The sequence below is a fragment of the Lactiplantibacillus sp. 30.2.29 genome, from assembly GCF_018991255.1.
Lineage (GTDB): Bacteria > Bacillota > Bacilli > Lactobacillales > Lactobacillaceae > Lactiplantibacillus > Lactiplantibacillus pentosus.
Genome location: NZ_JAGYGU010000002.1, coordinates 173,014 through 230,684 on the forward strand (window position 1 = coordinate 173,014; position 57,671 = coordinate 230,684).

At 48.3% G+C, this 57,671-nt stretch carries 53 protein-coding genes and 1 riboswitch (2 of these 54 only partly in view); of the genes, 19 read left to right on the top strand and 34 right to left on the bottom strand.

What is annotated here, in order from left to right:
* The 9 genes from KGF65_RS02140 to pyrR form a co-directional block, all read right to left on the bottom strand.
* On the bottom strand, positions 1 to 227 hold the 5' portion of the coding sequence (locus tag KGF65_RS02140; protein ID WP_210847576.1) for a DMT family transporter. The gene continues 730 nt to the left of window position 1, outside the view; only the first 227 of its 957 coding nucleotides appear in the window; its start codon is at positions 225 to 227; the stop codon falls past the left edge of the window.
* Positions 228 to 1,341: 1,114 nt separating this feature from the next.
* The gene (gene pyrE / locus KGF65_RS02145; protein WP_101873057.1) at positions 1,342 to 1,980 is read right to left on the bottom strand and encodes an orotate phosphoribosyltransferase; all 639 of its coding nucleotides are present in this window, start codon (positions 1,978 to 1,980) and stop codon (positions 1,342 to 1,344) included.
* Position 1,981: 1 nt separating this feature from the next.
* Positions 1,982 to 2,695: an orotidine-5'-phosphate decarboxylase gene (pyrF, locus tag KGF65_RS02150; RefSeq protein WP_050339662.1), complete on the bottom strand. Its 714-nt coding sequence runs from the start codon at positions 2,693 to 2,695 to the stop codon at positions 1,982 to 1,984.
* The gene (locus KGF65_RS02155; RefSeq protein WP_101873056.1) at positions 2,692 to 3,609 is read right to left on the bottom strand and encodes a dihydroorotate dehydrogenase; all 918 of its coding nucleotides are present in this window, start codon (positions 3,607 to 3,609) and stop codon (positions 2,692 to 2,694) included. Before KGF65_RS02155 ends, pyrF begins: the two co-directional genes overlap by 4 nt.
* 86 nt (positions 3,610 to 3,695) lie before the next feature.
* A complete protein-coding gene (carB, locus tag KGF65_RS02160) occupies positions 3,696 to 6,872 on the bottom strand; it encodes a carbamoyl-phosphate synthase large subunit (RefSeq protein ID WP_216747959.1) in 3,177 nt (1,058 codons plus the stop codon).
* Positions 6,865 to 7,959 (bottom strand): carbamoyl phosphate synthase small subunit, encoded by a 1,095-nt coding sequence (locus KGF65_RS02165; protein ID WP_050339665.1) that lies wholly within the window; start codon positions 7,957 to 7,959, stop codon positions 6,865 to 6,867. The genes carB and KGF65_RS02165 overlap by 8 nt, the downstream gene beginning before the upstream one ends.
* The gene (locus KGF65_RS02170; RefSeq protein WP_105923845.1) at positions 7,956 to 9,248 is read right to left on the bottom strand and encodes a dihydroorotase; all 1,293 of its coding nucleotides are present in this window, start codon (positions 9,246 to 9,248) and stop codon (positions 7,956 to 7,958) included. Before KGF65_RS02170 ends, KGF65_RS02165 begins: the two co-directional genes overlap by 4 nt.
* A gap of 3 nt (positions 9,249 to 9,251) precedes the next feature.
* On the bottom strand, positions 9,252 to 10,187 hold the full coding sequence (locus KGF65_RS02175) for an aspartate carbamoyltransferase catalytic subunit (RefSeq protein WP_216747960.1): 936 nt from the start codon (positions 10,185 to 10,187) through the stop codon (positions 9,252 to 9,254).
* A gap of 145 nt (positions 10,188 to 10,332) precedes the next feature.
* A complete protein-coding gene (gene pyrR / locus KGF65_RS02180) occupies positions 10,333 to 10,875 on the bottom strand; it encodes a bifunctional pyr operon transcriptional regulator/uracil phosphoribosyltransferase PyrR (protein ID WP_003639428.1) in 543 nt (180 codons plus the stop codon).
* A 1,355-nt stretch (positions 10,876 to 12,230) separates the two neighbouring features.
* Between pyrR and KGF65_RS02185 the strand changes: the two genes are divergently transcribed.
* The 3 genes from KGF65_RS02185 to KGF65_RS02195 all read left to right on the top strand — a co-directional run bounded on the left by KGF65_RS02185 (position 12,231) and on the right by KGF65_RS02195 (position 17,052).
* On the top strand, positions 12,231 to 13,820 hold the full coding sequence (locus tag KGF65_RS02185; RefSeq protein ID WP_216747961.1) for a PucR family transcriptional regulator: 1,590 nt from the start codon (positions 12,231 to 12,233) through the stop codon (positions 13,818 to 13,820).
* 101 nt (positions 13,821 to 13,921) lie between these two features.
* Positions 13,922 to 14,020, top strand: a riboswitch (purine riboswitch).
* A gap of 59 nt (positions 14,021 to 14,079) precedes the next feature.
* The gene (locus KGF65_RS02190; protein ID WP_216747962.1) at positions 14,080 to 15,423 is read left to right on the top strand and encodes a nucleobase:cation symporter-2 family protein; all 1,344 of its coding nucleotides are present in this window, start codon (positions 14,080 to 14,082) and stop codon (positions 15,421 to 15,423) included.
* Between the two features lie 345 nt (positions 15,424 to 15,768).
* The gene (locus KGF65_RS02195; RefSeq protein ID WP_101873054.1) at positions 15,769 to 17,052 is read left to right on the top strand and encodes an NCS2 family permease; all 1,284 of its coding nucleotides are present in this window, start codon (positions 15,769 to 15,771) and stop codon (positions 17,050 to 17,052) included.
* A gap of 169 nt (positions 17,053 to 17,221) precedes the next feature.
* On the opposite strand, the gene KGF65_RS02200 is transcribed toward KGF65_RS02195, so the two are convergent.
* The 17 genes from KGF65_RS02200 to KGF65_RS02280 all read right to left on the bottom strand — a co-directional run bounded on the left by KGF65_RS02200 (position 17,222) and on the right by KGF65_RS02280 (position 34,848).
* On the bottom strand, positions 17,222 to 18,121 hold the full coding sequence (locus tag KGF65_RS02200) for an NAD(P)H-binding protein (RefSeq protein ID WP_216747963.1): 900 nt from the start codon (positions 18,119 to 18,121) through the stop codon (positions 17,222 to 17,224).
* Between the two features lie 278 nt (positions 18,122 to 18,399).
* Positions 18,400 to 19,065 carry a methionine synthase gene (locus tag KGF65_RS02205; protein WP_088770902.1) on the bottom strand — a complete coding sequence of 222 codons (666 nt, stop codon included), beginning with the start codon at positions 19,063 to 19,065 and terminating at the stop codon, positions 18,400 to 18,402.
* Positions 19,066 to 19,239: 174 nt separating this feature from the next.
* A complete protein-coding gene (purD, locus tag KGF65_RS02210; RefSeq protein WP_216747964.1) occupies positions 19,240 to 20,481 on the bottom strand; it encodes a phosphoribosylamine--glycine ligase in 1,242 nt (413 codons plus the stop codon).
* A gap of 17 nt (positions 20,482 to 20,498) precedes the next feature.
* Complete coding sequence (purH, locus tag KGF65_RS02215; protein ID WP_216747965.1) at positions 20,499 to 22,031, bottom strand: bifunctional phosphoribosylaminoimidazolecarboxamide formyltransferase/IMP cyclohydrolase; 1,533 nt, start codon at positions 22,029 to 22,031, stop codon at positions 20,499 to 20,501.
* Position 22,032: 1 nt separating this feature from the next.
* A complete protein-coding gene (gene purN / locus KGF65_RS02220) occupies positions 22,033 to 22,611 on the bottom strand; it encodes a phosphoribosylglycinamide formyltransferase (protein ID WP_216747966.1) in 579 nt (192 codons plus the stop codon).
* Positions 22,604 to 23,629, bottom strand: coding sequence for a phosphoribosylformylglycinamidine cyclo-ligase (purM, locus tag KGF65_RS02225; RefSeq protein ID WP_101873049.1), 1,026 nt, complete (start codon positions 23,627 to 23,629; stop codon positions 22,604 to 22,606). Before purM ends, purN begins: the two co-directional genes overlap by 8 nt.
* Positions 23,626 to 25,080 (bottom strand): amidophosphoribosyltransferase, encoded by a 1,455-nt coding sequence (purF, locus tag KGF65_RS02230; protein ID WP_088770898.1) that lies wholly within the window; start codon positions 25,078 to 25,080, stop codon positions 23,626 to 23,628. Before purF ends, purM begins: the two co-directional genes overlap by 4 nt.
* A complete protein-coding gene (gene purL / locus KGF65_RS02235; RefSeq protein WP_088770897.1) occupies positions 25,065 to 27,284 on the bottom strand; it encodes a phosphoribosylformylglycinamidine synthase subunit PurL in 2,220 nt (739 codons plus the stop codon). Before purL ends, purF begins: the two co-directional genes overlap by 16 nt.
* Positions 27,277 to 27,957, bottom strand: coding sequence for a phosphoribosylformylglycinamidine synthase subunit PurQ (gene purQ / locus KGF65_RS02240; RefSeq protein ID WP_088770896.1), 681 nt, complete (start codon positions 27,955 to 27,957; stop codon positions 27,277 to 27,279). The genes purL and purQ overlap by 8 nt, the downstream gene beginning before the upstream one ends.
* Positions 27,957 to 28,211 (bottom strand): phosphoribosylformylglycinamidine synthase subunit PurS, encoded by a 255-nt coding sequence (gene purS / locus KGF65_RS02245; RefSeq protein ID WP_101873048.1) that lies wholly within the window; start codon positions 28,209 to 28,211, stop codon positions 27,957 to 27,959. The genes purQ and purS overlap by 1 nt, the downstream gene beginning before the upstream one ends.
* Position 28,212: 1 nt before the next feature.
* Complete coding sequence (gene purC / locus KGF65_RS02250) at positions 28,213 to 28,944, bottom strand: phosphoribosylaminoimidazolesuccinocarboxamide synthase (RefSeq protein ID WP_101873047.1); 732 nt, start codon at positions 28,942 to 28,944, stop codon at positions 28,213 to 28,215.
* Positions 28,945 to 28,946: 2 nt separating this feature from the next.
* A complete protein-coding gene (gene purK, locus KGF65_RS02255) occupies positions 28,947 to 30,077 on the bottom strand; it encodes a 5-(carboxyamino)imidazole ribonucleotide synthase (RefSeq protein ID WP_050339687.1) in 1,131 nt (376 codons plus the stop codon).
* Positions 30,061 to 30,543: a 5-(carboxyamino)imidazole ribonucleotide mutase gene (gene purE, locus KGF65_RS02260; RefSeq protein ID WP_050339689.1), complete on the bottom strand. Its 483-nt coding sequence runs from the start codon at positions 30,541 to 30,543 to the stop codon at positions 30,061 to 30,063. Before purE ends, purK begins: the two co-directional genes overlap by 17 nt.
* A 319-nt stretch (positions 30,544 to 30,862) precedes the next feature.
* Positions 30,863 to 32,179, bottom strand: a complete 1,317-nt coding sequence (locus tag KGF65_RS02265; protein ID WP_050339690.1) for an NAD(P)H-dependent oxidoreductase — start codon at positions 32,177 to 32,179, stop codon at positions 30,863 to 30,865.
* Between the two features lie 14 nt (positions 32,180 to 32,193).
* The gene (locus KGF65_RS02270; protein ID WP_050339692.1) at positions 32,194 to 32,802 is read right to left on the bottom strand and encodes an NADPH-dependent FMN reductase; all 609 of its coding nucleotides are present in this window, start codon (positions 32,800 to 32,802) and stop codon (positions 32,194 to 32,196) included.
* A 232-nt stretch (positions 32,803 to 33,034) separates the two neighbouring features.
* The gene (locus tag KGF65_RS02275) at positions 33,035 to 34,045 is read right to left on the bottom strand and encodes a lipoate--protein ligase (protein ID WP_088770892.1); all 1,011 of its coding nucleotides are present in this window, start codon (positions 34,043 to 34,045) and stop codon (positions 33,035 to 33,037) included.
* A gap of 11 nt (positions 34,046 to 34,056) precedes the next feature.
* Complete coding sequence (locus tag KGF65_RS02280) at positions 34,057 to 34,848, bottom strand: tyrosine-protein phosphatase (protein ID WP_181185344.1); 792 nt, start codon at positions 34,846 to 34,848, stop codon at positions 34,057 to 34,059.
* Between the two features lie 258 nt (positions 34,849 to 35,106).
* On the opposite strand from KGF65_RS02280, the gene KGF65_RS02285 reads away from it, so the two are divergent.
* Both KGF65_RS02285 and KGF65_RS02290 read left to right on the top strand, forming a co-directional pair.
* On the top strand, positions 35,107 to 35,742 hold the full coding sequence (locus KGF65_RS02285) for a carbonic anhydrase family protein (RefSeq protein WP_101873043.1): 636 nt from the start codon (positions 35,107 to 35,109) through the stop codon (positions 35,740 to 35,742).
* 25 nt (positions 35,743 to 35,767) lie between these two features.
* Positions 35,768 to 36,577 (top strand): alpha/beta hydrolase, encoded by an 810-nt coding sequence (locus tag KGF65_RS02290; protein ID WP_101873042.1) that lies wholly within the window; start codon positions 35,768 to 35,770, stop codon positions 36,575 to 36,577.
* Between the two features lie 1,204 nt (positions 36,578 to 37,781).
* Here KGF65_RS02290 and KGF65_RS02295 read toward each other — a convergent pair.
* Positions 37,782 to 38,756: an asparaginase gene (locus KGF65_RS02295; protein ID WP_003639451.1), complete on the bottom strand. Its 975-nt coding sequence runs from the start codon at positions 38,754 to 38,756 to the stop codon at positions 37,782 to 37,784.
* A gap of 445 nt (positions 38,757 to 39,201) precedes the next feature.
* Here KGF65_RS02295 and KGF65_RS02300 point away from each other — a divergent pair, with 445 nt between their 5' ends.
* From KGF65_RS02300 to KGF65_RS02325, 6 genes are read left to right on the top strand one after another with little or no spacing between them, the layout of a single operon-like run.
* Positions 39,202 to 39,960: an ABC transporter ATP-binding protein gene (locus KGF65_RS02300; RefSeq protein WP_050339697.1), complete on the top strand. Its 759-nt coding sequence runs from the start codon at positions 39,202 to 39,204 to the stop codon at positions 39,958 to 39,960.
* Between the two features lie 30 nt (positions 39,961 to 39,990).
* Entirely contained in the window at positions 39,991 to 41,772 is a 1,782-nt protein-coding gene (locus KGF65_RS02305) for an FtsX-like permease family protein (RefSeq protein ID WP_101873041.1), read from the top strand.
* A gap of 22 nt (positions 41,773 to 41,794) precedes the next feature.
* Complete coding sequence (locus KGF65_RS02310) at positions 41,795 to 42,070, top strand: hypothetical protein (RefSeq protein ID WP_050339700.1); 276 nt, start codon at positions 41,795 to 41,797, stop codon at positions 42,068 to 42,070.
* Between the two features lie 27 nt (positions 42,071 to 42,097).
* Positions 42,098 to 42,469, top strand: coding sequence for a GntR family transcriptional regulator (locus KGF65_RS02315; RefSeq protein WP_003639455.1), 372 nt, complete (start codon positions 42,098 to 42,100; stop codon positions 42,467 to 42,469).
* Positions 42,466 to 43,344, top strand: a complete 879-nt coding sequence (locus tag KGF65_RS02320) for an ABC transporter ATP-binding protein (RefSeq protein ID WP_065674838.1) — start codon at positions 42,466 to 42,468, stop codon at positions 43,342 to 43,344. The genes KGF65_RS02315 and KGF65_RS02320 overlap by 4 nt, the downstream gene beginning before the upstream one ends.
* On the top strand, positions 43,334 to 44,143 hold the full coding sequence (locus tag KGF65_RS02325) for an ABC transporter permease (protein ID WP_101873040.1): 810 nt from the start codon (positions 43,334 to 43,336) through the stop codon (positions 44,141 to 44,143). The genes KGF65_RS02320 and KGF65_RS02325 overlap by 11 nt, the downstream gene beginning before the upstream one ends.
* 130 nt (positions 44,144 to 44,273) lie before the next feature.
* Here the strand turns inward: KGF65_RS02325 and KGF65_RS02330 are convergent, their stop codons facing one another.
* Complete coding sequence (locus tag KGF65_RS02330; RefSeq protein WP_050339706.1) at positions 44,274 to 44,744, bottom strand: universal stress protein; 471 nt, start codon at positions 44,742 to 44,744, stop codon at positions 44,274 to 44,276.
* A gap of 582 nt (positions 44,745 to 45,326) precedes the next feature.
* Between KGF65_RS02330 and KGF65_RS02335 the strand changes: the two genes are divergently transcribed.
* Positions 45,327 to 45,563, top strand: a complete 237-nt coding sequence (locus tag KGF65_RS02335) for a hypothetical protein (RefSeq protein WP_050339708.1) — start codon at positions 45,327 to 45,329, stop codon at positions 45,561 to 45,563.
* 78 nt (positions 45,564 to 45,641) lie between these two features.
* A complete protein-coding gene (locus KGF65_RS02340) occupies positions 45,642 to 46,058 on the top strand; it encodes a GtrA family protein (RefSeq protein ID WP_101873039.1) in 417 nt (138 codons plus the stop codon).
* Positions 46,059 to 46,193: 135 nt separating this feature from the next.
* Here KGF65_RS02340 and KGF65_RS02345 read toward each other — a convergent pair whose 3' ends face one another.
* Positions 46,194 to 46,670: a hypothetical protein gene (locus KGF65_RS02345; RefSeq protein ID WP_225083285.1), complete on the bottom strand. Its 477-nt coding sequence runs from the start codon at positions 46,668 to 46,670 to the stop codon at positions 46,194 to 46,196.
* A gap of 170 nt (positions 46,671 to 46,840) precedes the next feature.
* On the opposite strand from KGF65_RS02345, the gene KGF65_RS02350 reads away from it, so the two are divergent.
* Both KGF65_RS02350 and KGF65_RS02355 read left to right on the top strand, forming a co-directional pair.
* Positions 46,841 to 47,167, top strand: a complete 327-nt coding sequence (locus KGF65_RS02350; RefSeq protein ID WP_050339712.1) for a hypothetical protein — start codon at positions 46,841 to 46,843, stop codon at positions 47,165 to 47,167.
* Between the two features lie 238 nt (positions 47,168 to 47,405).
* Complete coding sequence (locus KGF65_RS02355) at positions 47,406 to 47,588, top strand: hypothetical protein (protein WP_088770883.1); 183 nt, start codon at positions 47,406 to 47,408, stop codon at positions 47,586 to 47,588.
* 41 nt (positions 47,589 to 47,629) lie between these two features.
* Here the strand turns inward: KGF65_RS02355 and KGF65_RS02360 are convergent, their stop codons facing one another.
* The 3 genes from KGF65_RS02360 to KGF65_RS02370 all read right to left on the bottom strand — a co-directional run bounded on the left by KGF65_RS02360 (position 47,630) and on the right by KGF65_RS02370 (position 50,503).
* Entirely contained in the window at positions 47,630 to 48,814 is a 1,185-nt protein-coding gene (locus tag KGF65_RS02360; protein WP_088770882.1) for a MalY/PatB family protein, read from the bottom strand.
* Between the two features lie 325 nt (positions 48,815 to 49,139).
* The gene (locus KGF65_RS02365) at positions 49,140 to 49,652 is read right to left on the bottom strand and encodes a hypothetical protein (RefSeq protein WP_050339716.1); all 513 of its coding nucleotides are present in this window, start codon (positions 49,650 to 49,652) and stop codon (positions 49,140 to 49,142) included.
* Positions 49,653 to 49,864: 212 nt separating this feature from the next.
* Positions 49,865 to 50,503, bottom strand: coding sequence for an LVIS_2131 family protein (locus tag KGF65_RS02370; protein ID WP_003639466.1), 639 nt, complete (start codon positions 50,501 to 50,503; stop codon positions 49,865 to 49,867).
* Between the two features lie 194 nt (positions 50,504 to 50,697).
* On the opposite strand from KGF65_RS02370, the gene KGF65_RS02375 reads away from it, so the two are divergent.
* Positions 50,698 to 51,015 (top strand): hypothetical protein, encoded by a 318-nt coding sequence (locus KGF65_RS02375; RefSeq protein WP_003639467.1) that lies wholly within the window; start codon positions 50,698 to 50,700, stop codon positions 51,013 to 51,015.
* 375 nt (positions 51,016 to 51,390) lie between these two features.
* On the opposite strand, the gene KGF65_RS02380 is transcribed toward KGF65_RS02375, so the two are convergent.
* On the bottom strand, positions 51,391 to 53,115 hold the full coding sequence (locus KGF65_RS02380) for a glycoside hydrolase family 13 protein (protein WP_101873037.1): 1,725 nt from the start codon (positions 53,113 to 53,115) through the stop codon (positions 51,391 to 51,393).
* 1,130 nt (positions 53,116 to 54,245) lie between these two features.
* Here KGF65_RS02380 and thrC point away from each other — a divergent pair.
* The 3 genes from thrC (at position 54,246) to KGF65_RS02395 (ending at position 57,260) form a co-directional block, all read left to right on the top strand.
* Positions 54,246 to 55,739 (top strand): threonine synthase, encoded by a 1,494-nt coding sequence (gene thrC, locus KGF65_RS02385; protein WP_105923836.1) that lies wholly within the window; start codon positions 54,246 to 54,248, stop codon positions 55,737 to 55,739.
* Between the two features lie 14 nt (positions 55,740 to 55,753).
* On the top strand, positions 55,754 to 56,551 hold the full coding sequence (locus tag KGF65_RS02390; RefSeq protein WP_050339722.1) for a Cof-type HAD-IIB family hydrolase: 798 nt from the start codon (positions 55,754 to 55,756) through the stop codon (positions 56,549 to 56,551).
* 73 nt (positions 56,552 to 56,624) lie between these two features.
* The gene (locus tag KGF65_RS02395; RefSeq protein ID WP_101873035.1) at positions 56,625 to 57,260 is read left to right on the top strand and encodes a pentapeptide repeat-containing protein; all 636 of its coding nucleotides are present in this window, start codon (positions 56,625 to 56,627) and stop codon (positions 57,258 to 57,260) included.
* A 79-nt stretch (positions 57,261 to 57,339) separates the two neighbouring features.
* On the opposite strand, the gene KGF65_RS02400 is transcribed toward KGF65_RS02395, so the two are convergent.
* Positions 57,340 to 57,671: the 3' portion of a sugar O-acetyltransferase gene (locus KGF65_RS02400; protein ID WP_216747967.1), read on the bottom strand. It continues 271 nt past the right edge of the window; 332 of the gene's 603 nt are visible here — the last part of the coding sequence; its start codon lies off the right edge, out of view; it ends in the stop codon at positions 57,340 to 57,342.

The following is a 57,671-nucleotide window of genomic DNA, read 5'->3' on the forward strand; positions in this document are numbered from 1 at the left end:
AATCCCCCCAACCAGATCCACAGGGGCTGACTCGTGAATAACGCTGGTGAAAAACCCAACGTATGGACATCAATTAAGGTAATCACGCCCAAAAACACGGTCCCGACTGCAAAAGAAATCAGTGAGGCCATGAATGGCGACCCAACTGAGCTGCGCAGTCGTGAATTAATACTTGTTTGCATCGGCAAGCCGACACCGATGGCTAACCCAATCAAAATTGCTAACATATACTGTTTCCTCTATTCTCACTTATGTTTTAACACGTCTTGTGCGAGTTGAATTGTCATGAATTATGGTTAAAATGTGCCAGTTCTTAAGTTCAATAACAGCCAGCTATGGACCGCTGGAAACAAGGCAAGTTAGCGTAAACCTGATTTGATAGCTACGTCCTACACCGGCCTCCAGGAATTTCTGACAACGCTGGAACGCGATGGACACAGATTTAAGCCGAAAGCCCGCGTCTTAAATACTGGTCTTCCACTAACCAAGCACAAAACGCTTGCTAAGTGGAATTTCATCGCTGAGCATTGTCAGAAACACCTTCCGGCCGGGGATGGTATTCGAAAGGCAGACATGTGCGGACTCAACTTTTTGTTGAACTGGTCGTTGATTCTTAGAAACCAGTTACTTTGGTATTTAACTGTAAGACTTATCTCTGATAATCGCTAAGTCAGCATACTCATGTTTTGTTTTCGGGAATCAGTAACATTACAGGACATGGGTCTCATTATCTCTAGTCGCCTGAAATGAAAAGAGCTTCGAATACTCAACGACTGGAAATTAGCGAATAATACTTAGACAAGCGACTGAGTATACAGATGCTATAACTTACCATCGATAACGATTCGGAAAAGTATGCCTGAAGGACCAGTCACCAAACATCCAGTGGTCAGTTGCACCCAGTTAGGTGGCCGTTCATCCGCCATTCGAGCGGCTTCCCGGGCTAGAAGAAGACTCGTATTTGAAATTGCGCAGTGGTTTTCTGCGTGAGTTCAAATCGATGTCCGCCCTGTTCCAGCGTTGTCAGCCAGCCCAGGAAGTCGGACTAAGCCGCTCACCGGCTGACGAACAGGAATCCACCAACTGCACATTTTAATCATGATTCATGCGAAATAATAACTAACACAACGTGCGTTATACACTGACTTGGCGTAATCGGTCTGAGGGATCTTGATGCTGCTTATCACCAGTCACACGTCATTCAATCTATTTTAAACTTTACCACCCAATCAATGACAGCATTTTCCCTCAGCCCCGGTCTGGTGGTCTAAAAAACCATTTAAGCAGGCCACCCGGTGGCACACTTAAATGGTTAATCAATATTAAAATCGGTCGACCGGCTTACGCTTGTACATCCCAATGTTCGGGATCTTGGCGCCAAGCGTGGAGTGAAGCTAACTCGTCATCATTGATGTAATCCGCATCGCGGGCAACTTTGATTAATTCTGAATAATTCGACAGACTGAACAGCGGCAATTTGGCAGCGGCAAAGTTACGCGTCGCGGCATCTAAACCGTAGCTAAAGATTGAGCCGACCGCTTGAATCAGGCCACCCGCTGCTTGGACTGCCTCAGCCGCTTGTAAGACACTGCCGCCAGTTGAAATCAAATCGTCTAACATGACCACTTTTTCACCAGGCTTCAAGACACCTTCGATTTGGCGTCCAGCCCCATGGTCCTTAGGCTTGGACCGCACGTAAATCAGTGGTAAGTGCAGTTCAGCTGCGACCCACGCCGCGTGCGGAATTCCAGCCGTGGCAACACCTGCGATGACCTCTGTCTCTGGATAGTCACGCTTGATGATGGCCGCAATGCCGCTTGCAATGTGTTGCCGAACTTCTGGATATGAAATCGTTAACCGATTATCCGTATAAATTGGGCTTTTGATCCCACTCGCCCAAGTAAACGGTGCATTCGGCCGTAACGTGACGGCTTGGATGGCTAATAAATCGGTCGCGATGGTTGCTGCAATTTCACTCATATTAGTTACTCCATTCTGACATAATGTCTTGATAGGCTTTGACCGGATCAGTTGCTTGAGTAATCGGGCGGCCAATAACTAGGCCGTTGCTTCCAGCTTTAGCGGCCGCCGCGGGGGTCATCACCCGTTGCTGATCATCCGCTTGGGCCTGGGCTGGCCGAATTCCGGGCGTAATCCCCAGAAAATCGGTGCCAACCGCCTCATGAATCGCCTGCACCTCTTGCGCTGAGCAAATGACGCCATCGCAACCACTCTGTTGTGCGAGCTGAGCGTAGTGCACGACGCTTGCACGCACCGTCCCAGCAATTTGTTGGTCCTGATTAAGGATGTCCTGATTCGTCGAGGTCAACTGTGTAATCGCTAGTAATTTAGGGGCTGGTAAACCCGCGGCCGTCGCACCAGCTACCAAGCCCCGTTTGGCAGCCGCTAACATCACGTGACCACCCGCGGCGTGCACGGTCGTATAGGTCACCCCTAATTGACCGAGTACCCGCATTGCCGATTCCACCGTATTAGGAATATCATGGAGCTTCAAGTCAAGAAATACCGCGTGACCACGTTGTTGCACAGCCTTTACGATCTCCGGACCCGCCGCGTAGAACAGCTCCATCCCGATTTTGACCGTCACATGCAAGTTTGCTGGAAATTGGTCTAAAAACGCCAACGCTTTAGTAGCCGTGGGAAAGTCCAGGGCGATAATCACTGGTCGACTCATCCCTGCACCTCCTTGATCAGCGCTTGTAGACTCGTGATGCCATACTTATCCATCGCTGCAGGTAAGCCAGCGATAATGTCGGTACAAGCGGTTGGCTGACCGTATGTCGCCGCGCCAACTTGAACCGCATTTGCACCAGCCAGGTAGAATTCAAGGACATCTTCTGGCGTAAAGACGCCACCAACGCCGATAATTGGCAAGGTCGTCTGTTGGCGAACCTCGTGAATCATCCGCACGGCTAATGGATGAATCGCCTTACCCGATAAGCCACCGGTACCGTGTGCCAAGATTGGTCGGCGGGTCTGCAGATCAATGCCCATCCCAGTCAGCGTATTAATCATCGTCAAGCCGGCCGCACCGCCCGCCTCGGCAGCTTTGGCAATTGGGACAATGTCGGTCACATTTGGCGTCAGCTTCATGAATACCGGCTTATCAACGACATCGACGATGGCCTTCGTTAAGGCCGTGACCGTGTCCGGGTCGGTTCCAAACGCCAAGCCACCGTGTTCAACGTTGGGACATGAAATATTGATTTCAAGTAATTTAACATTTTCCGCAGAGGCCATCTTTTGGGCAACAGTAACGTATTCATCGAAGCTTGCACCAGCAACACTCCCAATGATTGGTAACTCAGGATACTGGCTGGCAAGCCACGGGAGTTTCTCTGCGAGTACGTTATCGATACCAGGATTTTTTAACCCGATCGCGTTCAACCAGCCAGCCGTAGTCGGTGCCGTCGTTGGCCGTGGATTACCGGCTTTGGGTGCCGCGGTCGTGGATTTGATGACCAGACCACCCAGCGCGGCCAAATCTAATTGTTGGGCCATCGTTTGACCGTAAGCGGCCGTCCCACTTGCTGGCATGACTGGGTTCTTCAGGGTCACCCCGGCTAAATCTACTGTTAATCGTCCCATCAAATTTTCCTCCTATATAAATGGATCGTGCAAATTCATATCGAACGCAATACTAACTATCACACGCGTCCTAATGCCCAATGATGTTATAACGCTTGGGTCACAAATGATTGTGATTCGCGCACTTGTAGGATGGCAGCCACCGTATCTAGTGCCGTGAATAGCGGAATACCATGCATGATCGACGTATTCCGAATCAGCGTCCCATCATTTTCTGCCTGTTCTTCATCTGAGACCGTATTGATGACGACTTGCACTTCGCCGGCTTCCATCCGATGCAATAAATCGTGCTCGCCGCTATCGATTTTATCGACTACGGTGACCGGTAATCCTTGTTCAGTCAATGCGCTGGCGGTCCCATGTGTCGCCAACAATTGATAGCCGAGTGCGTGGAAACGCCGGGCAAGTGCCACTGTTTCGGGTTTGTCATCATCACGAACCGTGAATAAGACGTTACCGTGACTTGGAACGTGCAGTTTGGCCGCCTCAAACGCCTTGTAGAGGGCTTTGGCCATCGTGACATCACTGCCCATAACTTCACCCGTCGACTTCATTTCAGGGCCGAGTAAACTGTCGACACGATTCAGCTTGGAGAATGAGAAGACCGGCGCCTTAACGTGGACCAATCGACCAGGTGTGACTAACCCAGTTTGATAGCCTTGGTCCGTCAAGGATTGTCCCAGAATCGCACGGGTGGCCACTTGAGCCATCGGAATGTTGGTGACCTTACTTAAGAATGGTACGGTCCGACTTGCCCGTGGATTAACTTCAATCACGTAAACTTGTTCTTCATGAATGACAAATTGAATGTTCATCATGCCGACACAGTTGAGCGCAATCGCTAATTTTTCAGTATAATCCACAATTTGGGCTTGAACCGCTACGGACAGTGACTGTGGCGGATAAACGGCCATCGAATCACCGGAATGGACCCCAGCGCGTTCGATATGTTCCATGATACCTGGAATCAAGACGGTCTCACCGTCACAAATCGCATCAACTTCACACTCTTTACCGACCAAGTAGCTATCCACTAAAACGGGATGGTCATGTGAGACTTTAACGGCATTATGCATGTAGTAATCTAAGTCCGCCCGCTTCTTGACGATTTCCATCGCCCGACCACCGAGCACGTAGCTTGGCCGCACTAAGACTGGATAGCCTAATTTGTCGGCAATCGCCAAGGCAGTTGCTTCATCACTAGCGGTATCACCAGCTGGTTGTGGGATTTCCAAGGCCTTGATGACCTTATCAAACTCATCACGGTCTTCAGCCCGGTTGACATCCGCCACGCTCGTTCCCAGAATCTTGATACCATGGTCTGCCAGTGGTTTTGCCAAATTGATGGCCGTTTGACCACCAAACTGAACGATGACCCCAACTGGTTTTTCCAATTCAACAACGTTTAAGACGTCTTCAATCGTTAACGGTTCGAAGTACAACTTGTCGGATACTGAGAAATCAGTGGAAACCGTCTCAGGGTTACTGTTCATGATGATTGCTTCATAGCCGGCCTTTTGAATCGCTTTAACGGAATGGACCGTGGCATAATCGAATTCGACCCCTTGACCGATCCGAATCGGACCCGAACCGAGCACGAGGACGGATGGCTTAGTCGTCACGACACTTTCATTTTCCGTTTCGTATGTGCCATAGTAGTACGGCGTCTCTGACGCAAATTCACCCGCACAGGTATCGACCATCTTGTAAACGGGGGCCAAATCATGGTCTAGCCGGAATTGACGAACCTGGTCGATGGTTTCGTGCCAGTAATCAGCCACGGTTTGGTCCGCAAAGCCGTTACGTTTCGCAACCGTCAAAACATCTAAGTCATCGACATGCGCTTGGAGTTCCCGTTCGATTTCGATGATGTGTAACAATTTGTCTAAGAAGAAGACGTTGATTTTCGTGAGCTCCGACAGTTCTTCAATCGGGTAACCGCGCCGAATCGCTTCCGTGAGATAGAATAACCGGTCATCTTGAGCGTGAATCAACTTGTCACTCAAGACATCGTCATCGACCGTTGCCAACGCAGGTTCCGTGACGTGATGCACACCGATTTCAAGTGAACGAACCGCCTTCAAAGTGGCTTCTTCAATGTTCCGGCCGATTGCCATCACTTCACCGGTCGCCTTCATCTGAGTCCCTAAACGCCGGTCAGCATGCGTGAACTTATCAAATGGCCAGCGCGGAATTTTGCAGACGACGTAATCCAATGCCGGTTCAAACTCAGCATAGGTCGTCCCGGTAACCGGATTCTTGATTTCATCCAAATGCAGTCCCACCGCAATTTTAGCGGCCATCTTGGCAATCGGATAACCGGTCGCCTTTGAAGCGAGCGCTGACGAGCGGCTGACCCGTGGATTAACTTCAATAATATAATATTGATAACTTTCCGGATCCAAAGCCAGCTGAACATTACAGCCACCTTCGATTTTTAGAGCCCGGATAATCTTTAAGGCCGCATCCCGTAACATCTGAACTTCGCGGTCGGCTAAGGTTTGCACCGGCGCGTACACGATTGAATCCCCCGTATGAATGCCGACGGGGTCAAAGTTTTCCATGTTGCAGACGACCATCGCGTTATCGGCGGCGTCGCGCATCACTTCAAATTCGATTTCCTTATAACCGGCGATACTTTGTTCGATTAGCACTTGGGTGACTGGTGATAAGGCCAAGCCGTTCTCGGCAATGTCGTGTAACTGTTGCGGATTTTCGGCGATTCCGCCCCCAGTCCCACCCATGGTAAAGGCGGGCCGGACAATGACAGGATAGCCAGATTCGTCCGCAAACGCTAAGGCTTCGTCAATTGTCCGGGCGATGCCTGAAGCGGGTACGGGTTCGTGTAATTCAGCCATCAAATCTTTGAATTGTTCCCGGTCTTCGGCTTGATCGATTGCACTTAACTTCGTCCCCAGCAATTCGATTTTCAGTTCATCCAAAATGCCTGATTGCGATAATTCCATCGCCATGTTCAACCCTTGTTGACCACCAAGTGTTGGCAAAATGGCGTCCGGGCGTTCTTTACGCAAAATCTGTGACACAAATTCCAACGTGATGGGTTCCAAGTATACTTGGTCCGCGATTTCTTTGTCGGTCATGATGGTCGCCGGATTAGAGTTGACCAGCACCACTTCATAATCCAGTTCCTTGAGTGCCAGACAAGCTTGAGTCCCGGAGTAATCGAATTCCGCAGCTTGTCCAATAATGATTGGCCCTGAACCAATCACCATGATTTTATGAATATCCGTCCGTTTAGGCATTGAATTGGCTTCCTTTCCGGGCTGCTTGGTTAGCGGCCATCAAATCAATAAATTCATCAAAAATGTGGTCGGCGTCGTGTGGACCAGGCGCAGCGTCAGGATGATATTGCACGGAAAACGCAGCGTAGTCCCGATGACGGAGGCCTTCGACGGTGCCATCATTAATTTCTTCATGGGTGATCATCAAGTCCGTTTTCGCTAAAGACTCGCGGTCAACGGCATAGCCGTGATTTTGCGAGGTAAAGTCGATTCGGCCCGTTGCAATCTCGCGAACAGGATGGTTAAAACCGCGGTGACCAAACTTCATCTTAAACGTATCGGCGCCATTCGCGAGTGCAAAGAGTTGGTGACCGAGACAAATCCCGAAGAGTGGCACGTGCTTCTCAACTTCACGAATCATCACGAGGGCTTCCGGCACGTCTTTCGGGTCACCAGGGCCATTCGTCAACATCACGCCATCCGGATTCAAAGCCATGATTTCACTAGCGGTCGTATTGTATGGCAACACCGTCAAGTTACATTGACGCTTAGCTAGTTCGCGCAAGATCGAATGTTTCAAGCCAAAGTCCACAACGACCACGTTAGGACCCGTCGCTGGGTTCGGATAGGCATTGGTGGTAGAACTCTGAGCAACGACCGCTCGATTGAGTTCCGTGACCTTGAGCCGTTCAACGGTATCTGGTAAGACGTTATCAACGATGGTGGCTTTCATGGCCCCCTTCGTGCGAATATGCTTGGTCACCGCCCGCGTATCAATATCCATGATGCCAGGAATATCATTTTGCTTCAGGTAGTCGTCTAATGAGAGTTCGTTACGCCAATTGCTAGCGCGGCGGGCAACTTCGTGAACGACGACCCCTTTACACGTTGGCTTGATGGATTCATGATCATCGCGATTGATGCCGTAATTACCGATCAATGGGTAAGTAAACATCAAAATTTCGCCATTGTAAGACTGGTCGGTAATCGATTCTTGATAACCGCTCATCCCAGTGTTAAAGACCAATTCACCGACTGTTGCGGTGGTCGCACCGAAACCCGTGCCGGGGTAAATCGTGCCATCTTCAAGTACTAGATATCGTTTCATGCTTGTTGTTCCTTTCCATAGGCCATTTGACCGTCGACTAATGTCATTAAGACGTTGCCATAGACCGGCCATCCGATAAAAGGTGAGTTGTGCCCCTTCGATAACATGCTGGTCGCGTCAATTTTGTATTCGTGGTCCAAATCAATGATTGTCAGGTCCGCCGGTGCGCCAACGACGAGCTTGCCAGCATCCTTCAAACCAAACAATTCAGCTGGTCGCGTGCTCATCAGCTCGATCAACCGACCGAGTGTGAGGAGCCGAGTCTTCACAAAAGCCGTGTACATGGTGGCAAAGGCCGTTTCGATTCCGGTAATGCCAAACGCGGCCGTTTTCATACTCCCGGTCTTTTCAGCGTCCGTATGTGGCGCATGGTCGGTCGCAATGATGTCGATGGTGCCATCGAGCAGTCCCGCAATTAATGCAGCACGATCCTGAGGTGACCGTAGCGGTGGGTTCATTTTCAGCATTGGATTATCCATCGTAATGTCCGTATCACTGAGTAGTAAGTGATGCGGTGAAACTTCGCAAGTCACATTGATGCCCGCCTGCTTAGCCGCTCGAATGACGCGCAAACTCTCGGCCGTCGAAACGTGGCACACATGATAGTGAACGCCACTAGCTTCTGCCAACATCACGTCACGTGCGACTTGTGCGGCTTCCGAAACGTTGTTGATGCCCGGTAAGCCTAAACGCTCCGCGACTGGGCCAGCGTTCATCACGCCATGTTGATACAGCGAGTCATCTTCAACGTGCGCCGCTAAAGGCAATCCCGCTTGCGCAGCGCCTTGCATAGCGGCAAACATCGTCCCCGCCGTTTGAACGCCCGAACCGTCATTGCTGACCGCAAAGGCGCCGGCTGCCTTGACGCCCGCAAAATCAACGAGCTGTTCACTCGTCCGTCCCGTCGTAATGCTAGCGTACTGAGCGACGTGAACGTGGGCTTCTTGTTGATTACGTTGGACCATGGTTGCCACTCGTTCTGGCGTATCTGGAACGGGGTCAACATTCGGCATGGCCCCCACCGTTGTGAAACCGCCGTGGGCCGCCGCTAAAGTGCCCGTCGCAATCGTTTCTTTTTCAGTTTGACCAGGGTCGCGTAAATGCACGTGAACGTCCACTAGCCCAGGACTGACGAAATGTTGGTCGGCACAAATCACGTGGTCGGCTGGTCCAAATTGGTCGTGCAGCTGTTGTCCAATGGCTTTGATTCGGCCATCTGCAATCAAAATATCGTTCGTCTGTAATCGATCCTCTTGCCAAATCTGCGCATTTTTAATTAATGTCGTCATGAGTTAAGCCTCCACTTGAGTCGCTGACAATAAGCCTTGATGCGCGAGCACCGTCGCAATCATCGCCATTCGAATATAGACGCCATTGGTCATCTGCTGGAAAATCCGTGATTGTGGTGCTTCGACTAAATCGCTCGCTAATTCGACGCCGCGATTGACGGGGGCCGGATGCATAATGATCGCGTGTTGCGGCATCCGCGCTGCCCGTTCATTAGTTAACCCGTACGCCTGATGGTACGCGGAGGCGTCAAACGCCTGGTTATTTTCCTGAGTCAGTCGTTCATGTTGCACCCGCAGTAACATCATGACGTCCATCTCCGTGACCAGCTGATCCATCTCCTGATATTCCCCGTATTGGGCAAAATCTGCGCCGTACCATTCACGCGGCCCACCGAAGTAAACTTTGGCGCCCAGCTGCGTTAACAATTCCATGTTCGAACGTGCGACCCGTGAGTGGGCTAAATCACCGACGATGGCAATCTTTAGGCCGTCGAAATGGCCAAATTCTTCAAAAATCGTCAGCATGTCCAACAGCGATTGTGACGGATGTTGGCCGCTACCATCACCGGCGTTGATCAAACTCAAGCTGAGTCCCGCGTCAAGCAATGGTTGATAGTAGCGGTCGCGTGGGTGGCGAATCACGGCCAAATTTACGCCAATCGCCTGAATCGTTTTAAGCGTATCAAGTAGACTTTCACCCTTCGTCACCGAACTGGTCTTGGGGTCAAACGGAATCACTTGAATGCCCAAGCGTCGTTCCGCCATTTCAAAGCTAGTATGGGTCCGAGTACTGTTTTCAAAAAATAAATTCATGGCATATGTTGGTCGTGCTAATTCAATCGTTTTCCCGTTCTTAAAGGCCTGAGACAACTTCAGGTAGGCCATCACATCTTCATTACTAAATTGTTCGACACTGACTAAGTTTTGACTCGTTTTCATGGCTTTGCCGTCTCCTTTGTGTGCAAAAAAAGTCTAGCTTCCGCAAAAATGTTTGCAAAGAGGCTAGACTCCGATTAAGTGGTCACGCATGACCGAACCGTTTCGTTCCTCTCTGGAAACAATTAAATGGTTATATTCAATTAAATCATTCTTCTAATTTTTCAATACTAATTCCATCATGACCATCGTGTTCTTCGAGGGCCACACTGACCTGTTCATCTAATGCGGTTGGAATGTTCTTACCAATAAAGTCAGGCCGAATCGGTAATTCACGATGTCCACGGTCAACTAACACGGCTAAAGAAATCTTAGCGGGACGTCCATGGTCCATCAACGCATCGAGCGCCGCCCGCACTGTCCGACCTGTAAACAACACATCGTCAACTAAAATGACGTGTTTGCCATTGATATCGACCGGAATATCCGCACCGTTCAGCTTGGCTTGTCCGGCCACGTCAACGGCATGGTGATCATCACGATATAACGTAATATCTAACGAACCAACTGGCACGTCAACGCCTTCCAACTGTTTTAATCGTTGGGCTAACCGTTGGGCCAAGAAAATCCCACGAGTCTTGATCCCGATGAATACCAGGTTACCAACACCCTTGTTCTGCTCAATAATTTCATAAGTGATCCGCGTCAGCGCACGGCGCATGGTCATTGCATCAACGACTTCTCGTGCCATTAGTTTGTCAGCTCCATTTCTGTAATTTCACCTTGGTACGGGATGAAAAAAGGGTCACCCCGTTTTCCTGCGAAAAGCGTGGGAGACCCTAACATGACCGTTCCCCTTGTTAGCCTCACAGGACTAAGTTAAAGGTGCTTGTTTGATTGAAATAAGTGTAACGAACTCCACTACCACTGTCAAGGGGCAATCCATGAAGTTCGGTTAATTATCCAATCAATTTGGGCGACTTTCATTAAGTCTATGTGAAAAGGCCGCGATGATGCGTGTTGTGGAAGTTCCATTGTCATGACTCATGGTTCAAACGAGCTAGTTAGTTGGTTTCCTGTTCGTCAGCCGATGCGCGCCCTAATCCGACCTCCGGGGCTGGCTGACAATGCTGGAACAGGGCGGACATCGATTTGAACTCACGCAGAAGCCCACTGCGCAATTTCAAATACGAGTCTTCTTCTAGCCCGGGAAACCCACCCGGACAAGAAGAATTTCGCCCTTGAGCATTGTCAGCCAGCCCCTACAGTCGGGAAGCCGCTCGAATGGCAGATGAACGACCACCGAATTAGGTGCAATTGCCCACTAAATATTAGGAAACTGAGCCTTCATGCATGCTTTGAGCCAACATCAATAATTGCTTACGGATAGTTTAATGCCGATGAGATGTTCTGAAGGTTGTTTACTAATTCCAATAACAACTAGTTTTGAGATTAGAAAGATGAGTCGACAAAATTGCTATTCATTTAAAATTTAAGCCGTTATCATTTCAGACAAGTTGGAAAAAGTTCTGATAGTGTTCAGTGGTGCTTATCGTTCATCGTCTAAAACCGCGAGTCAAGTAGCTTAGTATTACCGGTAGCTGGTCCGACGGTTGAATATCAACATGACTGTCTACCAGGAATCAACAACCAGTTCATCAGAAGTTGGCCCCGCACATGTCTGCCTTTCGAACACCATCCCCGGGTGGAGGGCGTTTCTGACAATGCTCAGCGATGAAATTCCACTTAGCAAGCGTTTTCGGCTTGGTTAGTGGAAGACCAGTATTTAAGACGTGGGCTTTCGGCTTAAATCTGTGTCCATCGCGTTCCAGCGTTGTCAGAAATGCCCGGAAGCCGGTGTAGGACGCAGCTACCACCGAAAGTTTACGCAAACCTGCACTGCTTCCAGCGGTCCTCAGCTGGCTGCCTTTGAACTTGACGTTTCAATCATCCTCAACGCAAATTAACCTCTCGCAGAATGCATAACCCCTATCACTAATCGACTGATTAATTTATTTTTAATCTTATTTTCATTTAATTATAGTCAAACTGCCAAATTATCGGTATACTACTTGTTAAAGATAACTAATTTTAGGGGGACTTTTTATGCGTTTACAAACACTTTTACAAACACCATCCATGCATGCGATGCGGGTCATTGCGGGTGAACGCGGTCTCAAACGTGAAATTAGTAATATCGGAATGATTGAGTCGCCAGATATCGCCAACTATTTGACGAGCGGCCAGTTTTTGATTACCAACGGCTACCCATTCACACAATCAGCAACAGCCCCGTCAACGTTGATTCAAGCGATGCATGATGCTAATTGTGCAGGACTCGGATTCAAGGATCACCGCTACGTCGACCATCTACCCAAGGCCGTGATTGAATTAGCGGATGAATTGGCGGTTCCCATCATCATCACACCCGGCGATGAACTGATCTCTAAAACCATGCGTAAAATGCTCAGTATCATTTTAAAATCACAAACAGATGAACTGAGTCGCATCGTAACTGCCAACCAGACGCTAGCTGACTTATTGCTCAAAGACCCAACCGATACAACGGTCTTAAACAAGTGTCGTGAGTTGATTCACCATCCCATCTTTTTGATGGACAGCCATTTCCGGGTCGTCAGTGCATCTCAAGATTTGCCAATGACGCGCAGTACCTTGACAGACTTCTTACGCAATCAGACCGATATTGATTATTTCAACTTGAACACGCGGGTCACAATCCCCTATCAAACTAATGATTTGACCATTATGCCACTCTTTTCGGCTTATAAAGAAAATAAGGCCTTTGTCGGCATCTTAGACTTAGACCCCGCCAACTCGACGGACCAAATGCTGACCCAAGTGGCGCTTAATACGCTGAGCTTCGTCAATAGTCGCGTTGACATGTTAAATGAATCTGCCTTTCGTAACCTCAGTGGCTTCTACTTAAACGTGATGGACGGCGGTATCTCTAATGACCTGATCAACAAGACTCTGAAAGCTCAGCAGATCGACCCACAAACTAAATTCCGCTGTGCGGCTATTCTAGTCACCACTAACCACCAACCTTTACTGAGCAATCATCTGTTGGAACAGGTGCAGCAGTTAACGCTGTGGTTTATTAAAGAATACCAAGCTTCCGTCATCGTTTTTTCATTAAAGCAGCAACTTGTCTTATTAATCAACGATGAACAAAACGCCCAACACTTTTTAATGGCGCTGGTCGAGTTCATTCAGCCGAAGCTCGATAAACAAAGTCGCTTGATTGCGGGCTACAGCTATTCAACGCTCCCACTGACCGAACTGGCCACGATTTATAACGAAGCGGCCGAGGCTCTCGCCCTCAGTAAAAATAGTCCGCACGCTGTCACGATTTATCGGCCTAAATACGTGAAGGAATTGATCTCGTTGATTCCGCAAAACGAAGCCCGCTCATTCGTGGAACGCGTCTTAGGTGGCCTGGTCGGCGGCGTTAGTGCCAACGAACAATTAAATTTATTGAACACGTTATACGGCTACTTCTACTACCACCAAAATATTGCGGAAGTTGCCGGGCATTTGGATATTCACCGGAACACGGTCATCTATCGACTCAAAAAAATTGAAAAAATGTTGACACTGAACTTAGACGATCCAGAACAGACCCAAACCCTTGAGATGGCCGTACTCCTCTGGCATAATCAACAGTCACAAAAGTGAACGTTTACATTTTTAAATTTATTGAAAATGACGTTTTCACGAACATTAATATATTCGGGTACATTTGTATTCGGTTTTCATCTGTGCTAGAATGGGCTTCATTCAAATAAGTGGTAATTGCCTATATAATGTCATAATATGGTTGACGAGTTTCTACCCAACCCCGTAAAGGTTGGACTATAAGCAAACGAGGTCATCCCGTTTGCCGGGGTGACTTTTTTTATAGGCAAATCAGCTTAATCGAGAGAGGAAGATTGATTTGAAGGAAGTATCCGTATCACCTAAGATTACCAATATTAAGGCGGCGGTTTTAGGATTTCAACACTTATTAGCCATGTATTCAGGTGACGTGCTGGTCCCACTATTGATTGGGGCAGCGTTACATTTTAGCCAAGAACAATTGACTTACTTAGTCTCAATCGACATTTTCATGTGTGGGATTGCCACCTTCCTGCAACTCAAGCGAACGCCCCTTACTGGGATTGGATTGCCAGTTGTTTTAGGCTGTGCGGTTCAAGCCGTCAACCCATTGATTCAAATTGGGAAGACTTACGGGCTGGGGACGATGTATGGTTCGATTATTGGTGCCGGTATTTTTATTTTTCTGATTGCCGGACTATTCTCTAAGATTAAAAACCTGTTTCCACCGGTCGTTACTGGTTCGCTGATTACGATCATCGGATTCACATTGATTCCGGTCGCCTTTGAAAACCTCGGTGGTGGCGATGCATCCGCCAAAAACTTTGGTAACTTGCAGGCGCTGGGTATCGGCTTTTTGACGATTGCGATTATTTTACTGATTAGCGTCTTTGCCCGGGGGTTCATGAAATCCGTCTCAATTTTAATTGGGATTCTCGCCGGCACACTGATTGCGGGTGCCATGGGAATGGTCTCCCTCAAACCAGTCGCTGAAGCCAGTTGGTTCCATCTCCCAACGCTCTTCTACTTCGGCGCACCGCACTTTGAATGGTCCTCGATTTTGACGATGATTCTGGTCTCATTAACGACCATGGTCGAATCGACCAGTGTCTTCTTCGCATTAGGTGACATTACTGGCCGTAAAATCGAAGGTGAAGATTTAAAACGAGGTTACCGGGCAGAAGGTATCGCCGTGATCCTCGGTGGGCTCTTCAACACCTTCCCCTATTCAACATTCTCCGAAAACGTTGGTGTCGTGCAATTATCTGGGGTCAAAACGCGTAAACCAATCTACTTCTCAGCAGCATTCTTAGTCATCCTAGGACTGTTGCCGAAAATTGGGGCGCTTGCAACGATCATCCCCGACCCGGTTCTGGGTGGCGCAATGGTCGTCATGTTCGGGATCGTTGGGATTCAAGGGATTCGGATGTTAGCCCAAGTTGATTTTCGCAATAACAACAACTTGTTGGTCGCTGCCGTTTCGATTGGCCTTGGTTTAGGTGTCACGGTTGAAACCAACATCTTCCAATTCTTACCAAACGCGCTACAGATCATGTTAAGTAACGGTGTGGTCGTCGGTAGTTTAGCCGCAGTTGGCTTGAACTTGCTCTTTAATCGGCACGCCGCTGAAAATAAAGTCGACGACGAATCGGTCGGCCTGAACGAAGCCGAACAACACTCCTAATTGTCGCTCACTCAGCGTTCACTTGACTGAGACGACCATGTTCAAAAAGAATAAACATTATAAATAAAATCAACGCCGTAAGGATCTCCCGATTCTTACGGCGTTTTTTGCGTGCGCTTGAAGGTGGCGGCATACTAACCAGGCGACCTGAGTCATGTCGATGATTTCAGTACGATTAGCCAAATGTTCGTTCGCTAATCTACTCACGCTGGTGTTGGACCACTCACGACTAAATCAACTCCCCCTGTTCCCTGAAAAAGCAGTATGTTATACTAGACAATTGTTGAATTGTTAGTTTTTTATTAATTTTAGGAGTGGGTCATTATTCTAGAACATATATTTCATCTGCGGGAAAACCGCACTTCTGTCAGACGTGAGTTGATTGGTGGTCTAACCACCTTTCTAGCAATGTCCTACATTTTAGCTGTAAATCCCGAACTATTGGGTAGCGCAGGAATGGATAAAACTGCAGTCTTTACAGCGACTGTTCTGGCGGCGATCGGTGGCTGTCTGTTAATGGGACTAGTCGCTAACTTTCCCGTTGCCCTCGCACCTGGTATGGGGTTAAACGCCTTCTTCACATACACGGTCGTCCAAGAATGGCATATTCCGTGGCAAACGGCGCTGGCCGGTGTCTTCGTTGCTGGGATTTTATTTATCCTATTAACCCTCTCAAAGTTGCGCGATAAATTAATTAATTTAATTCCAAGCGCACTAAAGTATGCCGTTTCGGCCGGGATTGGATTATTCATTGCCTTTTCTGGACTCCAGACTTCTGGCATCATTGTGGCGGACAAGTCAAACGCCGTCGCACTGGGTAATTTGCATAATCCCACCGTCTTACTCGCTATTTTTGGGATCATCGTGGGCATCATGCTGGTGACCGCTAATGTGACCGGTGGTATTTTCTGGGGTATGTTTATTACTGCCGCGGTTGGGATGATTTTTGGGATTATCCCAATGCCATCTGGAATCGTCAGTGGTGTTCCAAGCGTGCAACCATTATTTGGCCAAGCTATCACACATATCGGTAACATTAACTCGTTTCAAATGATTATCGTCATACTGACCTTCTTCATTATTGGCCTCTTCGATACGTCGGGTACCCTCGTCGGTGTCGCAACTGAAGCCGGCATGGTCGATAAAGAATCTGGTGAAGTCAAAGGTGTTGGTAAAGCCCTATTTAGTGGCGCCTTAGCAACAACGCTGGGCTCAATCTTTGGGACTTCCCCAACGACCGCTTACGTAGAATCGACTTCTGGCGTGGCCGTTGGTGCTCGGACCGGCTTGTCGTCAGTCTTCGTCGCTGTGCTCTTCGCGATTGCGGCCTTCTTCTCACCCGTCTTAACGGTGATCACTTCCGCCGTTACTGCGTCTGCGCTAATTATCGTTGGTATTTTGATGCTTTCAAATGTCCAATACATCGACTGGACCAAGTTTGAAATTGCCGTCCCCGCCTTTTTCACAATGATTATGATGCTGTTGACCTACAGTATTTCAGAAGGATTAGCAGTCGGTTTTATCTTCTATCCAATCACGATGACGGTCAAAGGTCGTTGGCGTGAGGTTAACGCGCTGATGTGGACGATGATGGTCGTCTTCATCCTTTATTTTGCCTTTGTAGCCTAGGTTGAGCGCGTCATCATCATCAATATGATGGTCAATTAAAAAGCTGAGTGGTGAAAATCGTCTTCGATTTCACCACTCAGCTTTTCGATTATTTTACTGGCGACAAGCTAAATGAAGTCAGATCGTCCTTGTCCAAACGACAACCACAGTTAACTTCTGAGCCCGATGGTTACTTAATGACCTGTCGATTCCGATAATCTTCAGCAAACACCTGCGCAAAATCCGCCATCTTGACCTCACCTAAACGCGGTTGATGGGCGCGGTAATCCGCATAAAAATCGTGATCGCGTTGGTAGGCCACCGTTTTGACATATTCTCGTGCAAAGGCTGCGGGTGCACCAGCCGTAATCAGATGATCCTGCATCACTTGATCTGGTACTTGTGAGACCCGCAAATCTGGCATTTTGAGCGTCTTAGAAAGTGCTGACGCCACTTCTAAGTAAGTCTGCTCATCGCTGGCCACGTAGGTCACCGTCTGCCCCGTCGTCGGTTTTGTCAGTGCTTGAATCAGAACGGTCGTCACATCGACGGGTGCCACCCAAACGTTTTTGACCTCTAGGCTGGCATTGGTATAAATACGATGACTCTTGCGAACGGTTGGCACGCTGCTCAATAAATTGTAATACATCGCAGTTGGGCGAATGAACGTGATGTCTACGTCCGGCAAAGCAGTTATCAGTGTTTGTTCAATTAAGTGATACATATAAAGCGACCCGACCTCAGGACCCAAATCGGCCCCCACACTACTCAAGTTGACGACCCGTTTAACACCAGCCGCCTTGATCGCCGCCGCGTAAGTTTCGGCTTGCTGGGTCGCAGCGGCATGAATATCCTCACTCGCCATGATGCCGGTCAACATCAAGTAAACCACGTCCGCGCCCTTAAACGTTTGCGTTAAAAAGGCCTCGTCCGTAATACTCCCGATTGCGGGGGTCGCCCGAAAGACCTTAATCAGTCCGCTACGGCTAGCATTATGACTGATGACCGTCACGTCATGCCCGGCATGTGCCAACTTGGGCACCAAAGTTTGATTGATCCGACCTAATGAGCCAGTTAAAACAATTTTCATCTGTACTAATCCTCTACTCTCGTCTTCATCGTTTTTAAATTCCCTACTGATTATAAAAGTTCACCAAAACACAGTCAATCACTGGGGCTGCCAGTGCCTATCCAACAATCGGCTTCACACGACAAACCAGAATCAGTGATAATCAAAACGTGCGCGCGACCAAAAGCAAATACCTCAGTCGCGCGCACTATTATCATTATTCTGCAGTTATGATCAACTCACCAACCGTTGAATACCAGTCTCACTTCCAATCGGTTCAAGCACCCCATTACCAGCGCTTACGCCGAATAATAGTGCCCCTGGGCCACGTGCCAGTTCACACATAAATCGGCCGGTAAATTCTGAACAGCTTCACGACTGACTTGCGCACTGAGTTCGGTAATTTTATCCGAAGACTGGTGCCCGTTGTTCAGCTGAATCCGACGGGCACCGGCGTGGTATAAGTCAGTCATGATTTGATGGTACGCGCTGGCTAAGTCATGAACGAGCTCAGTATCTGATTGATAGACGCGACTAACGGCCACCGCATTATCCGGACGTTTGAGCTCAGCCAAACATAGGGCTGGTGCTGGCAAAATTTGTTTATCGGCGTCGCCATCACTCACTTGCTCACGCATGAATTCAAAATGTGCGACGGCCGGATGATTGATGCCACTGATTTTGCCATTCAAAGACAACGCGGGCACCTGGGCGGCCGACGTTCGACTGATCCCTTGTAATTCCCAGAAAAAGTTGAGATGCCACCAATTATTCGGGCAAATTTTAGCGTTGTTAATCGGCTTTTTCAGTTGCTCAATAAAAATGGCATCCTCAATCTTAGTAAATCCAGCTGCACTGATCGTGGACATGGTGATGTGACGGCGCAACTGTCCCCGCCTTCTGACTGTCGCTTGCCGTTGCCGAACGTGTCGCTTTACCATTGCCATCAAGGTTCCAATTTCCATGCAAGCCTAGCCTCCAAAACTGGTTGTCGATCGTTCAAAAATAAAAAATCATCCCTTTTAATTCTGCTTAAAAAAGGATGATTTCAAGATTGGCATGACGCACCCAACCCTTAATTTAATGTCGAATTTAAGTAATGGGTTAAGCATAGAATGGAACGCCGTGATTGTCAAGCACTAATCAGTGGTTGCCGCAATCCCCTTAGCCCCAATATCATGGCGATAAATCAGGTCACCGACAGCCAGTTGATCAATTTGTCGATAGACAGCCTTTTGTGCGCCTGCCAGACTAGCGGCACTGGCCGTCACCATCATGACCCGGCCACCCGCACTCACTAGTTGGTCAGGCGTACCGGCGACACTCGCGTAATCCGCCCCGGCTAAAGTGGGGACTGGCACACCGGCTTGGGCTTTTCCAGGATAACCTGGTGCCGCCAACACGACACCAAGGTAACTGGATACCGTTTGCCATTCAGCATGTGGTTGCCGATGCTGAAGCAAATCAACGATGACTTGATAGAAATCACTTTGTAATTGTGGTAAGAGGATTTGAGTCTCCGGGTCACCGAGCCGCAGATTATATTCAATCACTTGAACACCGTCAGCCGTCAAAATGCCACCGACGTAAATCACGCCTTCAAAACTCAACCCGTCTGCCTTCAAACCAGCAATCGTCGGCTCGACGATCGTGGTAACCGTCTGCTGGATAACGGCCGGCGTAATTTGGGGCACTGGCGAATAAGCGCCCATGCCGCCCGTATTGGGGCCGCGGTCATGGTCCTGTAGTCGTTTATGGTCTTGCGCCGTCGATAATAAGACATAACGGTCCCCGCCGACCAAGACCATCTGTGAGAATTCAAACCCATCGACGTAATCTTCAATCAACACCGTCGAACTGTTTTCAAAAGCGTTAGTGAGTGCAGTCGCAGCCTGCTCGTAACTCGTCGCCACCGTTACACCCTTGCCAGCCGCCAGACCATCGACCTTGATAACTTGAGGTAATGACTGTTGCTGACTGTAGGCCAATGCTGGCGCGAGCTCGTGAAATTGCTGATAAGCGGCTGTCGGAACTTGGTGACGTTGCATGAAGTCTTTGGCAAAAACTTTCGAACTTTCTAGTTGGGCCGCGGCTTGATTCGGGCCAAAAATGGCTAGCCCGGCTGCCTGAAAATAATCCACGATACCGGCTGCCAAGGGCACTTCTGGACCAACAAACGTCACTGCCACTAGATTGGCGCGGGCAAAATCGGCCAATCCGGCGAAATCGAGTTCATCAATCGCAATCGTTTGAATCCCATCCGCGACCATGCCGGGATTACCTGGCGCACAATAGACCGTACCCACTTGTGGACTTGCTAACATCGCCTTAGCAATCGCGTGTTCACGACCACCACCGCCAACAACTAATACTTTCGCCATCCTTGCCACCCCTTTCATTAATGCCGGAAGTGCCGCACACCAGTTGTGACCATCGCGATGCCATACCGGTCTGCCATTGCAACTGAATCTTTATCCCGAATACTACCACCGGGTTGAACGATGGCCCGGATACCGTGTTGGGCTGCATATTCCACGCAGTCATCCATCGGGAAGAAGGCGTCCGAGGCTAAAATAGCATTTTCATAGCCAGCTTTAGACATCGCTTTTTCAATCGCAATCTTAGTCGAATCGATCCGGTTCATTTGACCGGATCCAATCCCGAGCGTCCGGTCCGCAGTTGTCACCACGACCGCATTACTCTTCACGTGCTTGACCACTTGTTGGCCAAACGCCAACGCTTGCAGTTGCGCTTCGGTTGGTTGGGTCTTGGTCACGACAGTAAAATCAGCTGGTGTTTCAAAAGCAGCATCCACTTCTTGACGGAGTAAGCCGCCACCGACTGAAATCGTTTCGAACCTATCAGCGGTGTGGGCTTGGTCAAAATCGACCGTCATTAACCGCAGATTTTTCTTCTTCGCCAAGACCGCAAAGGCATCGTCATCGAAGCTTGGTGCCATGATGATTTCTAAGAAGAGCGCGTGCATTTTTTCAGCAGTTGCTAAGTCCACGGGACGGTTTAAGGCAATAATGCCACCGAAAATCGAGATGGAGTCGGCTTCATAAGCTTTGTCCCACGCTTCTTCAATGGTCGTCCCGAGACCAACACCGCATGGATTCATGTGTTTCATCGCGACGACGGCTGGCTGTTGATACTCGCTGACCATCCGCAACGCGGCATCAGCATCCTTAATATTGTTGTAGGATAACTCCTTACCATGAAGTTGTTGCGCGCCAGTAATCGAGAAGTTGGTTGGCAATGCATTTTCATAAAAGGCCGCTTGTTGATGACTGTTTTCACCATACCGTAGCGCCTGCTTTTTATCATAAGTCAACGTCAGTTTCTCTGGAAATTCTTCAGTCGTCAAATATTGCGCAATTAAGGCATCATACGCCGCAGTGTGCTGGAAGACTTTTGCCGCTAATCGCTGCCGTAATTCTGGCGTCACTTCATCTGCTTGCAGTGCTGCCAAAATTTGGTCATAATCCCGTGGATCAACGATCGGTAGTACTGCCGCAAAGTTTTTAGCAGCTGAACGTAACATGGACGGACCGCCGATATCAATCTGCTCGATAGCTTCGGCTTGAGTCACATCTGGCCGTTGAATCGTTGCCTTAAATGGATATAGATTAACAACGACCATGTCGATCGGTTCAATCCCTGCTTCAGCGAGTTGGGCCATGTGAGCGGGCACATCGCGGCGCGCTAGCAAGCCGGCGTGAACCTTGGGATGGAGCGTCTTAACTCGACCGTCAAGCATTTCTGGAAAGCCGGTAACTGCTTCGATGCCAGTAACCGGGATACCAGCAGCTTCAAGCGCTTTTTTAGTCCCACCGGTCGAAATGAGGTCATAGTCTAAGGCGACCAGCCCCTTCGCAAAATCAGTTAATCCTTGCTTATCAGAAACACTTAACAACGCACGTTTTGTCATTTTAAATTGCTCCTTCATTAATGAGTGTCTGTAGAACGTCTGGATAAAATTGGTACTCACAATCATGGATTCTAGTTGCCAAAGTCGCTAACGTATCATCACTTTTAACGGGAACTGTCCGTTGTGCGATGATTTGACCGGTATCGATGCCCGCATCAATATAATGAATCGTCACACCAGTCTCACTGACACCGGCTGCAAAGGCGTCTTCAATGCCATGACGACCAGGAAATTTAGGCAGTAACGCTGGGTGAAGATTAATAATTTTATGCGGATACGCGGTCAATAGGGTCGAGCCGATAATCCGCATGTAACCGGCCAGTAAAACCGCGTCGATTTGGCGCGCTTGCAGTGCCGTGAGGATAATTTCCTCAGCTGCAGCCTTATTCGCATAGTCATGAAAATCAACGATGAGGACTGGCACTTGCAACGCACGCGCCTTGGCAATCACCGGTGCCTGCGCTTGGTCACAAACGAGTAACGCAATCGTTGCCGGTAGTTGTCTCGCAGCAGTCGCTTGATGTAGGGCGACGAAATTCGTGCCGTTGCCAGAAGCGAAGACAGCAATCTGTTTAAGCATGCTTAGCCTCCTCGAAAACGACCGGAGTATCCCCTGCTTGAACCGTTCCAACCTGATAGTAGGCTTGGTGGTTAGCCGTCAAGTTCGCCGTCACGGCATTCACCTGTTCGGGATGAACGATAAGCACCATCCCAAGTCCCAAATTAAAGGTCGACCGCAAATCTGATGTCGTCAAGTCGCCTAATTTCGCCAGTAACGGCATGATTGGTGGAACCGGCCATGTCTCTTGTTTCAAGTGGGCACTCAAGCCTGCTGGTAACGCCCGCGCCACGTTTTCAATCAAGCCACCACCCGTGATGTGCGCAATACTTGCGATGAGTTTTTGCTGCAATAACGGTTGAACAGCATCGACATAAATCGTGGTTGGCCGTAGTAGTTCAGTCTGCAAATCATGTCCCAATTCTTCAAAGACCGTCGTCAGTTGATAGTCATGCTGTTTGAATAAGATGTCACGGACCAGGCTGAAACCATTGGAATGCAAACCGTTGGATGGTAACCCAATCAACACGTCGCCAGCTGTGACATTCGTCGGTGACAACAAGTCCGCGCGATTAGCGACACCGACTGCAAAACCCGCTAAGTCGTAGTGTTGTTCGCCATACATGTCCGGCATCTCAGCGGTTTCGCCCCCAATTAGTGCGGTATGCGCCTGCTGACACCCCGTGACAACGCCTGAAAGAATCGCTTTGACGCGCGCCTGGTCGGTATGTCCCAGGCCTAAATAGTCCAAGAAGAACTGCGGCGTGGCGCCCTGTGCCAAAATATCGTTTACGCACATTGCCACCAAGTCAATACCGATCGTCGTATGCTGATTAGCAGCAATCGCCACTAGTAACTTGGTCCCAACGCCATCCGTGCCCCCAACCAGCACTGGTTCATTGCCAGTTGTCTTCGCATCTAACGGGAATAAGCCCCCAAAAGCCCCCAATTGTGCATTCCCACTCATTCGCTTGACCGTCTTTAAGACTTCATAGCCCGCGTTAATATCCACACCAGCGCGCTTATACGCATCACTCACTTGATCACCCCTTCATGATTGGCTTGTAATTGCGCAATCTCCGCATCATATTCGGCTTGGTAATCATACAATGCCGTTGGATAATCGCCATTGAAGTAGGCCATGCACAGCCCACCGTATGGTTCAGTCGTGTCCAACCCCACGGCATCGATCACACCCTGTTCGCTTAGAAAGCCCAGGGAATCCGCACCAAACGTCGTACACATTTGATTGATCGTCTGTTGAGCCGCAATCAGTTCGTTGGTCGACTGAATATCGATGCCATAAAAACATGGGTAGCGTAATGGCGGTGACGCAATCCGCAAGTGGACTGACTTGGCACCGGCGTCTTTCAATAATTTAACGATACGGCGACTCGTTGTGCCACGAACGATCGAATCGTCGATCAAGACGACCCGTTTGCCCGCGACGACCCCTTTAACCGCCGAGAGTTTCATCCGCACGCCTTGTTCACGCAACGCTTGGGTCGGCTGAATAAACGTCCGCGCTGAATATTGATTCTTGATCAGGCCCATTTCATAAGGTAAACCACTCGCTTCTGCGTAACCGGTTGCGGCCGATAGTGACGAGTTCGGCACCCCGACGACAATGTCCGCGTCGACGGGCTGTTCCGCTGCCAGGCGAGCCCCCATTCGCTTGCGGGCGGAATGCACGTTGACGCCGTGAATATCGGAATCCGGACGCGCAAAATAAATAAATTCCATCGAGCAAATCGCTAACTGCGTATCGGTCGTGTAATGGTCGATGGTGAGGCCATTATCGTCAATCGTCAGGAGTTCACCAGGTTGCACATCCTGCACGAAAGTTGCCCCAATCGTATCTAACGCGCATGTTTCACTACAAACCACGTAGCCCCCGGTTGGCAGTTGTCCAACTACCAACGGCCGCAAACCATTCGGGTCGAGTGCCGCAATCAAACGATCGTTAGTCAAGAGTAAGTAGGCAAAGCCCCCATGAATCTGACGTAGCGCATCCTTGACTTGTTCGGTCAAAGTTGCTGCGGGACTGCGTCGAATCAAATGCATTAGAATCTCACTGTCAGAGCTAGCGTGAAAAATTGCGCCGTTTTGTTCCAAGTTCCGCCGCAACGTGACCGCATTCGTCAAATTACCGTTATGGGCAAGTGCAAACTGCGAATCACTAAAATTAAAACTCAGCGGCTGAATGTTTTCTAATCCGTGATTGCCGGCCGTCGCGTAACGGACGTGGCCCACAGCAGCTTGTCCGGTCAACTGTTCGAGGCGCCGCGGATCACGGAAAACATCCGCTAATAATCCGAGGCCCCGCTCTGTACGTAACTTGCCATGGTCATTAGCCGTAATGCCGGCACCTTCCTGACCACGATGTTGCAAGGCGTGGAGGCCAAAATACGTGAGCTGGGCGGCATCTGGTGAACCCCAAACACCGAAGACCCCACACTCTTCATTCAAACTTTTTACTTCAGTAGGCATGGTAAAGCCCCTTCCCACAACTGTTTGGCAAAACTAACTTTCAAATCAAATGCTTGGTCGGCCGTCTTGACCAGTAGCCGGTCAGCGTCCGTCGTTTTCCCAAGATACGTGACGTAGGGTTCCATTAATTGTTCAAACGCCGCTTGATTATCAGGCGTCACTGAAATCACAAAGCGCGATTGCGTTTCGGCAAAGAAGTTGGCTGCCGGTTCACTACTCGTTAAATCGACCCCCAGATTCTGGCCAAAGCAAGATTCCGCAATGGTGACGATCAAGCCCCCTTCTGAGACATCGTGGGCACTGGCAACTAAGCCCTTTTGGATGGCCGTCAACAACAAGCGCTGGTTGCGATTCTCAGTGACCAGGTCAAAGTCGAACAGCTCGCCTTTGATCGTTCCAGTTAGCATCTTTTGCAATTCACTACCGTTAAAATCAGCGGCGGTCGTTCCGAGCACGTAGACGGCATCGCCAGCGTGCTTGAAGTCACTGGTCGTAATGTCACGTTGGTGCTTGATCAGTCCGACCATCCCAATCATCGGTGTTGGATAGATGGCTTCCCCATTCGACTCGTTATTCAGTGACACGTTACCGGAAATCACCGGCGTATTAAATAATTGGCAAGCCCGGGCGATTCCCATCGCAGATTCATCCAGATCGTAAAATTGTTCGGGCTTTTCCGGATTACCGTAATTCAAGCAATCGGTAATCCCTAATGGTTGACCACCGGAAGCCACGATATTACGAGCAGCTTCCGCCACCGCAATCTCGCCACCGACCCGTGGGTTCAAGTACAAGTAACGCCCATTTACGTCGGTGGTGATGGCTAACGCCTTATCCGTATGACGAATCCGAATCACACCGGCATCTGATCCAGGCTTAACAACGGTATTGGTCTGCACTTGTGAGTCATAAGTGTTATACAGCACCGCTTTGGAGGCAATCGTGGGTTGCTGGAGCATCTTCTTCAGCGTCCCCGTCGCGTCAACGATTCGAGGCATAAATTGATGATGACTCTGATGGTTCAAGCGTGTCGGCCGCTTCTTTTCTCGTTGATAAACGGGGGCCTTGGTTGCGAGTGCATCGACGGGCACATCTGCTACTAACTTACCATGGTGGAATAATTGATACTGATGACCATCCGTCACTTTACCGATTGTGACCGCGTCCAGACCATATTTTTCAAAGACTTGATAGATCTCCGCTTCGGCCCCAGCCTTCACACACAACAGCATCCGTTCCTGTGATTCAGAGAGCATCAATTCAAACGGCGTCATACCCGTTTCACGTTGCGGCACTAAATCCAGGTTAAGCGTTAACCCACTGCCGGCCTTCGACGCCATTTCAGCCGAAGATGAAACTAATCCAGCAGCTCCCATATCTTGAATGCCAATCAACACGTCGGCGTGGTCATGAATCACTTCCAGACAAGCTTCCATCAACAGTTTTTCCATGAACGGATCACCGACCTGGACCGCTGAACGTTGGGTTTCATTGGCATCATTGAATTCCGCAGAAGCAAAAGACGCCCCATTGATACCGTCGCGGCCGGTCTTGGCGCCGACATAAATTACGGCGTTGCCAATCCCAGTTGCTTGTCCCTTTTGAATATCAGCCTGATTAAGAATACCGACACACATCGCGTTCACTAACGGATTTTTCTGGTAACTCGAATCAAAGACCGTGTCGCCACCAATCGTTGGAATCCCGATACAGTTGCCATAACCGCCAATTCCGGCAACGACCTGTGAGATCAAATATTTCGTGTGTGCATCAGTCGGTTCACCAAAACGCAAGCTATCGAGTAAGGCAATTGGACGCGCGCCCATCGAGAAGATGTCGCGAATGATCCCACCGACACCGGTAGCTGCACCTTCATAAGGCTCGACTGCGGACGGATGATTGTGACTTTCTGCTTTGAACACCACGGCTTGACCGTCACCAATGTCGATGATTCCGGCACCTTCACCAGGGCCTTCCAAAACTTGTTCACCTTGCGTCCAGAATTTTTTCAGGACCGGCTTGGAATTTTTATAAGAACAATGTTCACTCCACATGCCAGAAAACAGTCCCGTTTCAGTTTCGTTAGGCAACCGCCCCAGCACGTCATCGGTCAGCATCTGATATTCCGCATCAGTCAATCCCCAGTCCCGATAGACTTTTGAATCACGGACATCCGTGGGTGATAATGGTTGCTTCTTAAGCATGGGCGACCTCCTCTTGACTCGCGATAATTGATTGGAATAGTCCTAAACCATCCGTTGACCCTAAAATCATTTCAACTGCCCGTTCTGGATGCGGCATCATACCGAGCACGTTGCCGGCCTGATTGGTGATGCCGGCGATGTTCGCGGTACTCCCATTCGGGTTATCGACGTATTCAAAGACGATTTGGTGATTAGCGCGCAATTGTGCCAATGTGTCCTCATCGCAATAATAGTTGCCTTCGCCATGGGCAATCGGCAGCGTAATTTCAGTTGTTGCGCCATATGCTCGCGTAAAGGCCGTATCCCCATTAACGATTTTTAGGGTACTATCTTGACAAATAAACTTGGCGGAGCGGTTAGACTGGAGTGCGCCCGGCAATAAGCCCGCTTCAGTCAGCACTTGAAAACCATTGCAAATACCAATAACCGGCTTGCCGGCGTTAGCGAATTCAATCACCGCTGCCATGATTGGCGCAAAGCGAGCGATTGCACCGCTGCGTAAGTAATCACCGTACGAGAAGCCCCCGGGTAAAACGACGGCATCGTAATCCGCTAGCGAAGTCGCAGTTGCTGGGATCAAATCCGCCGAAACCTTTAAGACATCACGCAAAGCGTTGACCATATCGTGGTCACAGTTCGAACCAGGAAAGACTGGTACGGCAAATTTCATCATTACAGGGCCTCCATCTCGGTGATTTCGTAACGGTACGTCTCCATATTGACGTTAGCTAACAACCGGTCACACATTTCATCGACTTCAGGTTCGATTGGCCGTTCGTCAGCTTCAAGTTTGACTTCGAAATATTTACCGAGCTCGACATCCGCAACATTCGTATACCCCAGCCGGTGCAAGGCATCGTGAATCGCTTCGCCCTTGGGGTCCAAGATTGATTGTTTGTAGGTGACATAGATTTTTACTAAGTACATGTTAATCCTCCTCGACGGTCGCTAACCGTGCTAACACTTCCTGATATACCGACGTTAAGTCGCCTAAGTTCTTACGAAAGACATCCTTGTCCAACGAGGCACCGGTCTTCAGATCAACTAGTCGACAACTATCTGGTGAAATTTCATCCGCCAGCAGCACATCACCCGCTGCCGTTAAACCAAATTCGATTTTAAAATCAACCAATTGAACGCCCATGGCCGCAAAGATAGTCGTCAACCGCTGATTGACCTGCAAGGCTTGACGCTTGATTTCCGCGACCACTTCTGGCGTGGCAATATTTAACGCGTGAATTTGTGAGTCATTGATAAAGGGATCATCGAGCGCGTCACTCTTGTAGAAGAATTCCAACACCGGTTCAGGGAATTTCGTCAAGTGGGCCACGGCAAATTTCCGTTCAAAACTACCTGATGCCGCATTACGAACGACGGTCTCTAACGGAATCATCGTGACCCGTTTAACTAGCTGAACGTAATCAGTTGGTTGGTCAATAAAGTGATTGGGAATTCCATGCGCAGCTAAATCTTTGAAAATCAAGCTGGAGATTCGATTATTCAAGCGACCTTTTTGATCGATGGGGACCTTCCGTTTGCCATTCAGTGCCGTCGCCTGATCTAAGTATTCGACCCAGAGAATTTCTGGATCGTTAGTGGTATACATTTCCTTCGCTTTACCCGTGTATAATAACGTTTCTTTTTCAATCGCTGCCGTCATACTCATTGTTCCCCTTTCAGAATTGAAACTGATGCCAATGCTGCGTCAATATTGTGATTTAACACGGTGACGTGGCCCATCTTCCGTTGCGACTTGATCGCCGCCTTGCCGTAATCATGAAAATGCCATTCGGGATGGTTGATCAACTGCTGCCGAGCAAGTGTCAAATCATCGCCCAGTAAGTTACGCATCACTGCCGGACTAGTCTGGACCACAGCGGGAATCGGCAACCCACAAATGCTACGAATATGTGCTTCAAATTGCGAAATATTGCAAGCTTCAATCGTATAGTGGCCCGAGTTATGGGGTCGCGGCGCTAACTCATTCACAATTAAAGTGTCATCTGGTAAGACAAAGAATTCGATGCCGAGAACCCCTCTTAATTCAAGTGCCTCAGCAATTGAAACCGCGATTTTACGCGCAGCGGCGTGGACACTGGCTTGCACGTTCGCCGGGGCAATCGTGGTGTGCAGAATATGATGTTGATGTTGGTTTTCAACGAGTGGGAAGGTCGTCACGACATCCGCTGCACTGCGCGTCACCATCATCGAAACTTCCGTCTGAAATTCTTGGCGTGCTTCCAAAATACAAGGATGGGCGAGCAGCGCCTCCGCTTCCGGTGTAATGGTCGTTGATGCTAAATCAGCTTGGCCGTGGCCGTCGTAACCGCCCGCCGCCGTTTTGAGAATGGCCGGGGTTCCGACCCGGTTTAACGCATAATTCAAGGATTGACGGTCATTGACTGGTGCAAATGGTGTGACTGGAATGCCATGGTCATGTAAGAATTGTTTTTCGTTCAGCCGGTCACCCGTAATATGCAGTAATTCGGTTCCCTGTGGTAATTGGGCGTATGCTTGAGCCGCCTTCAAGGCCGTCTCATCAACGTTCTCGAATTCATAGGTCAACACATCACTCCGCCGCGCTAAATCGAGTAAGGCGGCCTCGTCATCATAAGCCGCAACAATTTGAAAGTCCGCGACTTGAGCGGCTGGCGCTTTGGGCGTCGGATCTAAGACACCAACTTGATAGCCCATCGCTTTGGCGCTTAGTGTCATCATCTGTCCAAGCTGCCCCCCACCGACGATGCCAATGGTGGCTGGTGGTAAAATCGGCTGTTTAAAACTGGCGTTCACTTTGCTCAGCCTCCTGACGTTGTTTGTCTCGAAAATCACTGATTGCTTGTTGGACTGCTGGCTCGCGTAGCCCAATAATTTGAGCGGCCATCAAAGCGGCGTTTTTGGCACCGGCCTCTCCGATCGCCATCGTGGCTACGGGAACCCCCGCTGGCATTTGAACGATTGAGAGTAATGAATCGACCCCGTTCAACGCCTTCGTCTTAATTGGCACCCCGATGACTGGAAGAACAGTATTGGCAGCCAACATTCCAGGAAGATGAGCCGCTCCACCGGCACCCGCAATAATGACTTGTAGTCCCCGCTCAGCAGCCTGTTCGCCGTACGTCTGCAACGTCTGCGGCATCCGATGTGCCGAAATGACGTGGCGTTCGTACGAAACACCCATTGCTGTTAACCGTTCGGCGGCCAATTGCATCGTTGGCCAATCCGAAATTGATCCCATCACTAACCCAACTTTTGCCATCACGATCCCTCTTTCTCTGTTTTCACCATTAGTTTAGCAACCAGCTGGTCCGCTGTCAACGAATTTCTTAACTTTATTGATTAATTAACGTTTTAATGTTCGTGTTATTATCCGACACAATTTTGCTAATATTTCTTCATTTTCCAACATAAACCGCTATTTTAGTTAATTTAAAGCTATTTTAGCGAATCATCTTCCACCCCTTCTCAGGGCTCGCCATAATAATATTAATATTATAATTACCGAACAATCCCTGATTGCACAAAAAAAGAAGCTTTCAAGCATTAGTGGACTTGAAAGCTTCTTGAAACACATTCGATTATTTGGCTGAAGCACCGGATACATCATCAACGGCTGGTTCTTCAGGCTTAGTTGGTTCTGCTGCCGTATCGGCTGAAGCGCCGGAAACGTCATCGACAGCGGGTTGTTCTTCCGTATCCGCAGAAGCACCGGATACATCATCTGGTTTAGTTTCCTTGGCTTTAGAAGAAGCACCAGAAACCGCGTCAGTCTTCGCATCTGGATCAGGTGCTAACATCTGTCCAGTCTGCTTCAAGTAATACTTAACGATTGGTAATAAGTCGAGGACAAACTCGTTGATACCTTTGTATTCGCCCTTGTCGTCATGTAAGGCTTGGTAGTAATGCATGACATACTTATTTGGAATCCCGGGTACCGGTAACTTGAAGAGGTCAGTCTCACCGGTCCGCAGCATGTGAACCGCCCGTTTAACCCCAGGAACGGCCCGCTTAGGATGACAGTCTGCTAACGGGTTACCGGCTTGTGCTGGCGTCCGTGAGGCTAACATCTTGTCGCCGTCCATCTGGTGGTTATAGTAGAGGAACTGGTTGTTGGCATCGGCATAAGTTAATTCCATTGGCATTGAGTTCAAGAACCAGTTCAACTGGTTGACTGTCAATACCCCGCGGTCTAACTTAACGTAGTCGTCACCTTCAGCAGCGTGGGTCTTAGCTGCCGCTTGTTCGACCCAGTCAGCAGCATGCATGTTGACGCCTTTAATGGTCGTCTCAACTTCGCCCTTCGCTTCGAGGTCTTCATTCTTCCAGTCATCCGCATGCGCTTCTTTGTCCATCGCGTTGACCATCTTAACAAACTTGAGGAACTTACCTAACGTTTCTTGTAGGAATGAAACGGTGCGGGCGTCTTTTAAATTATTTTGATCATCAAAGGCTTGCTTGACTTCACCCAATAAGAATTCATTACCCGGCATGACCACTGCGTCCACACCAGGAGATTCCAAAATCTGCCGTAAGTTCAACTGTGCTCGCGAAGAACCTTGGTCATAGTATGAAGCACCCACGATCAAGACTGGTTTACCAGACATTGGATGAATCTTGAATGATAACCATTCGATGACGCTCTTCAAGGCAGCGGTAATCGTGTGGTTGTGTTCAGGCGTCGCAATAATGACCCCATCTGCTTGCATAATTTTCCGCTTCAGATATTGAACGGCTTCGCCTTCCGTCTGGTCGTCACTTTGGTTAAACATCGGCACGTCTTGAATGTCCAAGATTTCAACGTCCACCATGTCACTAAAATGATTAGCGATAAACTTCAACAATAACCGATTATAAGACTTATCTTCAATTGACCCTGCAATTCCAACTAATTTCATACGTCTCGCCCTCTCTATAGTTTTTCCCAATCCATGTCGCGAACTTCTTGGTACGTCGTTGCGTTCGCGTTCTTAAGCTTTTTCGTGATTTCGACAAACATTTGGAAGTCAGCGAATAACCCATCTAACTTAGCCACCTGTTGGTCATCTACCAAGTCGCCGTCATCATCGAATGCTTGTAATGAATGGCCGAGCATAAATTCAGAACTTGGCATGATGCGCGCGCGTAATTCAGGTGAGTCCAACACTTGCCGCAAATGCGCTTGCGCCCGTGAAGTCCCTAGTGCCCCATAGGAAGCCCCTAGAATCATCACTGGCTTGTCCACAAATGGTTGAATATGGAATGAGAGCCATTCCAATGCATTTAACAGCACAGCTGGCGCCGAATGGTCATATTCAGGCGTACTGATGATTACCCCATCAGCGGCGTCGATTTTAGCGGCCATCCCCTGAGCTTGTTCTGGAATCTGCCGGTTCTCTGGCTTGTTAAAAATCGGTAGCCCCTTAATTTCCATTAATTCGATTTCTGCTTGATCCGCATAGTGGGCCTGCATGTATTGCAATAACTTGCGGTTCGTCGATTCATCTGAATTGGTACCAACCATTGCGATAAATTTATGCATCGAAAACAACTCCTTCTATACTCAAATAGTCAAATATTATATATTTTCTAAATTAACAATTATATTGTAATGGATTTCACTAAAGAAAGCAAAACAATTTTAAACGCTTTCAGTTAAATTTAATAAATAACTGAATTAACTTATCTCAAGTCTTTTCGCTTGTTCAAGTCGATTCAGTCGTCTACGCGGCTGCTGACAAAAATCGCCATTTAACCGGATTTTTCACAAAGTATTAGGGTGCAACCAATAAATCAATCAATTGGTCGCGGTCAATGTTACCAAAATATTGGCTCAAATCGAGGGGTGCCAGCGCGGTCGCAATCGCCTGCCGTTCGTATTTGACGCCAATTAGGTGGTCAATGACGGGGTCAACCGGTTGCGCACCAAAGAAGTCACCGTAAATCGTGACGGTTTTGATTCGGCCCGCATCCACGTTGAGTTGAAACTCGACCGTTCCCGCATCAAAATGGCGCCGTTGTTTGATCGTAAAGGCCGGTGATTGCCCGTAGATCCAGTCCCAATTTTTGAAATACTGCTGATTGAGTTCAGCGATGCCCGCACGAGCCTCATCATCAAGCTGGTAGGTCTTCGCCTGCTTCAAATCAGTCACCCCGAGGATTTCACGTGCCAGCGTATCCCGGAATTCTTCGATGGTCAGCTGCTGGTACTCGGGTGCCATGTACGGCTTCAAATTAGTGACCCGACTGCGAACGGACTTAATACCTTTCGATGCGAGCTTGTCCTTAGGTACCGTCAGCGCCTTCGCAATCTGGCTTTGGTCGACATCATACATCAATGTGCCGTGTGAGAACATCCGGCCATTTTCAACGTGCATCGCGTTGCCAGAGAATTTCTTACCGTCAATCAACAAGTCATTGCGGCCGCTCATCGTCGCACCGGTCGCACCCATTGCGTGTAAGGCGTTGAGAACCGGTGCGGTAAAGCGTTTGAAATTACCGAACCCGTCACCGTCGTCTTTGGTAATAAAACTAAAGCTAACATTGCCTAAATCATCATAGACCGCACCACCGCCAGATGTCCGGCGCGTCAAAATAATATGCTGCTGTTTCACATAGTCCTGATTGATCTCCGCAACAACGTTTTGGTAACGACCCACGATAATGCATGGCGAATTAATATAAAAATACAGAATTGGTTCGGTCAAGTCTGCGTGAGTCATCAAATAGGTCTCAATCGCGAGATTCGTCCGAATATCATGACTAGAACTTGCTAAATAGCGCATCGTCACACTTCCTATTCCAAATAGATTCGTTGCAAATCCTTGATTTCATTATTGGTCAGCTTCAACTCAGTATGCAAATAGTGCGTCAAATTACCAGATTGGCGCTTAATTTCGGTCATTGCAGCATCTAAATAAGCCGAATCGACTGACCACAGCGCACGAATACTTTCAATCGTTTCCGCTGAAGCACCTTGAGCCTTGGCCGCTGCCATCGCGCCGTTGATTCGGCCAATCGACGCTTGGTTGGTCAGCAAATAATCTTGTTTGATGGTCGCGAAATCGACACCCAGCGCCGTTAATAAGTACACGGCGCCCATGCCAGTCCGGTCCTTACCGGCTGTACAATGGAATAACAGCGTTGAATCAGGTTGGTCATTCGCTAGTAAGTTATCGAAGAACCGGCGATACTCATCCTTAGCGTGCTGTTCATCTGCGACCATCCGGTAAACCTTGAGCATGTGTTTGAAGCCACTATCCGGATGCTTTTCCAAGTTCGCAGTCATCTTGTCCGTGCCATCTGAATTACGCGTCTCATCGACGTTAAAGACCGGTGCATAGACGTACTTAGCATTAGCTGGCACCCGGTCAGGCGCATCTAATACTTCTTTTGGTGAACGAAAGTCGATGTCATAGCGAACACCATAATCGTCCAATTGCGCTTGACCAGCCGGTGTGAGTTGGTCGAGGCCGCCCGTCCGAATCACTTTATGCCACTTGACCGTGCGTCCGTCTTTAGTCGCGTAACCACCGAGTTCGCGAAAGTTGATACCACCTGGTACCGTTAATACACGTTGATTTGTCATTGTTGAAGCCACCTATCTGTTGTCATTTCAACTTCTATTCTAACATTGTCTTCCCCTCAATCGGGTGCCAATTGTCTGATTGTTGTTTTTTAACACCCGATGTGCGGTTGAATTTGCAGGTTGCAGCTGATTCACCACCGATTATGATTGGGTGTTATAATGTTTACAGATTCAGACGTTCGTGGCTGTTTGGTTCAAGTTAGACCGGGTCACAGCGCGCTAAAATTTATCACGGGTTTTATTAACGGAGGATTTACGATGACATTTGACTACGCACACCAAACTGACTGGCCGATGACTAGTGGTCAGCACCAATCACCAATTGATATTCAAACCAGCAAAACGCAGGATTCACAACTTTCAGCCATTAGCTGGCGTGGTTTATACCAAGCACAATCGATTACTGGCGAAGCAACGACACTCAAAGCGCACGGGATTGGCGCGGCCTACTTGAATGACCGCGATTTCACCTTCCAGCAGTTGCATTTCCACACGCCAGCCGAACACCTGATTGACGGTCAAGCTGCGCCCATCGAATGGCATTTGGTTCACCAAAGCGCTACCGGTCAGTTAGCCGTGGTCGCCGTCTTTGGCCGCATTGGCAAGCCTAACCAGTCATTTCAGGGTTTATTAGACCAATTTACGCCGGAAGCAAGCCATGACCTCACTGAACCAGTCAATCTGACCGAACTACTCCCAGACACCGGGACGGTCTATCATTACCTCGGTTCATTGACGACGCCACCACTTAGCGAAACGGTCGAATGGTACGTTTGCGCCGACACGGTCATGATTGGTGAAGAACAGCTGGCTGCTTATCAACACCTATTTGCCGCAAACAACCGGGCAGTTCAACCACTCAATGACCGACCAATTATTGCCGAACGCTTCTAAAATAAATGCTTAATGGGGTGAGCATATGCCAAAAAAGGTAATCTGGGGATTAATTGCCTGTGGCTTATTCCTGCTAATGATTATTGGGTTAGGCTTGACGACCCAGATTCATCAGGATCAGACGAACCACGTGGTGACCAAACAAAAACGACCGCTGATCATGATTGGCGGCAGTAGTAGTAGCCTGACGGATTTTGACGACATTATTCGTTCGCTCAACAAAACGGATCGGCATCCGTTGATTCGGGTAACCATTACTGCTGATCAACAACTGAAAGTCACTGAAACCCGCGTCAAAAATACGACCATCAACGACGCGTTAATCGTGATTTTTTTCGAGAACAGTACCGATTCCAACGACAATATCAAAACGCAAACGACGGGCTTAGCTAAAGCAGTCCGCTACCTCAAGCACCACCAACACCTGACGACCGCCAATGCGCTGGGCTACTCGAATGGTGGCCTGATTTGGAGCCGCTACCTCGCTGGGTTGAGCACTGATAATCCGTTAAGCGTACACGACTTGATGGTTATCGGCACCCCGTTTTTGGGTACCGATGCGGAAAATCCGGATAAAACGCTGTATGACCCGTTGCTCGACCATAAAGCCGCCTTCAAAAAATTACACGCCGTCATTAATGTCGCTGGCGATACTGGGGATGGCAACGACGACATCGTCCCACTCAGCAGTGTTAACGCGGGTGGCAAGTTGTTCATGAATAACGTCACGCGCTACACCGCCATGACCGTCAACCAAAAATCCATCAGTCACGGTGACTTATTACATGAAGCCTACGTGGCGCGTCTCATTCGGCAAAACCTCATTAACCAATAAATCAAAGCTCATCACATTCAGTATCAACTAAAAAACAAGCCGAACACGGTTAGTCAACTTCAGCTAAAGTTGGCAACCGTGTTCGGCTTGTTTTGTTTTAGAGACACAACCATTATTACGCATGTGCTAGGTAACTTGTCATGAATCATGGTTAAATCATGCCAAGTTGGCGTCCTGTTCGTCAGCCAATGGACGTCTTAGTCCGACCTCCGGGGCTGGCTGACAACGCTGGAACAGGGCGGACATCGATTTGAACTCACGCAGAAGACCACTGCGCAATTTCAAATACGAGTCTTCTTCTAGCCCGGGAACCCCACCCGGACAAGAAGAACTTCGCCCTTGAGCATTGTCAGCCAGCCCCTACAGTCGGGAAGCCGCTCGAATGGCAGATGAACGGCCACCTATCTGGGTGTAATTGACCGCTGAATATTAAGTGACTGGTCCTTCAGGTAAACTTTTAATTGGCCTCAATAATGCTTTATCACACTTAATCATTGAAAAAACAGTTGAATTTTATTCGCAAGATTCAACGGACATTAGTCTTAGTTGATAAATTACCTTCGTTTATAATTTGAAACTTTGCTATCTCAAACGACTAGGGAAAGTTTTGACAAATTCAGTGAAACTGTTGATTCGAAAAGTTAAAGCATGGGTTAGGAAGCTTAGTTATCATTAGAAACTAATCTGACAGTTCAATATCAAAGTCCCCGTGTACCAAGGAACCAACGACTAATCCAACAAAAAGTTGAGTTCGCACATGTCTGCCTTTCGAATACCATCCCGGCTGGAAGGTATTCTGGGCAAGGCCAAGTGCTTCTCAGAGTGTGAGGTTCAGACGGGTCGGGACTGAGGATTAGCCTAGCTAGAGCGTTAAGCGGTGCATTTCCGCTTGGCGTTCTGGCGTAGCTAACCGGAAGTCCCAGTCTGACCTGAACACGTTTCGTCCATATCGCAGCCAGCGTGAAAGACCAGTATTTAAGACGTGGGTTGTCGGCTTAAATCTGTGTCCACCACGTCACGGCCATTGCCTAGAATGCCTGGAAGCCGGCGTAGGACGTCGCTACAACAGCAGGTTCACGCTAACTCGCACTGTTTCCAGCGGGTCTAGGCTGGCAGCTTTTGAACTTAAGAAATGTCATGATTTAACCATCTTTGATGCTAAAGAATAACTAGCACAACGCGCTTCAAGGCACTAGCTCCCGATTTAAGAGTTCGCCGTCGCCACAAAGCGTGCTAGTTCGTCTGTTGACATGCCGGCACTTACGCCGACTAGTAGTTTGATTCGTGCCTTTTGACCATTCAAGCCTTGGCAGAAAATCACACCCATCTGCTTCAATTGCACGCCGCCACCCTCATAAGCGTAAACGTCTTGTGCAATTCCGTTGAAGCACCGTGAGACGAGTACGACTGGAATCTGCATATCCAAAAGTTTTTGAACCGCTGGCAAGGTTGCCGGTGGTAAGTTACCAGCACCTAGCGCCTCAATCACGACTCCGTGCGTCGTTGGTTGTGCGATGGCATCAAATAATTCTGGCCCCATCCCGGCATAGGCTTTAATTAAGAAGACATTGTCGGTGACGCTTTGAATCGGGCAGACCGTTGAACGCAGTAGTGATTCGAAGAAGACCACGCCTTTATTGGCAACTAATCCGATTGGCCCAAAAGTGGGTGTCCGGAAAGTGGCCACGTTGGTCGTGTGGGTCTTCGTCACGTAACGGGCCGAGTGAATCTCATCGTTCATCACGACGAGCACGCCCTTTTCGGCCGCATCCGGCGTACTGGCCGTTTGAATCGCCGTTTCTAAATTATGCAACCCGTCCGACCCGATTTCATTGGCCGAGCGCATCGCACCGGTAATCACGACTGGTAGCTCATTCGGTAACGTTAAATCCAAAAAATAAGCCGTTTCTTCTAATGTATCCGTTCCATGGGTGACCACCACGCCATCAACACCTTCGTGGGCCGCTTTATCGATGCGTTGCTTCAGTTGCAACATCCGTGCAGGCGTAATGTGGGGTGAAGGAACATTGAAGACATCTTCAGTTTCCAACTCAATATCGGCACCGAATGACGATTGATAATTGTCCAACGGATTTTCTGCACCGGGCGTCACGTTGCCAGCTTCATCCGCCGACATGGCAATCGTACCACCGGTATGTAGTACCAAAATTTTTTTCACGTTAGCTCCTCCTGTCTTATCATGTGCGGATCATCCGCATCTTCAGTAAAAATTATTTTAGGCCTGCCATCTTAGAATTGCAATCCGCCCTCACCGCTTCTTCATGTCAACTTCCTTAGATTCTCATACAACGTATCCTCACAACGAACGCCAGCAAAAAAAGATAGCCGCTGATTGGTTAGCCAGGTAGTTACTTAGTTACTTAGTGACTTGGTGACTCACTTTTGACCGGACTAACTAACCTCAAGTTGGCCAAATCATCAACCAATCGCTAAATTCCGCTAATTATTTTATCGTGCTAATCCCCCGTCATAGCTGACTTTTCACCCGCAAGCGGCTATCAAAAGACAAATTATGTTTGACAGAATAGCTAGTTGCCTTTATAGTTAGTTACATAAGTAATTAACCAAATAACAAACTAACAACCCAAAAGGAGTTTTACAAAATGACAACGACACCGATTATGACTGTCAACGACCTGCATAAGACGTATGGTAAGGCCGGCAGCAAACAATACGAAGCCTTGAAGGGCATCGACTTCAACGTCCAACCCGGCGAATTTGTCGGCATCATGGGGGCCTCTGGTTCCGGGAAGACCACGCTACTGAATATGCTAGCCACTTTAGACCAACCAACTAGTGGTGAAGTCACGATTCGCCAGCAACCCATCACCCATTTAAAAGGCAATCAACTGGCCGATTTTCGTTCCAAGGAGATTGGGTTCATCTTCCAAGACTTCAACTTATTAGAAACGATGACGGCTTATGAAAACATCGCCTTGCCGCTGTCATTGCAAAATACGCCTAGCAAGCAAATCAAACCGGCCGTCGAAAAAGTAGCCCAACAGTTAGGTATTCAAGAATTTCTCACAAATTATCCAAACGAACTCTCTGGTGGTCAAAAGCAACGGGTCGCAGCGGCACGGGCCCTCATCAATGATCCTGCAATTCTCTTTGGTGATGAACCGACCGGCGCACTAGATTCCAAGTCCGCGCGGGAATTGCTTGATTTATTTACCAAAATCAACCAGGAACGGGCCGTCTCAATTCTGTTGGTAACTCACGACCCCTTCTCAGCTAGCTTCTGCCAACGGATCCTGTTCATCAAAGACGGACAGATTGGGCAAGAACTGAAACGGGGAACGGCCAGTCGGAGCGACTTTTATCAACAAGTGCTTGATAACCTCGGGACGTTTGAACAATAAGCGAAATTAATCAAAAGGAGTTTTATCACGATGTTAACTAAACTTGCCATGACCGGGTTCAAACACCGCTGGCGCGATTATCTGGTCCTATTTTCAGGACTGATCATGTCCAGTGCGATCTTCTACATGTTTGAAGCCCTCGCCACCAACAACGCGTTCTTAAAACAAAACACCAGCATCGGTATGGTCGGCTTTATCTTCCAATTCGGCTCAGTCTTACTGACGATTATCACGTTAGTCTATATCGGCTATGCCAACTCATTTTTACTCAGCATGCGCAAACGCGACTACGGCCTCTTTATGATGGTCGGTGCGCGTAAAAGTAAAATTGGGCAGCTAATTTGGTTGGAAACCTTACTGGTCGGCGTTACTGCGACAATTGTCGGTATCCTAGTCGGAACTGCCCTGACTGCCGGCGTAAGTCAAATCCTAATCAACAGTTTAGGCCTGACACTACACCGCTTTGCCGCTTGGTACGCCCCCGCCGCACTAGTCACGATTCTCTTGTACGTCGGATTATTCCTGATTGCCGGCGTCTTCAACCTGATTGCCTTGACTCGGACCCCTGCTTTGAAGCTGCTCCATAGTAACGACCAACCCAACCGGCCGCAGCTCAAACCAATGCGGCAATTGCTCGAAGTCATCGCAGGCTTGATTTCTATCGCGATCGGTTACTGGGCCATGGCCAACTTGGAAACACTCGTGCTGGCTGGTATCGGTATTGCCCTAGTCACCATCGTTTTAGGCACGTACCTGCTATTTAACGCCATCTTCGTTTGGCTGATGGTCGCCCTGAAACGGTTCAAGTTCGCACAACGGGGCTTAAACGGCTTCACGCTTTCTCAGCTGAGTTTTCGCATCCGTAATTACACTAAGATGCTATCGATCGTCGCCATGTTATTCGCACTGGCACTGGGTGCAATCACAGTCGGGATGGGCTTTCACAGCCAGATCCCACTGATGGCCAACGCCAACAACGCCTATGATATGGGCCTCGTTAACACGACCAAGTCTGAGCGTCAACAAATCGCGGCTATAAAGCCAAAGACGACCCACACTTATCATTTTAAAGCGACTAAAAAAGTGACTTACTATCGTGCGGCTGAATTCAACCAACAGCCCTTCACGACCATCAAAATGCAAAACAAGCATCAATTGGACTACCGACCAGTTCAAAATAATGCCGCTAAGTTACAAAAGTCGTTTGACAACTATCAACTGACCCAGCTTCAAGGCGGTACCATGGCCGCAACGACACCAGTTTTCTTGTCCGAAACGGCTTACGCGAAGCTCGCCCAGCCTGAACAACGCCTGACCGTTTTCACGACCAACAGTGTCCTTGAACACCGCAGCGCACTTGCCAAATTAGCCAAGGAACACTTCCACACCACGAATCCTGAGCAATACGGTGGTCGCTATGCGATGTATCAACTCGTCAACAGTATGTATTCCGGCCTTGAATTCATGGGGATGTTCCTCGGAATCGCCTTCTTAGCCATGTTAGCTAGTTGTCTGATGTTCAAAATTTTATCTGGGGCCGCCGCTGACCAACATCGGTATGCCATGCTTGATAAAGTCGGCACGACCCGTCGTCAATTGACCGGGGCTATCAACAAGGAAATCGCCGTACTGTTCATCTTACCCGGTATCGTGGGGATCGTTCACGTCTTGTTCGGCTTACAAATGTTCAAAATCATCATGGTCACGTCACCTTACACGGGCATCTGGCTACCGTTTCTAATTTTCGCCGGCCTGTACCTGTTGTACTATCTGATGACCATCACCATCTACCGGCGCATCGTTTTAGAATAACCTTTTGGAGGAGGGAACAATCATGGTATACTTTGGATTAGTCGCTTTATTAATCGTTATTACACCATTACACCGTTACGCGCTCGCAAATCGTCGTCAATTTTGGTTAGGCGCGCTCATGCCGCTCTTATGGCTGGGCGTCAACCTCGGACTTGCCTTCCAGGTCGTCTTTGAACACCAAGACGTGCTCTTAGCCGTTCTGGGCACCCTCCTCCTAGGTTCTAGTTGGATCGCTGCTCGCATCGACCGTACCGAACGACAACTGCACCAGCCGCAGCATAAGGTCACAACGAAATAGGGCAATCACTGCAATGAGGTGAATAGAATGCAGTTCAACTTTAATAGTACGGAACCAATTTACTTGCAGGTTGCCGACCAAATTGAAGAAGCTATCTTTACTGAAACCTTCGCTGAAGGTGAGCAAATTCCTTCGACAACCGAGATTTCTAAAGAATTTCATATCAATCCTGCGACCGTTTTAAAAGGCATGAACATCCTAGTCGACGCCCAATTGATTGAAAAACGTCGGGGGGTCGGGATGTTCGTCATCAGTGGTGCGCAACAGCGCATTGTTGATAAACGGCGCGACCAATTCTATGCGGATTACGTCAAAAAATTAGTCAGTGAAGCGCAGAAATTGCACATCACTCAGACTGAACTAGCAAAATTAATTGAACGGGGGTTTTCTGAATCATGAGTATTCAAGTTCAGGCCGTCAAACAGGCCTTTCACAGTCAGGTCGTTCTGGATGAACTTAACCTGACCATCGAACCTAACACGATTTACGGACTGTTGGGCCGCAATGGCGCGGGGAAAAGCACCTTGCTGAACATTATCAGCAATCGCATCTTTGCCGATAGTGGTACCGTGACGATGGATGACGAATCCATGCGTGACAACGACCGGACCTTGGGCAGACTATACTTGATGAGTGAAGTGAACCTCTATTCTGACCGAGCACGCGTCAAGCAACTTTTCAAAACGACCGCTTATTTGTACGGCAGTTTTGATTTCGCCTACGCTGAAAAATTAGCCCAGACATTTGGACTCGACCTAAACACCCGCTTCGGTAAATTGTCGACGGGATACCGCACGATTTTTAAACTGATTGTGGCGCTCTGTGTGCCGGCCGACTACATCTTCTTGGACGAACCCGTCCTCGGTCTGGATGCCAATCATCGTGAGATTTTCTACCAAGAACTTATCGAAACGTACAGTGAGCACCCGCGGACCTTCGTCATTTCGACCCATCTGATCGACGAAATCGCCAACATCGTTGAACACGTCTTCGTGCTCGACCAGCATCAGATCGTGATTGATGGCGATGTCTCCGATATCCTCGCGCAATCGTACGCCGTCACGGGGCCACAGGCGGATGTCGTCGCCTACACGAACGGCCTCAACGTTATCGGTCAAGACGCACTGGGTGGAATCACGGCCCACTATGTCTATGGTGGTTTAGATGATAATCGGCCAATTCCAGACACCGTCAAGATTGAACATCTCGACCTGCAAAAACTATTTATCAACCTGACTAACACCAAGGAGGAGGCCGCCACTCATGTCAACTAAAGTACAACGGACCACCCGTTATTTATTGTTGGACCAGTTAAAATTAGCTGGTTGGTCGTTTTTCGTTCTGATATGGCTATTTGCCGTACTCCCATTGTTGGTTGACCTGCTGACAGGTAATCTCAGTCACTACTCCTTCTTCCAGGATCTTGCTAGCATGAATCTTGGGGCCCTATTCTTCTTACTGATTTTTATATTTGGTGCCTTAACGTACGACAACTTCAAGCTGTTCATTCAAAACGGAATTTCGCGGCGCACGTACTTCAGTGCGCGCCTGCTATCATTGATTTTAATGAGTGCGTTGTGCGTGATTATCGGTGGAATTCATTTCTTCGCCTTCCACGCCCCCTACATGCATTGGAGTACGCAACAGGCCCTATTAAAGACGGGGACCTCGCTTTACGCCTACGCTTTTGGTTCCAATGTCACGCTTAACGTTGCCTTGAATCTGATCTTTAACTGGATTTTCTACATTGGAACTGGTTTGACCGGCATGGCTTGTGGTACCCTGCTCGCTTTATTCGGCAAATGGGCCAAAACCATCTTGATTATTGGGGCGCCCATTCTAGGCGTCATCGCAATTTGGTTACTCACGGTGGTGATTGTTCGCAATCAATCCAGTTTTAGCTACACCGGTTTGGAAGCCTTCCTGAAATTCCTAGTCGGTTACCCCAGTCATGGGCCAGCCGACGCCGGCTATTTCAACCCGATCATGCCATTGATTACCATGTTAGTTGGTTGTGGCGTCATCGGAACATTGGCTTACCTGTTCAATCGTAAATTACGGATCAGAAACTAAATGTGACGCAAAATACCTGAGCGACTTGTTGTTAAAAGTCAGCTCAGGTATTTTTTGATTTATTCAAAAGTATTGTTTTTGATCATAAACTACTGATTTATCGGTCAGTGATGACGGATTGACGTAGCGGTTACTTTTCAACTTGCGTGTTTTCCAAATCCGTTTTAACAACGATCACGTCAGTCAGTGCGTTACGTTGCACATAGGTCGTCACAGAACCTTCAAGCACCCGTTCAACCGCGTTCAGACCAGTCGCACCCATCATAATCAAATCGTTATGATGATCCTTGACGAAGTCCTGTGAAATAATTGGCTTGGGGCTGCCCATCCGAATGTGAAAGTCAATGTCATCGAAGCCATCCTTCTTAATTTGACCGACCGTTTCTTTCAAATAGGCTTCTGAATCTTGGACGAGCTGATACGTAATATCGCCATCAGCTAGCCCAGCTAAATTATAGCCAAACTGTCCAGGATCAATGACAGCTAACACGTCAATGTGCGCGTCATTCCGCTTAGCAACCGCCACCGCTTTATCCAGTGCGATTTCCGCTTGCTCTGAACCATCTAGGGGAACTAAAATATTCGAATATTCTTGTAACATTTACGTCACGCCCTTTCCATCTGCTAACCTTATTTTAACATTTATCGCCATTGAATGCGTTGTCATTTTCAAAAGCGAGTGGTGTTTGGCTATGTTTTTTTCATCGGTTACGCATTGTGCTCGTTATTATTTATCGTGAATCATGATTAAAACACACCAGTTCTTAAGTTCAAAAGCAGCCAGCCGAGACCCGCTGGAAACAAAGCGAGCTAGCATAAAACTGATGGCTAGTCACATCCTACTCCGGCTTGCAAGTATTCTGGGTAATGGTCGGAACATGGTGGACACAGATTTAAGCCGAGAACCCCGCGTCTTAAATACTGGTCTTCCACATTGCCTGCGATATGGATGAAACGTGTTCGGGTCAGACTGGGACTTCCGGTTAGCTACGCCAGAACGCCAAGCGGAAATGCGCCGCTTAACGCTCTGGCTAGGCTAATCCTCAGTCCCAACCCGTCTGAACCTCGCACTCTGAGAAACCTTTGATTCCCTCACCCCAACTTTACACAAAATTTACAGCAACAACATTCGATATTTACAGTCACTGCTTACAATAAAAATTAATCATTGGGGGTGGGTTGAATGATTGCTTTGGGAATGCAACCAGGTTTAATGGCAAATCACACGATCGTGATCAATAATGACCTTTCATATCAACTACAACTGATCAAGCAGCGCTTTGGTCAACATTTATTTCTATTAAAAGTCAGCGCCACAACCACTCTAGGAACACTGACGGTTGAACGGATTCAATTTACGAACTTCGCAGCCGCCCATGACGCCTTTGAAGCGCGCTGCCACCAGCTCACTCAACACTAAAATTATCCAACGCCAGACCGGATTATATGATAGGATGGTAGCTAGTTATTAATTAGCTAAAGTGAGGGTAATTTACTAGTGGTGCAATTTATCAAACAACTCTGGCGGCGCTATCAAAGTGTGCTGTCCTATTTAATTTTCGGGGGCTTAACCACCGTCATCAACTTTATCGTTTTTGGCATCTTCGACCAATTCTGGCCGTATTGGATTGCCAATACGATCGCCTGGTTACTATCAGTCCTCTTCGCCTACGTGACCAACAAACGGTGGGTTTTTGAATCACACACACCCACCTTTCGCTCGGTATTAGCCGAAATGACCTCGTTTTTCGGCTTTCGGCTACTCAGCTACTTTGTTGACCAAGGAATTATGATCGTCGGGATTTCCGTCCTGCACGGCAACAGCTTGCTCGTGAAATTAATCGACCAAATTATTATCGTGTTACTCAACTGGTTTTTCAGCAAGCTCTTTATTTTTAAAGACCGCCAACACTAGCCGTTTAAAGTCTCGCTCGCTAGCAATCAACTGCTCACACCATTGCCAGCAACCGAGACGCTTGAATCGCCAAAAGACGCCCATTTCACCAGCCCTGGCTGTATGAAACGGACGTCTTTTTTTGATTTCTGCCTTTCAACCAAATTGGCGTTGCACAGTATGTAACGTCGCTAGCTTTGTGACCACATCATCAATATTGACCCCATCCCAATTATAGAAGATGAATTGGCGGCCACCCCGCATCTTGATGACGAGATGCCGAGCAGATGACGCGTACCCGTTTCGAATCTCAGCCTGATCAGTCGTCAAGGCATAGTACTGAATATCATCAACGTTCAAGACTAACTCACCGATTCTGACGACGACTGGCTGATCCACTTCAGTCGGTGGCCGCACTGACAAGCAAGTGCCATCGTGGTGCTGGTACCGTAATTGCACCGCAACTAAACCGGCTGCTGTCAACTGCGGATCAAAGAAAAACTCCGCACCAATATGCAAGGCGCTCGCGGGTTGAACCGCCGTGAGTCGAAACTTAAAGTGCCGACCGTGAAAATCAGTCAAGATGCCGACATCATAATCGGGTCGCATTGCTGTAATATGCCCAATCATCATTGCTCACTCCTTTCATTCAATTACTGATAATGTAGCACGCTTCACAAACTAAAAGACGATTGAAACTCAAAATCAGCACATTTCGGCCGAAATTATTAAAATAGTAATTAAATTGACCTTACTCATGCTAATATTTGAGTGAGCTTACTTTATTATTGGAGGTCCTGCTGATGACCCTAACGAATCAAGAAACGGACTATTTACTGAACTTACTAACCAATCAAATGCTGAACTTACTGAGCCGGGTGACGCGTTGGCAAACCCACAGTCTGAGCCAATCGCAATACGACCAGCAAGTTGCAGAAACGCTCCAACCCGAACTGACGCTATTATCGACCCTCACGGAAAAGTTAGGCCCTCAAGCTAGTGATACCGCCCAGTTAGGCGCAATTCAGGTCGGATTAGCAAAGCTTCAAGCTGCCACCACGTACCAACTGACGACTGAACAATTAGCCCAGGCCAACGAACGGCGGCTGCATCGGCACTTCCGGGACTGATTATGGGTTTACCTCGGTCATAATTCATGACCAATTAACTGGCTCACGTGTGCTCGACTTGTTCACATTTCGACTAGAATTCTAACTAATCACTCATGGTCAGCACAAATCAAGCCAATTTGGGGATAATCTTGCAATCCTTAACAGAAAATTCAAATTTCAATCACGGGATAGCTATTTTTTCTCGATACAATGGTTTTATAAAATAACTTAACCATTCGATCGAAGGAGGGCCCCCATGTTCTTAATCGTATACTGTACCTTTGCTATTGCGGTGTTTTTCTGGATTTTCGGATTCGTGAAGACTGCAATTATTATCGGCGTATTGGCACTGGGCTTGATTGCTTACTCCTTCATCCGCCGAGAAGTCAATCGACGCCGATTGCTCAAACGACGTACCGTCACTAATAAAAGTCGCTAAAAAAATTCCAACACGCTGGTGTCGGAATTTTTTGATAAGCTTTAAGCTAAACAAGCAACAATCCGTTTGGCCGCTTCCTGAACGTTCTTAGGGTCAGTGGCCAGATTGAGCCGCACAAAGCCTTTATCAGCTGGGCTGAACCATTCCCCAAAATCAACTGCGATATGACATCGATCTTGAATAAAGGCTTTAGCATTTTCTGGCTGGACATAAGCTCGTAAATCCAGCCACGTCAGATAGGTGCCTTGCAACTCCGACAATACCAACTTCGGCGCCTGAGCGGCAAAAGTCGTTTGCAAATAATGATAGTTATCGCGGATGATGGCCAACACTTGGTCTAGCCACTCGGCGCCAGACTGGTAGGCGGCTTTACCGGCGACCTGCCCCAACACACTAATTTCTGTCTGACTGAAACGGCCAATCTGATCATCGTAGCGCTGCCGTAACTCAGAATTTGGAATAATGATGTGCGAGTTTAACAGTGCCGCAATATTGAACGTCTTTGATGGCGCGTTGACCACGATTAGCCGGTCATTGAAGCGCCCATCCGCAACGGACAGTGCCGACTGGAACGGATGGGCTGCCCGGTCAATTTCTAAGTCCTGATGAATCTCATCAGAAATGACGAGGACATGGTATTGTTCGCATAACGCTAACAAGCGTGTCTGTTCCGCTTCCGTCCAGATGCGGCCGACCGGATTATGCGGTGAGCACTGAATAAACAAGCGGACCTCATTGGCTTTGATTTTGCGTTCCACATCGTCAAAATCAATCGTGTAATGGCCCTGGTCATTGCGTAATTCAGACGTGACGAGTTGACGATGATTATCCCGGACAGCGTTGAAGAATGGATAGTAGACCGGCGTCAAAATCAGGACGCCATCACCCGGTTGTGTCAAGATATTGACCAGTGCATACAGTGAATTAACGACCCCACTGCCGAAACGGATCCAGTCCCGTTTGAGCGTCACGCCATGGCGGGTCTTCTGCCAGTCAATCAAGGCTTGATAATATGAATCTGGAGTAATCGAGTACCCATAGACACCGTGCGCGACTCGTTCCTGTAAGGCCTGCGTGACTGCTTCGGGTACCTTGAACTCCATATCTGCGACCCACATTGGTAACAGATCCGCATCCCCATAACGCGTTTGTAGCGCGTCCCATTTGAGTGAATCCGTATGTTGCCGAGTCGTTGCATATTGCTTAATAAATGCTGTCTTATCCATTCCATCGTCCTTCTTTCATCAAAATGCATCAAAAAAACTTCGCCCTTAGTTTATCTTCTAAGGACGAAGTTTATACTCCGCGGTACCACCTACATTACAGCTGCCTGTCACTCGCGCAACTTAATCGTCACGTTCAACCAGGCTATCGGTGGTCAATCCGGACTAACAGCGTCAACCGTTAGCCAACTCCGAGTTCATCTTCACCAGCCATTGATCGTCAAATCTCACCACTTCTTTGACTCGCTGAACATCCATGACCGGCTACTCTTCTCATCAACATTTCATTTTTACATTGGTACTAAATTACAACGTCGCCACTGAAATGTCAACCGACGATTTCAAACTGCGGTTCACTCGCAACTTCGTATCCATCCAAGCGCTGTTCAGCAGTTGGGAACGCCCCCGTTTGCAAAAAGCGCTTGGCTTGCATGACCCGCGGCGAACTATTCGCCCAAGTCAATTCTGTTAAGGGAACGCGAACTGCACCGTCCGAGACAGCCTCGGTATAAGCGGGCCGTTTGGTCAATAATTGCCCACCCACGGGTTCTAGTAAATAATAAATATTAATCAAGCTTGTTGGTAGTTCTAATGCTGCGAGTGCTGGAATCGTCAATTGGATGGTCCCCAATTGCTTGGAAATAATGGTTTTTAATCCAGTTTGTAATTGTGCGATTTGACTAACGGACTCACTCAATGTGGCCCGCGTCGTCACTGGCGCCGTTACCAGGTCATAACGATTTTTAAACGGTCCGGTTAGGCATTTGTTAAGAACCATGGCCGTTGAATCACCAATGATACCGCAAACAAATAGTGGACTACTTGTTGGTTCGTTAATCATCAAATTTTTCCTTCTCTCAGTCATATGATTAAGCAGATAAATTAATTAGTCTATAAAAATATAACAATTTCATTTTACCCTACATTTATGATAAGAATCCAAAAAAAAGCGTGGTGTTGTGAATATTTAACAACTTTTAATAAGTGTATGAAAAAAATCGAATCTTGGCTACCAAAAAGCACAAGGTTCGATTCATTTTCTCAATCAGATTATTAATTAGTTTGCACATCCGCGGTATTGATGAACGACTGTGCAGGGACTCGAATCAACCAGCGCGTCATGGCTTGATGGCCAACGTGCATGCCGAGACCGTTCCAGAACGACGGTTGATAGGTCGCCGTCAATTTCATGGCATAGGCTTTTTCATGCTTCCGGTCTTCTTTGGCCAATTGCTTCTGCGACCACGGAATCCCCGCATCGGCCACCTTAACCTGTGACAGATTCGTCACGACCGTTGCTTTATTGCTAGAAACGGTGTACTTGGCGCCATCGACCCAGTAATTGTAAATATGAACCGGCTTCTTGGTCGTGCCACGGTCAACCGTGACGTAATACGAGCCGTTTGTCCCGACACGCAACACGAGTGGTTCGACCGAATATGAAACTTTGACATCCTTTGAATCGGTGAGGTTGACTTGATTACTGAACGTCACGTAGCCCATCCCAACTAGCAATCCTAGACTGACGATTAATTCGACAGCGGTAATAAGAAGATTTCCCCATTCAAATGTGTGCTTACGCTCTACGATCATTTTGATGCGCCGGACGCGAATATGGTGAAAGACCCACACAACTAACGCCAACACGATGATCCAAGCAATGATTCCAATCCAATTCCATGCAGAAGTCATTGATTGCCAACCCTTTCTCAATTACATTATTATGTTCTAATTGTAAATAATCCGCTCCCAAATAACAAGTAATCCAACAAATTCACCCCTAATCTTCACAGAGTAGATTGTGAAAATAATCACTGGAAACGGTGCCAATGTTAACGGATTCATGGTAAAATAAAGTTATTAACTTGTAGAAAGAAGGCGTACGCATGATCGCATCACTGATTTATTGGGTCGTTGTGGTTGGTCTGATCGTCTGGGGTGTCTGGATGGCCATCCTCTCCGCTTACTGGGCAAGCCAAAAACAAAACGGCAACATTTTCTTTATTGCAATTATGAATACCTTAGGTGCCTTAGCCGGGCTGTTAGTTTGGTGGGTCTTTAATAATCAAGACTGGCAATATTACTGGTTATCCAGCACCGTTAAGACGACTAATCTGTTAGGCATCGTCTTAATCTGCTACGTGGTCTTGATTGTCATCGAGTTCATTCAAGGCCGCGGTATCAAGCCTGAAGCTGCCAAATAAAGGTTAACTCAGGTCACGTCTAGAAGTCATTCTAGGCGTTTTTTATTGCCAACTTTTACCCCCACCCCGCTCTGGTTCAACACGATTTTGCGCTCATCAGCAAGACGTACCCTTCAGTGACCGGTTTGTGCAAAAATGTGCTAATCAGCCTTTAACCGCTCATGCTACTGACCAGATAATTTTAGTCAACTTGACCAAAGGGCGTGACACCCCAACATTAGGCACCATCTGCTTCGCCATTACGTCTTAAAGTGCAGTCACCCGCCAAGCCTTAACTATCCTCGTTGAAGGCAAAAAAAATGGTCTTGAGGCCCTTAATTCAGCCTGCAAAACCATTTTCAACTCGTTTTTTGATCAACCGACTCAGTCCAAACCTTAGGCCAAAGTCAGCTCAAATCCGCCTGCCGTCAACTGACCACCAACGACGCCCGCCGCCATTAGTGATGCAGGCGTCGTGGTTGCGGCCACGGCCGTTGTGCCCAGATTAAAGTGGCCGGTAATCGTTTGTTCAGCGTCCGTGCGGGTCAACGTCAAGCACTGGTCTTCAATCGACCAGATTAACGTACTAGTTGCTAAAAAATCCGCCTGTTGCCGCCGGAACTTGATCAGTGCGGTCACAAACTCACGAACTTGTTGCGCTTGGTCATCCGGATGCCAGTTCATGCACCGCCGATTGTCCGGATCAGCACCACCAGCCATTGCTACTTCGGTCCCATAATAGACACAGGGACTCCCAGGCAATAACATCAGTAGTGCCAATGCGGATTTAAACTTCGTGAGATCATCATGTAACGTCGTCAGCAACCGCGGCGTATCATGCGTATCCAGTGCGTTGAACATTGCTTGCTGGTTGGGTTGGCGATACATCATCAGCTCCAGATTAGTCTTGCCAACATAGTCTGCCAAGCTCAACTTACCATTAAATAGCGCCAAAATTGGCTGGGTCAACGGATAGTTCATCACCGCATTGAATTGACCGTTGCCGACCAACGCTTGACTGCTGTGCCACGATTCGCCCAAGAGATAAATATCAGGTTTGACTGCCCGTAAGGCCCCACACAGCTGACGCCAAAAGCCATGGTCGACCTCATCCGCGACATCAAAGCGCCAAGCATCGATGCCAAACTGTTCGACCCAGTACTTGGTCACATCAATTAGATAAGCCTGAACGGCCGGATTTTGGGTGTTCACCTTTGGCATAGCAGCACCCGTTGCAAACGTTTCATAATTCAATTGGTGGGTCTGCGGATCACGTCCCACTGGCCAGCCATGAATATGGAACCAGTCAGCAAAGCGCGACTGTTGCCCGTGTTTGATGACATCTTGCCACTGTGGTGATTGTTCGCCAAAATGATTGAACACGGCGTCTAGCATCACACGCATACCGCGGTCGTGGGCCCCGTCGACCAGTGCTTGAAAGTCGGCCTTCGTCCCAAAATGCGGGTCGATTTCAAAGTGGTCGATCGTATCGTACTTATGATTTGACGGTGAGGCAAAAATCGGGCATAAATAGAGGCCATTGACACCCAGTGCCGCTAAATCATCCAAGTGTTCAGTAATGCCGGCTAAGTCGCCACCGTAAAACGAGTCCCGTTTGACCGTCCCCGCGCCCCAGGGTTGAACGCCAGCGGGATCATTGTGAGCATCACCATTCGCGAAGCGTTCTGGAAAGATTTGGTACCAGACAGTATCCTTGACCCAGGCAGGCGGTAATTCCGCGTCGCTCACATGTAAATAAGGCATGTGGAAATAATTGGCGACCGTCTGCCAATTGGTGGGATCATCCGCAAAAAAGCCGCCCTCCCCGTAACCGATTGTCCGACCGGCCGTATCCGTTAATAGGAAGGCATACACGACCCGGTTTGTCGGAACGGTCAATGTGGCTTGCCAATATTGATTACTCTGCGTTGCCAATCCAGGCGCTAAGGCCATCCGCTGCAAGTCGGTGGTCCCTTCCTGCCATAAATAGGAATCCGCAAATAAAAGTTCGACCTGAGCGATGTCATCACGCGCCGTTTGAATCCGGACCTGTAACTGATGGTCCGCCAGTACCGCGGTATCTTCGCTTTCAGGACGATGACTAATTCCAGCTAGTTGCATATTGAATAAATCTCCTTTTCTGTAATCGTTTACATTATTTTACGCGTTGTGTTGGTTATTCTTTAGCATTAATGATGATTAAAACGTGCTATTTTACAAGTTCAAGTGCTGCCAGCTGGGACCCGCTGGAAACAGTGCGAGCTAGCGTAAATTTTCTGTTGTGGCTGCGTCCTATTCCGGCTTCCAGGCATTTCTGACAACGCTGGAACGCGATGGACACAGATTTAAGCCGACAACCCACGTCTTAAATGCTGGTCTTCCACTAACCAAGCCAAAGACGCTTGCTAAGTGGAATTTCATCGCTGAGCATTGTCAGAAACGCCTTCCAGCCGGGGATAGTATTCGAAAGGCAGACATGTGCGAAATCAACTTTTTGTCGAATTAGTCGTTGGTTCCTTGATACATGGAAATTTTGATATTCAACAGTTAGACTGGCTCTAACAATAACTAAACTTTTTACCAGCGCTAAAGACTTCCGACAAGCGGTTTTACTGAATTTACCAGTATCTTCTCTAGTCGTCTGAGATAACCAAGTCTTGAATTCTAAACGAAGGTATTTTGTCGACTAAGTTCAACACCAGTTGCCATTGAAACTAATATCGTTAAGTTAAGTGACTTATATTTAAGTAATCTTCACAGAATTCAACTGCCTTAAAGCATCAACGATACCGATTATAAGTATGAATGAAGGGCCGGTCACCTAATATCCAGCGGTCAATTGCACCTAGATAGGTGGCCGTTCATCCGCCATTCGAGCGGGTTCCCGACTGGAGGGGCTGGCTGACAATGCTCAAGGGCGAAATTCTTCTTGTCCGGGTGGGGTTCCCGGGCTAGAAGAAGACTCGTATTTGAAATTGCGCAGTGAACTTCTGCGTGAGTTCAAATCGATGTCCGCCCTGTTCCAGCGTTGTCAGCCAGCCCCGGAGGTCGGAATAGGACGCGCCTCCGCCGACGAACAGCAATCCAACTTAGCACGTTTCAATCATAATTCATGACAAGTTAACCAGCACAACACGTCTGATTTTGTAACCAATTCACTAAAATTATCCTGATGATTTTGGTGAAAACGTCCCCGTTCGTCGTATTTTTAGTGTATGATTTAGTCAAAATCAGTTGAAAGGACGTTATCTATGAACACACTTTATCGCAGTACCCGGGAAACTGCAAGCCACACTATGACGTCATCACAGGCCGTCTTGCAAGGCCTCACGCCAGATGGTGGTTTGTTCGTTCCGGTCACCCTTCCGACCGCCGACTTTGACTTCGAGCAACTTGCCAATATGAGTTATCAAGAAGTGGCTTACGAGGTCCTAAAGCTCTTTTTCACCGACTATACCGCTGAAGAACTGCACGCCTGCATCGATGCTGCGTACGGCAATCAATTTGATGCCCCCGCCATCGCGCCGGTCACGAAGCACGGCAACCAGTATTACCTTGAATTGTTTCATGGACCAACGATTGCCTTCAAGGACCTGGCACTGCAGATTTTACCGCATTTAATGACAACTGCCGTCAAAAAGAACCACTTGGAATCCGAAATCGTTATTTTAGCAGCGACTTCTGGGGATACCGGTAAAGCGGCCATGGCTGGTTTTGCGGATGTCGACCAGACGAAGATCATCGTCTTCTACCCTAAGGACGGGGTCAGCGCGATTCAGAAGCAGCAAATGATTACCCAAACTGGTGACAATACGAACGTTGTTGCCATCAACGGTAATTTTGATGAAGCGCAAACGACGGTCAAACAGTTACTGAACGACCCGCAATTGCGCCAACGTTTAGCCGACCACCAGTATCAATTCTCTAGTGCGAATTCGATCAACATCGGCCGGCTCTTCCCGCAAGTGGCGTACTACGTCTACACTTACGCCCAATTGATTCATCAGGGTCACATCAAAAATGGCGATGCCGTCAATTTCAGTGTACCGACTGGGAATTTTGGGGACATCTTAGCTGGCTACTATGCCAAACAATTGGGCACGCCAATTCATAAATTAGTGTGTGCCTCAAACCGTAATAATGTCCTGACAGACTTTTTCAACACCGGGACTTATGATAAAAATCGTGAGTTTTATTTGACGAGTTCGCCTTCAATGGACATCCTGGTTTCCAGTAATCTGGAACGCTTGATTTTCTATCTGACAGGTGAGGATCCACTGGCAACGGCCCAACTCATGCAAGACTTACAAACTAAGGGTAGCTATACGATTACGCCGGAAATGCGCGCCAATTTAGCTGACTTCTGGGCGGGCTTCGTGACTGAAAATCAGGATCAGGACGAAATTCAACACTTAAATCACGCCCATCACTATACGATTGACCCACATACGGCCGTCGCTTCCGCAGTTGCCAAGCAGTATCGCAATGCGACTAAGGATCAGCGGCCAATGGTAGTCGTTTCAACGGCCAGTCCGTACAAGTTCCCGCAGGCCGTTTTGACCGCGATTACGGGGGAATCTACGACGGTCGATGGCCTGACTGCAGTCGACCAACTGCATGACCTGATTCAAACGCCGATTCCACCAACGGTCACCGCGTTACGTACGGCACCCGTTCGTCATAATCGGGTCGCTGCCGTCGATAAAATGGGTGCGACAATCGAATCAATTTTAAATCTCAATTAGAAAGTGTGACTAGAATGATTACGACAATTGCTTTAGACTTAGATAACACGTTGCTCACTTCTGACAAGACGATCTCGCCACGCACCGAAGCCGTCCTGAAACAACTCCACACGGCTGGCAAACGCATCGTACTGTGTACTGGCCGGCCAATTAAGGCGATTCAGCCCTACTTGGCCCAACTCGAACTGACACAACCGAGCGACTACGCCATCACTTTTAATGGTGGGCTCGTGCAACAGAATACGACCGGCGATGTGTTGGCACGGACGAGCGTTACTAAGAAGGACCTACAACCGCTGTTTGAACAAGCCCAACGCGACCATTTCTACTTGGACGTGATCGATTTAAAGCAAGTCTATTCCATCACCGACCTCGGTAAATCACCGTACGAAGACTTCTTGAAGGGCCTGATGCCGTTTCAAAACGTTACTTTTGCGGACCTGCCCGATGATGATTTATTCGGCAAAGTCGTTAGCGCTGGTAAGGATGCCAAAACCGTCCAAGCCCAATTGCCAAGTCAAATCACCGACTTCTTCCACGTGGTCCCTTCGCGGCGAACGTTGTTGGAATTTCTGCCACCACATACTGATAAAGCCAGTGGGTTGAAACAGCTCCTTGGTCACTTTGATGAAAACTATGATAATCTCATGGCTTTTGGTGATGAAGAAAATGACTTAGGGATGCTAACCGCTGCCAAAGTCGGCGTGGCGATGGCAAATGCAATTCCAGCGGTCAAAGCTGCGACTGATTTTGACACGTTGTCGAATGACGAAGACGGGGTCGCTGTCTTTCTCGAGAACTACTTTAAATAACACGCAAAAGGAGCCTCTTGCAGGCTTCTTTTTTAGCGAAAATACCTAAAATCAAACGAATGAGGTGTCCTTTATGCAAGCTCCCCGCATTATTCCAGCAGACTTAACGCGTGGCTCCTTTTTTGACCTGTTACAAGATGAGGACCGTAGCTTGAGCAATATTCAAGTCAGTGAAGAAGATGTTAGCCAACAGCGCATCGAGCACCCAATGCTGGACCACGTTAGTTTTGAAAAAGTTCGGTTTACGGCGAGCCGCTTTGAACGGCTTGACCTGACTGATTCCATCTTTACCAACTGCGACTTTTCTAATGGTCAGTTTGAAAAAGCGAGCTGGCTGCGTGTTCAGTTCAAGGATTGCAAGCTGGTCGGCATCGATTTAAACGAGGCTGCACTCAATAATGTCACCTTCGACCACTGTCAACTCGACTTAGCCATGTTATGCGATATGCGGTTCAAAACCGTGACCTTCACGAACTGTCGCCTGAACGGTACCAGCTTTATGAACAATCGGTTGGCGAGCGTCAAATTTAACGAATGCGACCTGGACCAAGTTGCCTTCAACGATACCGCCCTCAAAAATATTGACCTGAGCACTTGCAAGTTTGAGCGTCTCGAACTTGACGCTGCCGCAGCCCGCGGTATGATCGTCAATTCTTCACAAGCCGCTTATTTGGCCGCTGCTCTGATTGGAATCAAGGTCAAGCCTTGATTTGATGGTCATAGCTGTATAAAAATAGCCACATTCTCTGCATTGAACATGCCTAAGAATGTGGCTGTTTTTGACTTCATCATGATAATTTAAATTGTTTCCCAGCATAACCGGTCTTGTCAGCGGCCGTAATCGGACGAATCACCTGACACGGATTACCGGCCGCAATCACATTCGCTGGAATATCGTGGGTGACCACACTACCGCCACCGATAATCGTATGGTCGCCAATCGTGACCCCTGGTAAAACAGTCACGTTGGCGGCTAACCAACAATCATTGCCAATCGTGATTGGCTTTGCGATGCAGCCGCCATTGACCCGCTCGGTCGCATCAAATAGATGGTTACTAGTGTACAACCCGACTTTAGGTCCCAACAAGACGTGGTCGCAAATCGTAATCGGTGCGCCAT

Coding starts and splice junctions, on each gene's coding strand:
- pyrE (WP_101873057.1), bottom strand. CDS start 1,980: ATGAGTGAAATTGCAGCAACCATCGCGACCGATTTATTAGCCATCCAA.
- pyrF (WP_050339662.1), bottom strand. CDS start 2,695: ATGAGTCGACCAGTGATTATCGCCCTGGACTTTCCCACGGCTACTAAA.
- KGF65_RS02155 (WP_101873056.1), bottom strand. CDS start 3,609: ATGGGACGATTAACAGTAGATTTAGCCGGGGTGACCCTGAAGAACCCA.
- carB (WP_216747959.1), bottom strand. CDS start 6,872: ATGCCTAAACGGACGGATATTCATAAAATCATGGTGATTGGTTCAGGG.
- KGF65_RS02165 (WP_050339665.1), bottom strand. CDS start 7,959: ATGAAACGATATCTAGTACTTGAAGATGGCACGATTTACCCCGGCACG.
- KGF65_RS02170 (WP_105923845.1), bottom strand. CDS start 9,248: ATGACGACATTAATTAAAAATGCGCAGATTTGGCAAGAGGATCGATTA.
- KGF65_RS02175 (WP_216747960.1), bottom strand. CDS start 10,187: ATGAAAACGAGTCAAAACTTAGTCAGTGTCGAACAATTTAGTAATGAA.
- pyrR (WP_003639428.1), bottom strand. CDS start 10,875: ATGGCACGAGAAGTCGTTGATGCAATGACCATGCGCCGTGCGCTGACG.
- KGF65_RS02185 (WP_216747961.1), top strand. CDS start 12,231: ATGCGTTTACAAACACTTTTACAAACACCATCCATGCATGCGATGCGG.
- KGF65_RS02200 (WP_216747963.1), bottom strand. CDS start 18,121: ATGAAAATTGTTTTAACTGGCTCATTAGGTCGGATCAATCAAACTTTG.
- KGF65_RS02205 (WP_088770902.1), bottom strand. CDS start 19,065: ATGGAAATTGGAACCTTGATGGCAATGGTAAAGCGACACGTTCGGCAA.
- purD (WP_216747964.1), bottom strand. CDS start 20,481: ATGGCGAAAGTATTAGTTGTTGGCGGTGGTGGTCGTGAACACGCGATT.
- purH (WP_216747965.1), bottom strand. CDS start 22,031: ATGACAAAACGTGCGTTGTTAAGTGTTTCTGATAAGCAAGGATTAACT.
- purN (WP_216747966.1), bottom strand. CDS start 22,611: ATGCTTAAACAGATTGCTGTCTTCGCTTCTGGCAACGGCACGAATTTC.
- purF (WP_088770898.1), bottom strand. CDS start 25,080: ATGCCTACTGAAGTAAAAAGTTTGAATGAAGAGTGTGGGGTCTTCGGT.
- purL (WP_088770897.1), bottom strand. CDS start 27,284: ATGCTTAAGAAGCAACCATTATCACCCACGGATGTCCGTGATTCAAAA.
- purQ (WP_088770896.1), bottom strand. CDS start 27,957: ATGATGAAATTTGCCGTACCAGTCTTTCCTGGTTCGAACTGTGACCAC.
- purS (WP_101873048.1), bottom strand. CDS start 28,211: ATGTACTTAGTAAAAATCTATGTCACCTACAAACAATCAATCTTGGAC.
- purC (WP_101873047.1), bottom strand. CDS start 28,944: ATGACGGCAGCGATTGAAAAAGAAACGTTATTATACACGGGTAAAGCG.
- purE (WP_050339689.1), bottom strand. CDS start 30,543: ATGGCAAAAGTTGGGTTAGTGATGGGATCAATTTCGGATTGGCCAACG.
- KGF65_RS02265 (WP_050339690.1), bottom strand. CDS start 32,179: ATGAAATTAGTTGGAATTGCAGGGTCAATTGAAGATAAGTCTTATAAT.
- KGF65_RS02270 (WP_050339692.1), bottom strand. CDS start 32,802: ATGCATAAATTTATCGCAATGGTTGGTACCAATTCAGATGAATCGACG.
- KGF65_RS02275 (WP_088770892.1), bottom strand. CDS start 34,045: ATGCGCTATTTAGCAAGTTCTAGTCATGATATTCGGACGAATCTCGCG.
- KGF65_RS02280 (WP_181185344.1), bottom strand. CDS start 34,848: ATGACAAATCAACGTGTATTAACGGTACCAGGTGGTATCAACTTTCGC.
- KGF65_RS02285 (WP_101873043.1), top strand. CDS start 35,107: ATGACATTTGACTACGCACACCAAACTGACTGGCCGATGACTAGTGGT.
- KGF65_RS02290 (WP_101873042.1), top strand. CDS start 35,768: ATGCCAAAAAAGGTAATCTGGGGATTAATTGCCTGTGGCTTATTCCTG.
- KGF65_RS02300 (WP_050339697.1), top strand. CDS start 39,202: ATGACAACGACACCGATTATGACTGTCAACGACCTGCATAAGACGTAT.
- KGF65_RS02305 (WP_101873041.1), top strand. CDS start 39,991: ATGTTAACTAAACTTGCCATGACCGGGTTCAAACACCGCTGGCGCGAT.
- KGF65_RS02310 (WP_050339700.1), top strand. CDS start 41,795: ATGGTATACTTTGGATTAGTCGCTTTATTAATCGTTATTACACCATTA.
- KGF65_RS02315 (WP_003639455.1), top strand. CDS start 42,098: ATGCAGTTCAACTTTAATAGTACGGAACCAATTTACTTGCAGGTTGCC.
- KGF65_RS02320 (WP_065674838.1), top strand. CDS start 42,466: ATGAGTATTCAAGTTCAGGCCGTCAAACAGGCCTTTCACAGTCAGGTC.
- KGF65_RS02325 (WP_101873040.1), top strand. CDS start 43,334: ATGTCAACTAAAGTACAACGGACCACCCGTTATTTATTGTTGGACCAG.
- KGF65_RS02330 (WP_050339706.1), bottom strand. CDS start 44,744: ATGTTACAAGAATATTCGAATATTTTAGTTCCCCTAGATGGTTCAGAG.
- KGF65_RS02335 (WP_050339708.1), top strand. CDS start 45,327: ATGATTGCTTTGGGAATGCAACCAGGTTTAATGGCAAATCACACGATC.
- KGF65_RS02345 (WP_225083285.1), bottom strand. CDS start 46,670: ATGATGATTGGGCATATTACAGCAATGCGACCCGATTATGATGTCGGC.
- KGF65_RS02350 (WP_050339712.1), top strand. CDS start 46,841: ATGACCCTAACGAATCAAGAAACGGACTATTTACTGAACTTACTAACC.
- KGF65_RS02355 (WP_088770883.1), top strand. CDS start 47,406: ATGTTCTTAATCGTATACTGTACCTTTGCTATTGCGGTGTTTTTCTGG.
- KGF65_RS02360 (WP_088770882.1), bottom strand. CDS start 48,814: ATGGATAAGACAGCATTTATTAAGCAATATGCAACGACTCGGCAACAT.
- KGF65_RS02365 (WP_050339716.1), bottom strand. CDS start 49,652: ATGATTAACGAACCAACAAGTAGTCCACTATTTGTTTGCGGTATCATT.
- KGF65_RS02370 (WP_003639466.1), bottom strand. CDS start 50,503: ATGACTTCTGCATGGAATTGGATTGGAATCATTGCTTGGATCATCGTG.
- KGF65_RS02375 (WP_003639467.1), top strand. CDS start 50,698: ATGATCGCATCACTGATTTATTGGGTCGTTGTGGTTGGTCTGATCGTC.
- KGF65_RS02380 (WP_101873037.1), bottom strand. CDS start 53,115: ATGCAACTAGCTGGAATTAGTCATCGTCCTGAAAGCGAAGATACCGCG.
- thrC (WP_105923836.1), top strand. CDS start 54,246: ATGAACACACTTTATCGCAGTACCCGGGAAACTGCAAGCCACACTATG.
- KGF65_RS02390 (WP_050339722.1), top strand. CDS start 55,754: ATGATTACGACAATTGCTTTAGACTTAGATAACACGTTGCTCACTTCT.
- KGF65_RS02395 (WP_101873035.1), top strand. CDS start 56,625: ATGCAAGCTCCCCGCATTATTCCAGCAGACTTAACGCGTGGCTCCTTT.